The sequence below is a fragment of the Arthrobacter glycogeni genome, from assembly GCF_054510815.1.
This window is the reverse complement of record NZ_JBTNDV010000001.1, coordinates 401,871-456,932: the sequence shown is the minus strand read 5'-3', so window position 1 is coordinate 456,932 and position 55,062 is coordinate 401,871. Positions and strand designations below refer to the sequence as shown.

Below are 55,062 nucleotides of genomic sequence, written 5' to 3'. Positions count from 1 at the left end.
GTCGCAGACGCCGAGGTCGCAGACGTTGAGCCGGTAACTGTTGCACCCGCGGTAGAGGTCGAGCAGGCCGCGCCGGACCAGACGGCGCCAGCCCAGGCCGCGCCGGCCCAGACGGCGCCAGTAGCCAAGAAAGCCCCGGCCGTTTCCTCAGGGGTGGCAGCCACCATCGCCGCCGCAGCGCAGGGACAGCTCGGGGTCACCCAGGACTGCACCCGCCTCGTCAGCAATGCGCTCGCTGCCGCTGGCATCAACTTTCATGGCTGGCCAGCCGGTTACCTGTCGCTCGGACGCACCGTCAGCGCTGGCGAGGCCATCCCAGGCGACCTAATCTACTATGCAGATGGTGGCGCCGGAGTGGCCCATATCGCCGTCTACATCGGTGGTGGACAGGCCGTACACGGCGGATTCAACGGCAACCAGACAGTCGTCGCACCAGCCGACCTCGGCTCAGGCCCCGTCTTCATCCGCGTCGGCGGCTAAGGCACACAACCCTGTACGCAGGAAGACCCGGGGATTTCGATTCCCGGGTCTTCCTGCGTACCATCCCCGTGCTGTCCCAAGGTCGTCTTCCGACGACACGCGCTAAGCCGGGCCGCCGGATTAGCAAACCGGGCATCCGTCGAACTACCCTTACTCTCAATAAGTCAGTTGTCGTCCTGCTCTCCCGGACCACAGGGACGCAGGCCCGAAGTCGGCAAAGAGGAATGTGCATGCGCACTCTCGTTCTGAACGCTGGGTATGAGCCATTGGCGGTAGTGACCTTCCGCCGGGCGCTGGTCCTTGTGCTGGCCGGAAAGGCGAGCGTGGTCGCGGAAGGGGAGGACCCGGTGGTGGGACCCACCGACGTCCTGGGCCGCCCCTCGGTTATCCTGCTGAACCGCTACGTAAAGATCCCGTACCGCCACAGCGTGGTGGTGACCCGCCGGGGAGTGTTGCGGCGCGACAACCACCTGTGCGCCTACTGCGGGAAGAGCGCTTCAACTATTGATCATGTGTTCCCACGCTCCCGCGGCGGAGCATCCAGTTGGGAGAACCTCGTGGCATGCTGCCTCCGGTGTAACAATGACAAGAGTGACAAGACCCTCACCTCGCTCGGCTGGCACCTGCGTATAACCCCGCAACCACCGCGCGGCGCTTCGTGGCAGTTCCGCGAAATTGAGAAGCCAGCACCGCAGTGGAGCGCATTCCTCCGGGCGGAGTCCGCCGCTTGAATTCAACACCCCTCGACTTCAACGCCGTAGTGCTGTCCGGGGGCAGGTCGTCGCGCCTCGGCGGTGTCTCGAAGGCACATCTGCACCGTGGAGGACGCACTCTCCTCAGTCTCACATGTGATGCAGTCGCCGCTGCACACCGCACGATCGTGGTGGGTCCCGACCGTGACGACGGACTGCCGGGGGACCCCGTGGCGGGCTCGATGGCGCAGGACTGCGAGTTCATCCGCGAATCCCCTCCCTTCGGTGGGCCAGCAGCAGCCCTGGCCGCCGCCGTCGACCACTTACTTGAGGACACCACGCCGTGGGTGCTGGTTCTCGCCTGCGACATGCCGCGCATCGCGCAGGCCATCCCGGTGCTGTTGGCAGCGGCAGCAGAGTGTCCTGAGTCCTCAGTAGTCGCTCACGACGGCGGCCGGGACCAGCCGCTGGCTGCGCTGTACCGACTGGGGAGCCTCCGCACCGCCGTGATGGCAGCCCAAACCAGCGGTGGAGCCCAGAATCTGTCGATGAAGGCACTCCTTGCTAGGGTGCAATGGAGAACAATTGACGTTCCGCCGGGAAGCACAGCGGATGTCGACACCTGGGCTGACGCCCAATCACTCGGTGTCTCAGGCACGGCACCGACCGAAACCTCAGGAGCAGCGATGAAAAAGCAGGATCAGATCCTTCAGGAATGGAGCGCCCAGCTCATCGAGGCTTTGGAGCTTGAGGGCACCACGATCGACATCGATGCCATCCTGTCCCTCGCCGGGGACGCAGCGCACTCAATTGTTCGGCCCGCCGCGCCGCTGACCACCTTCATTGCGGGCTACGCCGCGGGACTTGCGGTGGGCAGCCAGCAGGCGAGCGAGCGTGTGGCCATGGAATCGGCCATTGAGGCTGCCCGTAGGCAGTGCCCCACCGGCGATGCGGCTGCGTCAACGTCGTCGGACGCCTCGTGAACGAAGCCCCGATGAACGAGTCCGAGACCGGGGAAACGCCCCTGAACGACGCGGGGCAAAGCGAAAGCCCACACAACGAGAGCCGCCCTGAGGCGAGCCCCACCGGGCGGAACCTTGGCTGGGGAGCGGCGCGCCGGGCAGCTTATGATGCGGGATCTCCTCTGGCGAACCAGACCGTCCCCCTCTCCGACGCCCTGGGGCAGACGCTGGCAGAGCCGGTCCGGGCGCTGCAGGCCATCCCGCACTACGCGTCGTCGGCAATGGACGGGTGGGCGGTCAGCGGCAACCCGCCCTGGCAACTGGTCAGCCCCGCCCCGAAGGAAGGGCATCCCTGGCCGCGCGCCACACCACATCGCGACTCAGGCGCCCGGCCGCTGGCCACCGGGGAGGCAACGTTCATCCTCACCGGGGGAGTAGTACCTGACGGAGCCACAGGGATCCTGCGGATGGAACACGGCGCGGCGCGGGGTGCTGTCCTGGACCGCAACGACAGCGCTCGCCCCGACGAGCCGCGGCCGCAGGAACACATTCGCCCGGCCGGTGAAGAGGCATCCGAAGGAAGCGAAACCATCCCGGCGAACGTGACCTTAAACCCAGCGCAGATCGCGCTTGCCGCGGTCTCCGGTTACGACACGCTTCCAGTGCTGCGCGCCCCCCGCGTATCACTGCTGCTCACGGGGGACGAGGTGATCGAGGCGGGTCTGCCCGAGCCTGGGCAGGTCCGTGACACGTTCGGGCCGCAACTCCCCGGCCTGGTTCAGATGATGGGTGGGCATGTCGACACGTCCGGCCGTGCCAAGGACGACCTCGACGACGTCGTCGCCGCCATCAGTGCTGAGGCCATGGACGAGCTATCCCTGGCCCGGGCTTCCGGGGATGTCCTGATCACCACGGGCGGAACAGGCGGTTCGTCGGCTGATCACATCCGGCGTGCGTTGGAAACACTTGAGGCTGAGTTCATCATTGACGGCGTGGCCATGCGTCCCGGACACCCCACGCTCCTTGCCAGGCTCCCGGATGGGCGGTTCCTGGTTGGACTGCCGGGCAACCCGCTGGCAGCGATGATGGCCATGTTCACCGTCGTCGGGCCCTTGCTGGCGGGATTGCGCGGCGCTCCGTTCCCCGAGACCGAGGAAACGACGGTGGGGGAAGATTTCGATGAGCTCCCTGGGCGGAGCCGGTTGGTGCCGTACCGACTGGAATCCGGCAGGGCTGTTGCCGCAACACATCAGCGTTCGGGTATGCTCCGCGGCCTTGCCGCCGCGAGCGGAGTGATGGTGGTGCCAGCCCAGGGATGTGTAGCCGGAGACCGCCTACAAGCCCTGATGCTTCCCTGGATCAGGTAGCACTGGGTCGCGAACACGGCTTTGGTTCGCACCTACAGAAGCCCCCGTTCGCATGAACGGGGGCTTCTGTAGGTCTAGCTCAGATCGTGTTTAGCTCAGGCGATCTTTTCGAGCCGGATGATGACCGACTTGGAGGTCGGCGTTCCGCTGACGTCGGCTGTTGAATCCAACGGCACCAGGACGTTGGTTTCCGGGTAATACGCGGCGGCGCAGCCCCGCGGTGTGGGGTAGGTGACGGCCCTGAAGTTCTCGGCCCGCCGTTCCACACCATCGGAGAACTGAGACACCAGATGCACTATTTCCCCTTCCGCGATCCCGGCGGCGGCCAGGTCGTCCTCGTGGACCAGTACCACTCGTCGTCCGCCGTGGATGCCGCGGTAACGGTCGTCCTTGCCGTAGATGGTGGTGTTGTACTGGTCGTGCGACCGCAGGGTCTGCAGCAGGAGCCTGCCCTCAGGGACCTTGGGGTACTCGAGGGTGTTGCCGGTGAATACTGCCTTGCCTGACGGAGTGGTGAACATCCTGCCGTCGCGGGGACCATTCGGCAGCACAAATCCGCCGGTTTCGATCCGCGTGTTGTAGTTCTCGAAACCCGGGATGACTGCTTCGATGTGGTTCCGGATCACCGAGTAGTCGGCCTGCGCCGCGACCCAGTCGAGCTGGGGAGCGTTGTCGCGGAACGGGCTTTCGGGTCGGGCGAACAACCGGTCACCGAGCTCGCACACGATCGAGATCTCCGAGCGCACGTCTGGTCCGGGGGGACGGAGCCGCCCCCGGGACGCATGCACCGCGCTCATCGAATCCTCGACCGTGACACGCTGGTCACCGCTCGCCTGGGTGTCCCTATCCGTCCGGCCCAGGGCCGGGAGGATCAGGGCACGGCGGCCGGTGATCAGGTGGGAACGGTTCATCTTCGTTGACACCTGGACCGTGAGGCGAGTGTTGCGGAGCGCCTTATCGGTGACGTCGGAGTCGGGGGTGGCTCGCACAAAGTTGCCGCCCATCGCCATGAAGACCTTAGCGCCGCCGTCGCGCATGGATCGGATGGCTGCAACGACATCGACGCCGTGCTTACGTGGCGAGGCGAAGTTGAAGTGGGAGTCCAGCGAGTCGTGGAAGCCGTCGGGCATGCGCTCGAAGATGCCCATGGTGCGGTCGCCCTGCACGTTGGAGTGGCCGCGCACCGGACAGACGCCGGCACCCGGCTTCCCGATGTTGCCCTGCAGCAGCAGGACGTTGACCACATCGCGCAGCGTCTTCACGGAGTGCTTGTGCTGGGTCAGGCCCATCGCCCAGCAGACCACGGTGCCGGGGGAGGCGATCATCCGGTCGCCCACCGAGGTGATCTGCGACTTGGGGATCCCGCTGGCTTCGACAATCTCGTCCCAGGAGACGTCCCGAAGTTCCTGCAGGTATTCCTCCAGGCCGGTGGTGTGTTCCTTGATGAACTGGTGGTCGAAGACCGCCCCGGTCTTTTCCTCCTGCTCCAGCAGATGCTTGCCGAGGCCCTGGAAGAGTGCCTGGTCCCCGCCGAGGCGGATCTGCAGGAAGTCGTCGGCCAACTGGGTGCCGCCGCCGAACTTGGTGCCAAGAATTCCGGAGATCTTTTGCGGGTTCTCGAAGCGCAGCAGCCCCGCTTCGGGCAGCGGGTTGATCGCGACGATCTGGCCGCCGTTCTTTTTGGCCTTCTCCAGCGAGGTGAGCATCCGGGGGTGATTGGTGCCCGGGTTTTGGCCGGCAACCAGGATGAGCGGGGCCTTGTCGACATCCTCAAGGGATACCGTCCCCTTGCCGATGCCGATGGTTTGGGTCAGCGCGGAGCCGGAGGACTCGTGGCACATGTTGGAGCAGTCAGGGAGGTTGTTGGTGCCGATACCGCGCACCATCAACTGGTACAGGAACGCTGCTTCGTTGGAGGTTCGTCCCGAGGTGTAGAACACTGCCTCGTTGGGGCTATCGAGTGCGGCGAGCTCCTCGACGATGATGTCGTATGCCGTGTCCCAGGACACTGGACGGTAATGGGTGCCGCCTTCATCGAGGAGCATCGGGTGGGTAATGCGACCCTGCTGGCCGAGCCAGTACTCGTCACGCTCGTTGAGTTCTTCGATTGAGTGCTTTTCGAAGAACGACGGCGTCACGGTGCGGCGGGTCGCTTCTTCGGCGACAGCCTTGGCGCCGTTTTCGCAGAACTCTGCAGTGTGTCGTTTGTCACCTTCGGGCCAGGCGCAGCCCATGCAGTCGAAACCTTCGGTCTGGTTGACTGACAGTAGCGTCTGCACGCTGCGCACCGGACCCATCTGATCCAGCGAAATTTTCAGAGAGTTGAGGACGGCGGGAAGACCCACCGCCTGCCTTTTCGGCTTGCCGACCTTAATTTCGGCTTCGTTGATTCCATCCTTGGGCGCACGAGTCGCCATTGCCATCACATCCTCGGGTCAGAAGTCCACTAGTCTCATCCTAGGACAAGGGTAGGAGTACAGATTGAAAAAGCGCGTAAGTCAGCGCCGCCAAATCACCAGATTCCGTGTTGGCGCACCGGAAAATGGGATCAGCCGTCGTGAGGATATTCTTGCCGGCGAGGAACCGTTGGAGATCCGATTGGGTTCCCGGTCCTTTTCAGTGACCATGCGCACCCCCGGGGATGACTTCGACCTGGTGGCTGGTTTCCTGGTGTCCGAGGGCATCATCTGGGAGCCCGGACAGCTGGTCAGCCTGCGGTACTGCGCGGGAGTGGATGACGCAGGGCAACAGACGTTCAACGTGGTCGAGTCCCAGCTCAGGCCCGATGTGGTGCTGCCGGATACCGCGATGGAACGTCACGTGTACACGTCAAGTTCCTGCGGGATCTGCGGCACAGCCTCAATCGATGCGGTGCGCAAGTCCTCCCGCTTTGACGTGCACGACGACGACGCCCAGGTTTCGCTTCCGGCGCTCGCCGGGTTGCCCGACCGGCTGCGCGAGTCGCAAAAACTGTTCGACTCGACCGGTGGCGTGCACGCGGCGGGACTGTTCACCCGGGACGGCGAATTGTTATGCCTTCGTGAGGACGTGGGCCGCCATAACGCCGTCGACAAGGTGGTGGGCTGGGCCCTGCGCGAAGGAATGCTGCCTTTGAAGGGGACCATCCTGCAGGTGTCGGGTCGCGCTTCGTTTGAACTGGTGCAGAAGGCTCAGCTCGCGGGGATCCCCGTGCTGTCGGCGGTCAGCGCGCCGTCGTCGTTGGCTGCCGACCTCGCCGAAGACACTGGCATCACCCTGGTGGGGTTCAGCCGCGGCACCTCACTGAACTGCTACACGCACCCGCAGCGGATCGCCGCCTAGACCAACCGACGTCAGGGGTTGCACGCACTATGGAACTTGGCATCTACAGCTTCGGCGACCTCCACCCCAACCCGGTGACGGGGGAACGGGTCTCGCCGCAGCAGCGGCTGGCCGACCTGCTGGAGCGGGCCCGGCTCGCCGATCAGGTGGGGCTTGACTATTTTGGGATCGGCGAGCATCACCGGTCCGACTACGCTGTCTCGTCGGTGGTGCCGGTACTCGCGGCCGCAGCGGCGCAGACCAGCACCATCCACCTCGGTTCAGCCGTCACCGTCCTGAGCACTGAGGACCCGGTGCGGGTCTACCAGCAGTTCGCTACCCTTGACCTGCTCTCGGGTGGGCGGGCCGAGCTGACCGCCGGGCGGGGATCCTTCATCGAGTCCTATCCCCTGTTCGGGGCCGAGCTCGGCGACTACGAGGAGCTGTACGAAGAGAAGATCCGGCTGCTGCTGCAGCTCGACGCTGCCGAACGCATCACCTGGAGTGGCAAGTTCCGTGCGGCGCTGGATGATGCCCTGATCCTGCCGCGGCCCGCCTCGGGGCACCTGGATATCTGGATCGCTACCGGTGGGACGCCGGCGTCATCGGTGCGCGCCGCACGGCTGGGCACACCGGTGATCTTTGCGTTGCTCGGCGGAACGGTGGGGAACTTCGCCCAGCACGCACAGCTGTACCGCCAGACGGCCGCCGACGCCGGGCATGACCCCGCAACCCTGAAGGTGGGACTCAGCGGCGTCGGACTGGTGTTGAGGAAGGACGCGCAATCCACTTTCAAGCCGTACTGGCTGGACACGATGAAGCGGATCTCCTCGGAACGAGGCTTTCCGACGCCCAGCGAAATCACCTACAACATGCAGGCCGCACGTTCGGGGGCCGTTTTTGTGGGGAACCCCGAGGAAGTAGCGGAGAAGATCGTACTGGCCCACTCCCAGATGCGCCACGACCGGCACATCCTGCAGCTGGACTGGTCTTCCGTGCCCCAGGCCCAGGTGCTGGAAGCGATCGAACTTCTGGGCACCGAGGTGCTGCCGCTGGTACGCCGCGAGCTGGGCGCGACCGCGGCCTGACGGGACAATACAGTTAGCCCGCTTCGCTCTGGACCCGCAGGGTCAACCCGGTGAGCGGCATGGACCCATGGGGTCAACCTGGAGATCCGGGGTGGGAATGTCGGCCACCTGGGTCCAGCGTCCTCACCGGAGAGGGGTGGCGCCGGGCTGGTGCCACGGCGGCGGCGGGCTAGCTAGGTGGGGAGGCCTAACTGGCTTCCGCTCCCCGGCTTCGACCGGGACGCTGATCTGGTTTCCAGCAGGTGGCATGGGGCAGGTACCAAACGGGGTAAACGCGCTCGGGTAGTTCAACGAGCGGTTGAAGTCGAGGGTGACCAGACCGCCCGGCCGCACCTGATCGGTGATGAGGAAGCGCCACCGGGCGGTGGTACGCCCATTCGTCTCGTCGTGGAATGCCACTTTCAGTGCGCCATCGCGCTGTTGCTCTACCACGAGGGTCTGGGCGACACCGCCGAGGGTAAACGAGACCGATCCGGCCGCCTGAATCACGTCGGGGACCGCGGGGTGGGCGGTCCGGATCGGCATCTCACGGGGCGTCGGGTAGGGCAGGTACCTGCCCTCAACGACGGCGCCGGGACTGTACCCGTAGACCGGCACGCCGTCGAACCCGGTAAATGTGGGAGCTGTGTTGTCACGCGTGCGCACCACGTAGCGGTCGCCGCGGACTGCGAGTTCGACGACGGTGTCCTGATATCGCACCCAGTTCTCGGACGCGCCGTCGTTCAGGACCAGCGTGAGGGGGCCGGTGACGGGCAGACCTGTACGAACCGCGGTCAGTCCATCACCTGCCTGGGCAGTGAGGGTGGCTCCGGGACCGAAGCCAGGCTCGCTGGCGCTCCAGAGCCCGGGCACCAGGTCCAAAGCTGACGGCACCGCCGGGAGCCACTGCAACGAGGTGAGGGTCAGCCAGCCATGCCCCGCGGCCAGGGAAGCGTCCCGGCGCTCGCGGAAGCTGCGCCACTGCTGGCCATCCTCCTGCTGGGCGGCGGTGAGCTGGGACATACTCGATCTCCTGACGGGGACGGCGATGAATGGATCAGAACGGGTGGAGGAGCCGCTGGACGAACCGTTGGGTCCGCTCCTCGTTGGGTGCCCGCAGCACGGTGTCGGGGTGGCCACGTTCGATCACCACGCCCCCGTCCATGAAAACCACCTCATCGGCGACCTCCCGGGCGAAGGCCAGCTCATGGGTGACGATCACCATGGTCCATTGTTCGTCGGCGAGTTCCTTAATGACACCCAGAACTTCACCCACTAGCTCCGGATCGAGCGCCGAGGTGGGTTCGTCAAAGAGTAGCAGCGCGGGCTTCAACGCCAGGGCGCGCACGATACCCACCCGTTGCTGTTGTCCACCCGAGAGCTCGAACGGGTACTGGTCTTTCTTGTCGGCCAGTCCCACCCGTGCCAGCAGCGACTCGGCGTCCCGGATGGCGTCGGCCCGGCGGGTCTTCTTCACCTGTACCGGTCCCTCGATCACATTCTCCAGAACGGTCATGTGGGGAAACAGGTTGTAGTGCTGAAAGACCATGGCGCTTTGGTCCCGTAGCGCCGACAGGTCCTTCGTCTTGACCGGGCGGCCGAAGTTCAAGGACGGGCCACCGGAGATCGAGACGACACCGCCGTCGGGAGTCTCGAGCCCATTAAGACACCTCAGCACAGTGGTTTTGCCGGAGCCGGACGGGCCGATCAGGGCTGTCACTTGTCCGGGTCGGACGGCGAGGTCAATCGATTTCAGCACTACGTTTTCGCCGAAGGCTTTGCTCAGGCCCGTCACGGTGAGCAAGTTGCCTTGCTGCCCGGCGGCGCTGGTGGGTTCAGTGTGCGACATAGCGATCCAACCTCTTCTCCAGATAGGACTGCCCGCTGGAAAGGACGAGGCAGAACACCCAGTAGACCAGCGCGGCCTCCAGATACAACATCATGAATTGCTGGCTGAACGCGGCGATCTCTTCCGCCTGCCTGAACAGCTCGGTCACCAGGATCAGGGACGCGAGGGAGGTGTCCTTCACCAGGCTGATAAAGGTGTTGGACAGCGGCGGTACCGAGACGCGGGCGGCCTGGGGCAGGATGATGCGGCGCATCGTGCGGGCGCGTGACATCCCGATGGTGTGCCCCGCCTCCCACTGGCCTTTGGGCACCGACAGGATCGCTGCGCGGATAATCTCGGCCGCATAGCCCGCCACATTCAGGGAGAACGCGATGATGGCGCTGGGCCAGGGAGGGATCACCACGCCGATTGACGGCAGGCCGTAGAAGATGACGAACAGCTGCACCAACAGGGGGGTACCCCTGATGATCGACACGTACGTCCTGGCCACTCCCGACGCGATGCGGTTGCTGCTCAACCGCATCAGGGCGATCAGCAGCGCCAGGAGCAGGCCGAGGACAAACGACGCCAGGGACAGTGGAATGGTGCCCGTCAGCCCAGCCAGGACCAGCGGGCCGAGCGAATCCCAGAACAGTGTCCAGTCGATAGTGTTCCTCCGTGTACTTAGCCGGTGCTATTCGGTGCTAGCCGGTGCTATTCGGTGACGTTGGACCCGAAGTACTTCTCCGAGATCTCGGCAAGCGTACCGTCTGCGCGCAGGGAGGCGAGCGCCTCATCTACGGCGGCAATCAGGTCGTCGCTGCCCTTGGTGAAGGCGAAGGCGCTCAGCGATTCCTCATCGGTCTCGGCGGCAATCTTGATCGCATCGGTGGGGTTGGTCTGCTGGTAGTCCAGGTAGGTCAGCGTGTCGTTGATGGTGGCGTCGACCCGTCCCTGCTCCAGGAGTGCAACCGACTGCGCCCACCCTTCGACTGCCTCAATCTCGGCGCCGCTTTCCTGCGCCAGCGTGTGCCAGTTGCTGGTCAGCGACTGGGCGGTGGTCTTCCCCTCAAGGTCCTCGAAGGAGGCGATGTCGGTGTTGTCGGCGGTGGTCACGATGACACCGGTGCTGACCGTGTAAGGGTCGGAGAAGTCATAGGTTTCCAGGCGCTCATCGGTGATTGACACCTGGTTGGCGATGACGTCGAATCGGCCGGCATCGAGTCCGGCGAAGATGGCGTCCCACTGGGTTTCCTCGAACTGAGCCTCAACACCGAGTTCCTCGGCGACGGCAGTGATGACCTCAACGTCGAACCCGGTCAGATCGCCGGCGCCGCCCTCATGGAAGGTGAAGGGACGGTAGGTGCCCTCGGTGCCGACGGTGATGACTCCCGCGTCCTGGATCTCCTGGAGCGTGGTGGATCCGGCGGACGCGCTGTCGTCCGCGGACCCGTCGGAAGACGCTTCCCCGCCACCGCAGGCGGCCAGGGAGAGGGTGAGAGCGGTGGCTGCGCCAAGGATTGAAAGACGACGGGTGTTCATTGCTGGGTCCTTAATGACTGGGGGTGCTGGGAGGTCTCCTGCCGTTCTATCGCGCCAGGTTGGGCTGGCACAAAGCGGGCAGCCACATAGTGCAACAAAGCCCTCAGCGAAATTAGTTCCGGAGACCCGTGTGATCCGGCCAACCCCGGTTCTCCCGGCCCGTGCGGGGCTCTTTGCGGGCATAAGCTGAAGACCTGAGCAATGGAGGCTAGTACATGAGCATGGAAGGCGCTGCCTGGAATTCCCTTTACCGGATTTCCACCGCCAAGGACAGCAACAACAAATTCTCGAGGGAAACGCTCAAGCGGATCCTCGCGTTCGCTGAGCCCTACCGGACCAAACTGATCTTCTTCATCGCGCTGTCGGTGGTGTCGGCCTTCCTTGCCGTCGCGACACCGGTCCTTGCCGGGCAGGTGGTCAACGAGATTATCGCGGGCACAGGCCTCCAGACGGTGGTGTGGCTCGCCGTCGTCATTGCGCTGGTGGCGGTCGCCGACGCGGTGGTGGGTATGGCCACCCGCTGGTATTCCTCCCGCATCGGTGAGGGGGTCATCCTTGACCTGCGCACCAGGGTGTTCGACCATGTGCAGAAAATGCCCATCGCATTTTTCACCCGCACCCGGACGGGCGCCCTGGTCAGCAGGCTGAACAACGATGTGATCGGCGCCCAGCAAGCCTTTAGCGGCACCCTTTCCGGCGTGGTCAGCAACGTCGTGGCGCTGGCACTGACGCTGGTCGTCATGCTGACGACGTCGGTGCTGGTCACAGTGCTGGCCATCGTGATGCTGCCGGTCTTCCTGCTCCCGGCCCGGCGGATGGGGAACCGCCTCGCCGCGCTGCGCCGCGAAGCCGCCGACCACAACTCGGCCATGAGCACGCAGATGACCGAGCGCTTCTCGGCCCCCGGCGCCACCCTGGTAAAACTGTTCGGCCGCCCGCAGGAGGAGTCGCACGAGTTCGCTGTGCGCGCCGCGAGGGTCCGCGATATCGGCGTGCGCATGGCCATGCTGCAATGGGTGTTCGTGACCGCTCTGATGCTGGTGTCGGCGCTGGCCCTCGCCCTGGTGTACGGACTGGGTGGCGCGTTGGCTCTGAACGGGGCCCTGAATACCGGCGAAGTGGTGACCCTCGCGCTACTGCTGACCCGCCTGTACGCACCGTTGACCAACCTGGCGAACGCCCGCGTGGAGATCATGAGCGCGCTGGTGAGCTTCGAACGGGTTTTCGAGGTCCTCGACCTTGACCCGCTGATCAAGGAAAAGCCGCAGGCCGGTACCATCCCCGACGGGCCGGTGTCGGTGGAGTTCGACGACGTCCGGTTCGCTTATCCTTCGGCGGACAAGGTCTCGCTTGCCTCCCTGGAGGAGGTTGCCACTCTCGATACCCGCGGTGGTGAAGAGGTGCTGCACGGGGTGTCGTTCCGGGTAGAGCCGGGGCAGACAATCGCCCTCGTGGGGTCATCCGGTGCTGGGAAGTCGACGATCGCCCAGCTGTTGGCGCGACTGTATGACGTCGACAGCGGAGCGGTCCGTTTGGCCGGCACCGATGTGCGGGATGTGACGTTCGAGTCGCTCAGGCACACCATGGGAATGGTCACCCAGGATGGTCACCTCTTCCATGAAACCATCCGTTCCAACCTGTTGCTGGCCCGGCCCGAAGCGACAGTGGACGAGATGTGGGATGCCATCCGACGGGCCCGGCTGGAGCAGCTGATCCGGTCGCTCCCCGATCAGCTGGACACAATGGTCGGAGAGCGGGGCTACCGGCTCTCCGGCGGTGAACGCCAGCGGATGACCATTGCCCGGCTCCTGCTCGCCCAGCCGCGGGTGGTCATCCTCGACGAGGCGACGGCGGCCCTCGATTCAACGTCCGAGGCCGCGGTTCAGGCGGCACTGAGTGAAGCTCTTGAGGGTCGCACGGCAATCGTGATCGCGCACCGGCTGTCCACCATCCGCACCGCCGACCAGATCCTGGTGATCGAGGACGGCCAGATTGCCGAGCGAGGCAATCACGAGGAACTGCTGGACCGTGGCGGACGGTATGCGGAACTGCACCGCACCCAGTTTGCTGTCCGGAAGAACGTGGCTCCTGGACTCTAGGTCGCCGGGATGGGTGGGCGCCGCTTAGGTGGCCGGGGCCGCGTCGCCTGCCGAGCCTCGCGGCCGGGGGTCCGGAATATGGAGCAGCGGCAACGCCGCGTTGACCATCGGTCCAATCAGGAGGGCAAACGCGACGGTTCCGACGCCGACCGTGCCGCCGAGGACCCACCCGATGGTGAGCACAGTGAGCTCGATCAGGGTGCGAACCTTCCAGATCTTCCACCCCCACTTCCGGTGGATGCCGGTCATCAGTCCGTCCCGCGGGCCGGGGCCCATCCGCGCCCCGATGTAGAGCCCGGTCGCCAGTGCCAACAGGGTGAGGCCACCGGCAAAAAAGAGGATCTGCGCCCACAGTTCGGTGGGCACCGGGAGCACGGCCAGACCCACCTCGGCGCTGGGCCCCACCAGGGCCACGTTGAGGACGGTTCCGACGCCGGGCTTCTGCCGGATGGGAATCCACAGCAGAAGCACGAGTAGGCCGATGATATTGGTGGCGACGCCGAAGGGGAGGCCTGTTTGTAGCGCGGTGCCCTGCCCGAGCACGTCCCACGGCGAGACGCCGATTCCGGCCTTGATCATCATGGCAATGGCGAAGCCATAGCAGAACAGGCCAATCAGCAGTTGGGGGATGCGCCGGAGGAACAAATGGGTCATAGGGCCAGACATTACGCCTGCGTGGCGCTTCCCGACGACTCGGTTTCGGTGACCCGGCGGAGCCGGGTCACCAACCTGAGATCCTTCTGCGGTCCGCTGACCCACCAGGTGTAGTGCCAGCTGTCCGCGTCAACCAGCACAAAGTGCCCACGATAGACATCGGGCGCGCACTGGTGCACCGGCGAATCCTTCCCGGTGGTGAGGTCGAGGCCGTGGAAGTAGCGGCCATCCGGGAAAAACACCTCAGCTGAAGGTGCAGATCCTGCTGCCCGCCAGAGCAATTCCCGGGTCGCCGGAGCGGGGGAGGACCCGGCCCAGACCAGGGTGCCCCGTTCCCGGTGGAGGAGGGCGCCGTCGTCGTCGGGCGTGAACGACGCAGTGCCACTGAAGGTGCCTGCCAGGCCGGAGGACAGATCCTGCAAGGTGCGGTCCACCGTCCATGCACCGCCGAGGTAGCCGAGAAGCGGGACGGTGTTAAGGCGGTACGGTGCAAATTTGGTCATCGGCCACCCGTCGCGTTGGTGCCCCTGGCCGGAATCGAACCGACGACCTTCCCTTTACAAGCAGGACACAGGTGCAAACTGCACCGTCATCCCACTCTATCCAGCTACGCCTGGCGAGCTTGGATCGGTGGCAGCATGAGCACGACTGCCGCCGGCGAGCGCAGCGCAGAGAGCATCCAAACTTATACCTGTCGGCATAGTGCGATGGCCGTCCGACTCGTTGGCGGCGGCGCTCAATACCGCGCTTACTGCGAGCCCTGCGACGTCGGGCTGAATTGGTACGCCGACGACGACGGACGAACAATTGCGGAACGCTACGCCGAACGGCACAGGTGCACGGCATGAGCGAGTACACCGTTATAGCCAGGCTCCGATGTTGGTACCGCCGCAACTGGCGCGGATACAGCGGAAACGTCGTACCGGCAAGATGCCGCTTCGGACTTCACGACTGGTCACCAAATCTACTTCGCGACCAACCGCTGCGGATCTGCAGAAATTGCGTCAAGCACCGGACCGCTTGATAAGTAGTTCACCAACCTAGACCAAACGAAAAAGCCCGCCGGAAGCTTGCAACAACCGGCGGGCGAGGCAATCACCTGCAGTACCAGGCTTCACGATTGCACTTCCCCCAGTTTACGGGAGAGGACCTTTGGAAGCCAGACCAGCAGGAGACCGCCTCAGCGCGTCTCACAGCCCCTCTCCGCGCGAAACCAGCAGGGGCACGGTCACAACCCTCCTGAACCCGCAGAACCGTCTGCGGGAGGTCCCGGCAGTACACCTGGACCCAAGGCCACAACCAGACACGCCCCCACCGAGGGTCGGGTCTCTCGGTCGTGGGCAAATGCTTTTGAGCGGGGTCGGGGTCAGCGGGAGTTTGGGGAAGGGGATACCTCAGAGAGATCTCCCTGATAGGGGCCCTAATGGTTACGTCCCTGCAGGTCAGGCCGATAACAATCCGCTACCGGATGGCACGGGTAAGCCTGTTCTGCGTTTAGTGTCAGATTCCATGGGACAAGAAACAGACACCACTCTCGCCCAGTGGAAACACTGGCAAACCGCACAAGGTCTCTCACACCGAACGATCGAAGACCGCGAGTACTTCATCCGGCACTTCCTCCTCACCTCGGGAGCTGAACCGAAGGAGATCCAGCCCAGCCAGATCATCGGCTACCTAGCCCGGCCAGGGATACGGCAAGCCACCCGTGCCACCTATCACAAGCACCTCAGGGCCTACTCACGATGGCTCGTCCGAACCGAGCAACGAGCAGATGACCCAACGCTGAAGACGCCAGCCCCGCGGCCCCCGAAAGGAGTTCCACGACCGGTCACCCACGGGGACCTGGCGCTCATTCTCGAAGCAGCGCAACGGCGGAACTGCCGCATGATGATCCTGCTCGGCTCACTGCAAGGACTTCGCGTGCACGAGATAGCAAAAATCCAGGGACAGGACGTTGATTTCCATAACCGGACACTCCTCGTCGAAGGGAAAGGCGGAAAGATTGCTTACCTTCCCTTGCACCAGACGGTCGTGCTGTTTGCCAGCAGCTTTCCCAGACGAGGCTATTGGTTCCCGTCGGCCGGCGATCAGGCGCGCTGCGTGGCCCCGAATTCGGTCAGCCGGGCAATCAAGAGAGCCATGCAACGGGCAGATGTCCTCGGAACACCTCATCAGCTGCGGCACTACTTCGGATCTACCCTCGTCCAAAACGGCGTAGACCTGCGAACGGTCCAGGAGCTCCTTCGGCACGAGTCGCTGGCAACCACTCAGATCTACACGCTGGTCACTGACGTAGCGAGGAGACAGGCGATGGATACGCTGCAAGTGGCATGAGTGCCCCCGCCGGGAATCGAACCCGGATCTGCCCTTTAGGAGAGGGCTGTCTTATCCGTTGGACTACAGAGGCGAACACCCGAGTCTAACCTAACCAGGCGGGGTGGTCGGTTACGCTGAAGGAACCCAAGCGCTTCTCATACCGACCATCCCTGGGGGTCTCAATGTCCGGATCACTGCTCGAATTTACGTCCCACGTCGCCGGAAAGAATGCCAAAGTGACGCTGTTTCCGGACCGGCTGGAATGGTCCAGATCCGGTCTGTCCGGCGGCAAAGTCGCCGCCGCAACGCTGAGCTTCGGAGTCACTGCGCTCACCAGTGGCGTGCGGAACAGAGACACCGAGATGATCCCCATTCGATCAATCTCATCCGTTACATCGAAAAAGGGGATGATGAACACCACCGTCTCCGTCATCACCACCGGAAACACCATCGACTTCAAGATCAGCCACGGCGAAGCCGACAAATTGAAGTCAACATTGCTTCAGCTCATCAACGGCTCACACCCCGCCCAGACGTAACTATCTACCGGCGGACCAAGCGAATCTGATTTACAGTGATTTACCCGCCGTGCTCAGCTGGCAACGACTGTGTCGTTTCGTGATGAACGTTAGGGCTCTGCCCCAAATTACGGAAAGCTGCCATGCCGTCTGGACCTGCCCTGTATCGTGTCGTGTGTGATCACTCGGTGCTCACAGAAGCACCGAGAAACGATCGGGGGATCGGGAAGATGACAGAAAGGCCATTAGGTCGCGCGCACCCGCGCACCGTCTACAAACAGTTGACAAAGACACCCGGAATGGTGTTCATTTATGACTGAACACACCAGAGAGTTGTTGCCAGGGTGTGATGTCGTTCTTGCCATGGTGAGGAGGTCAGGTGAATGCCCATCGGAAGACTTCCTGCGGTCGTTAGACCGCAGATACCTAGCTCGCTATCAAAGGTACTTTGAGCGCCTTCGAGACAAGCACGCAATAAAAAGCCCTGAGAACATGCGCTTCCTCCAATCCGGACGAGGCGGGACTCAAGTTCACGAACTGAAAGCCGATAAGTATCGGCTCTACGTGGTTAAACACACATTCATTTGGTACACGACTCACGGAACCGCAAAGGTCAAAGACAGCCGTGTACCAGCTGAAATAGAAAAAGCATTATCGATTTTCTGGGAATGGAACGGGGAGCACCAGTGAGCACGTTATTTCCTGTGGGGGACGCCGCATACACCGCTGCGTATGTGGAAGAGAGCGCAATGGTTGATGCCAGCGAGCTTATTGCTGAGGGCTTGGAAACAAGTGGAATGTCACGCGCGGATTTAGCGCGCGCGCTAGGCGTACGTCGGGGCGAAATTACAGCTCGACTTAAGGGCGAAAGAAACATTACGGTCAGGAATCTTGCAAAAACCTTGCACGTAATGGGGCTCCGCTTGGTACTGAACGCAGTTCAATCAGAAACCCCAGTCAAGCCGCCCGCTGCTGTCCCCACGCCATGGGATTTGTACTTCCCTGACCTCCGAGGACAAGAATGGCAACCTCGATCGAAGCCACACAATCACTCCAATACGGAGATGCTGGCCAGTCGGCTCGGAGCACTCAGGAGCGGCCGGCAATGAGCCGACTAACCCCGAAAGCATTCATGTATGGAGATCCAAAAGTTTTCTCCCTTGAGGGTCACGATCATGGCGGCGAAGCGCACGACCTAATGTGGAGCTGCGCCTATTCACCAGCCGATGACGAAGACGACTTCCGAGCCATAATCGGGACGCTCCATGGGGCAACAGCCGACGCCTCATTCACAGTTTCGGTCGGCGCCCTTTTCGTTGAGACAGGGGTAGTCGACAGAGTCCTCTTAGATGAAAAATATGAAGATTATCTTCGGAGTTCCGACGCGCTCGAGACACTGTATACACACGCCAGATCCCTAGCTCGGTCTCTACTTGCGCCGTTCGACAGCGATACCGAATTGCCCGTCGAACCACCTGAAGCTGACATTGAGCCGATGCGCTTCTCTAGCGACGCTCAAGAGAGCCCGGCGGCGATAGAAGATTAGTTTTGGTGGGCGGTTGGCTGATTCCCTATCAGCCAACCGGCCAGGGACTGGCTAGCGACCTAAGCGCATCTGCGTGCTTGGAGTGCACACTGATCAGCGCGAAGTCATCTCCCCGCCAAGATTCGCCGGCGGACCTGGCCGGGTTCCACCCAGGCGTATCGTGCGAGGCTGTGCTCGACCCATTGGATGCGGACTGCCGTCTTGGTCCATCCTTGGGCGAAGGCTTTCTCTGTCCTCGTGGTGCCGTCTGGGTAGGTCAGCTCAGTCCATACCGGCGGGGATTTCTCTGGGGTGTGCACGACGGCGGGGTCCGGCGGCTCCACCTGTGATTGGTAGGATCTAGGGGCTGAAACGAGTGATCGCACCTGGTCGTTCGACGCTGCCGCCCCTCTCGGATTGAGCAGACTCCTTGCCCTGGGGGCTCATTCCGTCGCGTCGGTCCAACTCTCCCCGGAGGGCTTCAAGACGGTCCTGTGTCGCAGGCTGCGGGCCGTCTGCTTCGAAGATTTCCGCGTCCAATTCTCGGTGGACCCGGCTGTTCAGTACCTCGACCTGGTTCTTCCCGAGGTCGCGAAGGTCGTCGGGGAAAGGATCTTCCGGTAAAAGCCGGCTGGACTGATTCATGGCAAACCCCGATCCTCGTAGCAGCATGGATTACGGATTCTAGCGACAAACGAGTTCCGCGTCCCCCCAGGAACGCGGAACATTTACCCATCGAGGGCAAAGCTGGGCGGAGCCGAGTCGCTAGGGGGAACGATCAACTCCGTCCAGTGGGCCGGCGGTCAAACACCGAACCCTCGAAGGGACAGACACACACTCAAACTGCTGACCCTCCGAAGTCAGTATGCGCCCCGAAGCTTAGAAATTTCTTCGATCCATTCGATCTTTGTTAACGACGAATTGGCCCCCACCATCCGTGACGGATGGTGGGGGCCAGCGCTCGAGGCGTCAAGGTTAGTAGATAGATTAGACAGGGTCGGCGCGGTGTGCACCGTCGCCGTCCGGTACCACTTCGCCCTGGACGACGTCGTGTTTGGGCGCGGCGGCGAGGAACGGGAGGAACCGTTCGAGGAAGTGGTTCACTCCCGGGATGGCCATGATCCGGGTGATAGCCCCACAGACGCCGAGGGCAATCGCTGCGTAACCGGTGGCGCCCTCCGGGTTGCCCATGGTGATCGCCGTGAAGATCGGCGGTCCAAGTACCGCCCCGGCGACGAGAGCGGCGAAGAGGGTGCGGGCGGTGGCCCGCCACGGGTGTTCCTGCTGGGTGATAGCCACTACTGATCCTTCTTGGTGAGTTCGAGCTCGTAGCTACCGAGAGCCTTCTCGATGGACGCTTCGATTTTCTCGGGGGTCAGGTTCGAGCCTTCAGCAACCACGGTTCGGAGCGCCGCAACCTCAGCCCGCAACGGCATGACCTGCTGCCTGCTAATGCGGTCCTCGATCGAACCGAGCGCCGTCTCGGCGTATTCCTTCTTCTTGCTCATGCGATTGTTGATCCATGAGCCGGCGCCGGACCAGACAGCTTTCGCCTGCTCGACACGGTTCGCTTTCAGTTCCTCGCGGACTACGGCCCGGATTTCTTCTTTTGATGCCATTTCGTCCCACTCCTTGGGGTTGATTGGTTTAATTGTGTCGCCGTGCGTTGTGGTGCTGCGAATGGAGTTGCGGAGCCCGTCCATACCGCCGGGCCAGCCGGCCGGGTCGATCTTCCCAGTGGATGAGTACTCCTGGTGAGAGACGTCGAGGGTGTGACCGTACATCTGCCGCAAAGCCCTACCCAGGTAGGGGGCGACGCGGATCTGGTCTGCCGTCCAATCCCACGGGGCGATGCCAGAAGATTCCATTTCGATACCGACGGTCTGATAGTTCCCCACGTCCCGACCGATGTGGGGCAACCAGTAGCCTGCGCCGGCATGGTTCGCTAGGCCGGCCGCAATGACGTAGACGACGCCCGTTCTGCCGAACACGACGTGGCAGAGCGGGCCCGCCACATCGGGGCGGCCGTCGATGCACATCTGCAGGGTGGGTGCGTCGTTGCCGTTGAATCGGGCGCGGTTGGTTGCGGTGTGATGCCACATGGTCCCGCGGACTTCGGTGAGCTCCCGGCCGAGGAACCCGCGGGTTTTCCACCCGGGGATCTCAACCACTGTGAGGCCGTGAGCCCGGAGCCCATCGGCGAGGTTACTTAGCCACATATTTGCTGCCTTTCAGTGGGCATAAGAAAAGCCCTGGTCCGATCGGAGTCAGGGCTGTTATTGGGGCCTGGGATTAGTCGGCGTGTTTGCGTGGCCACGGAGGCAGATCGGCGGCGGGAATGCCCGCCCCGATGAGTTGCACACGCAGGCCTCCTGCGTACTCCTCGGTGGCCCGACGGCGCTTCGCTTCCCCATCAGCGCGTTTGGTTTCGGCGTCGACTTTTGATTCTGCTGCCGCGAGCCGTTCCACAAGGCTCTTGTTTTTGGTCTTTTCTTCAGCAGCACGGCCGGACCGCCACGCCTTCAAACCGTCGATGATCTTCGGAACGATGAGAGCCAGGCCGCCCGTCCCAAGCAGCGCCGTAATGAGCTCCGGAGTCACGCCTTACCTCCGTTACTTGGTCGGGTCCAGATAGGCCCAGTCGATGCGCCGGTACCGTTTGAAAATGTCGAATAGTGCGATGAACACGAGCAGGAGCAGGAATACTTTGAGCGGCATCCGTAGAGGAACATACATCAGCGAAGGGACGAACAGCGCCCAACCGAGACCGACCAGGAGCAGAGCAACCCGTTCAAGCCACCAAATCCCACGAAGACAGGATGCTGCACCGATTAGCCCGCCGATAGCGAGGATCGCGCCGACCCCGACCGCCAACTGGCCGATCGCCATCTGCAGGAAGTAGGGGAAGCCGCCCAATACGGCCGTCACACCGGCAGCGCTGGCCGCCAGGAAGGTAAGGATTTGTACTGCGGTCATTGCAGCCGGTTCCTCGAGGCGGTGCCAGATCCGCCCGTACCACCTGATAGTGGACGATGACGCTCTCACAGCACCCGGCGGGACAGGTATTGCCTTCTCTCTGGAATGAAATTTCACACCCGTAACTCCTTTCGATATGGGTAAGGGGACAGCTCTGCTCAAGCTGCCCACATGTTGGCTTCGCGCATTTCGAAGGTGACTCCGCTGGTGGAGTTGATGAAGATGTCGACGCCGTTGAGCCCGGACGCGGGAATGGTGAAGAACTTCCGCAGGTCATGCCACGCCCCGTCGCCGGGGATGGTGAAGGTTTTCTCCGTGGCGATGATCGTTCCACCGGCGAGGCGGACCTTCACACTGTTCGTGGTGGCAGATCGGACCACGACATGGGTTTCCCTGGTCCCTCCCTGCAGTGACTTCGACGCGTCCCACCGGCCGTTCGTGGACAGCGCCGCCGTGCTCGCCGGGGATGTGGCGATCCCGCCGGCAGCCGTCCATCCGGTACCGAACCACCCATCGAGGGTAGTGAACGGCCCGGGGAGGAGGTTATGCCGGTAGGTGGTGGTTGGCGTCAGTGCGGGGATCGCGTTCGCGGTTCCGATCATGATCCGGCCGGCGTCGCGTTCGGCGGCCAGCCATTGCATGCACGCGGTGAACGTCGCCGTGGTCATGTACCCGTCGACGGTGTTGTCCAGCTGGCCGGGGTGGAGCATCATGACTTGGCTGTAGGCGCCTTTCTTCGCCGCGTTGACCAGCCCTTGGAACGCTTCGAGGGTGGATTTTTCGTAGGTGACGTGGCCCTGCCCGAGGACGTTCCCGCCCTGCGGGGCGAGATGGCCGCCGCGTGCCCCGTACACGATGCCGTAGCGGGACATTAGGAGCTTCCCCGCGATGGTCGAGTGGAAGTCAGCTTCCGTCGCCCCGTAGTAGCCGCCGTACGGTACGGCGGCACCTGTGCCGGGCATCGCCCACTTCAGGACGAGGAGGTTCATGTTCGCTTCCATCACGTCCGCTGACTCCACAATTTCGCGGGTCAGCTCAGCCTCCGTCGACGCCGGCCCGTGAGTGTAGGAATGCCCGATCACAGAGAACCCGTCATTGATGTGCCACGACTGGATTTCCGCGTAGGTCGAATCGGCCACAATGTTGTTCACCGTGCACGCCATAATGCAGGGCAGGTTGTTCGCCCGAAGGACGTCGGCGACCTTGGCCCGGAACCCGGCGTGCCAGTCGTCGAAGCGCAGCACAATGAACGGCAGGCCTCCAGTGCCCAGGACACCGCCGGAGAGGGCTTTCGCGGACTGCGCCTTGATCTGATGCCTGAGCGCGTAGTCCGGGGGGACCGTCGGTGTTGGCGGGTCGGCGGCTAGGTTCTTCCACGCTGACCAGGTCGGGCCGGTCAGGCTGGTGATGCTGCGGACCCAATACCCGGCCCCGGTGTAGGCCTGGAAGACCTGCGAGGCGATGTTGCCGCCGGCGTTCGAGACCCAGAAGTTTCCCGCCGAGCTGATCGGTAGGCCCGTCATGGTGTTCGCCGACGTCGTGGACCCGATCGACCACCGGCCATCGAACGCCGCCGTGAACCAGGTTTCCAGGGCTGCGTTGTTCGGGATCCCGCCCCGGTTCAGGATCGGGGTCACCGCGAGGTCTTTCCACGCGGACCACGCCTTAGAGGTGATGGAAATCAGGACCCGGTACCAGATTTTGCCGGTGGCGTAGGTTTTGTACGTCTGGAACCCGATCCCCGGATCCACGACGAACGAGCCGAGGGCGTCTTCCCCAGCCGGGAGACCGGTGATCGTCCGGGTGCTGGGTGCGGAGCTGATCTTCCACGCCCCGGCATTCGCCGCCGCGTACCAGGTATCGAGGTTCGTCCCGGCAGGGACTTCCCCTTTGTTCCACTTATCCGCTTCCAGCGGTGCCAGACGGTTCCGGTCCAACAGCACCTGAGCATCCGTGTGCACCTTCGCGGCAGCCTCCGCCGCGGCCTGATGCCCGTCGTCCTCCGACCGCCACAACGCCCGATCCACGGTGCGGTAGTCCTCGTCGCGTTGGTCGGTATAGGTCTTGGATTCGGTGACTCCCCGCCCGTAAGGGAAGTCCCACGCGCCCCACACACTGGCCGAATAGTTGCGTAGGTAGACCCGTGGCATTGCTTCGCGGGTGGTGTATCGCTGCACACCGGTGGTTGCACCCCAGGCCACGACCAAGTCACCGGAGACGGCGAGAGGTAGGTTCGGTGTGGTGGTGGCATTTTGCGTCCACCTCCCCGACGCCTGGATGGTGTTCAGGTCGGCAGTGTTGACACCCTTATCCCACTTCACTGCGTTGAGCGCGTTATCCATCGCGACGATTGCTTCGAGCCAATCATCGACCCGGTCAACAAGCTCGGCGGACGTGATGGACTTCAAACCATTGTTGCCAACTGATCTCATATTTGCCATGCGTCAGGCCTTCCGTAAGGGGTCGGAATCGAGGACAGCATTGGCCTCAGGAGCCCATGCGGTGTCGAACGATTGGTTAGTAGTGGCCCTATAGGCTTCGTCCATTTCGGCGTTGGTCACGCCGGCGGAATCATCGAGAACCCGGACCATGAGTGACTGGGCGAACTCGACGGAGCTCTCGCTGCTTTTCACGTCCAAGCTGATCCCCGCGGCAAGACAGGTCAGGGCCAACCCTGTGAGCGCCTGGTCCTCAACCGTGGCGATATCGGCGAGCTGCAGCCGTGGCTCTGGAGCCACTTCCATGCTCCTGATCACCGGCTTAGGCTTCGAAAGCTCCAATGAAAGCCAGTCAGCGAGCGTCTGGATAGCTGTGGGGTCTTGGATCCACCAGCCGACGTCGTGTTCGATGGCGGCTGCGGTGATCGGTCCGGTGTTGGCTCCGGTCAGGCGGCGCTTGTGCCAGGTGGTGATCGCTCCGCAGCGCAGGATTGGTAGGTTCTGCTTCAGCCACTTCGGCCAGATACTCGATGATGTGGTGCTGGTGCGCAATTCGAAGGTGTTGCCGGCGGGGAGCGCCCCAATGCTGGTTTTGATCTTGATCGTTCTGGTGTCGATCACCGTCGCCACGACGGATAGCGCTTTCGCTGGGGGTGCTTCGGCGGTGCCGTCGGTGATGATGCCCCCGGAGAAGGACCCCCAGCCGCGATTGAAGTCTGATGTGGATCCGACGTCACCGAGTTCGGTGAAGGTCGTGTCGAGCATCACCCAGTCCACGTCTGCAGGCGGTTCGACGAAATACTCCGACGTCTGGAATGCCTCCATCGATTCGCTTGGCCCTTGCCAGGCCAACTTGTTCACCCACCGCGACGGATCCGGCAACGGTTCCATATAGGTGACGGTCAGTTCGGCCCGGACGTGTCGGGTGCTAGATTCCCATCCGATGTCCTGAAGATCCTTCGAGGACCTGAAAGTAGTCACCGGAGGTGAGGTTGTGAGGATGTCTCGGTTGGTCCACCGCAGGTTTCCCCACTCATCGATGGTCATCGCGGCGCATTCGGCCGTGGCTTGTTCTTTCAGTAGTTGCAGAGCTGAACGGCTCTCGATGGCTGGCGAGGCTTTCAGGCTAAACCGGTGGGCAGCCGGTGTCAGAGATGTATTCCGGACGTGGTTGACGGCCACGTAGACCGAGGTGAAGCAGACCTGGACACCGCCGAGAGGATATTTTGCCTGGTGTCCGGAAAACACTTCGATGTGGTCAAACGCGGTCGTGGCCTGTTGCATCGAGATGGCCACATTGCCTGTGATCTCGCGGCCGTTATCGGACCGCAACGTCCAGACACCCGCGGGAGAAACCCTCAGAGTGAAAACGGTTGAGGTGTTGATGGCCAGTCGGCACGCTTCGGTGACCACGCCGGCAGCCCTGGATTCGGCGATAACGGAACCCGTGGCGCTGATGCTCACGCGGACGTAGTCGGCCGCCCACCACACCGTGAAGGAACCACTCGCTACCCCTCCTGAGTAGGCAGGGTCAACGCAGAAGCTCATCTGCATGGTCTGGTTAAGCCTGCCGTCATAGGCGGGTGAGAACGCCGGAGTGTAGTTCGTGTTCAGGGAATAGGCTGCCTGCCCCCAAGGCACCGTCACCCACGAGGGTGATCCGATGACGTCGGCGGCGCTCGAGTCGCGGACCCTGCCACGTTCCGGCCAAGCGGATCCCATGAGGGTCGCGGAGAACACGCATGCGTTCTCCTGCGCCGGGGTGGAAAAGAAGCCGCCAGCTCGAAGGAACTTGTCGGTGAAGAAGGTAGGGGTGATCCCGATGTACCTGTACTCGCCGCCACTGTTGTTCGGCGGCATGACAGCCTGTAGCGCTTCAAGGCTGACGGGCACTTTCAGCCGATCGATGCCGTCCACAATTTTGGACTTGATCTCGTTAGATGCGACAGAACCGGAGGTGTCATCGATCAAACCTGTGAAGACCCTGACGAGGGCGTCACCGTATCCGACGTCGATGGCGATCGAGTCGCCGGGCTTGGGCGGGAACGACCCGGTCTTCCACGGATGGTCGGAACGTTCCTGAGTGTCCTCGGCCAATGACCAGGTGATAGATCCGGTCGCGGCAGTGATGCTTGAGCCGGCGGAGGCCTGGGCCGGAAGTGAGGAACCAAGTTCCCGGGTGAGACTGACCGCATCCACTTCCCGGACCACGCCGTTGTGCGTGACGACTACATTCGGTTCGGTAGAGAGAAGGTCGGTGGGATACCCCGAAACCTGCTGCAACTTATCCCAACTCCCTTGCCGTTAATTTCATCGATGATCGGCGGAACGCGTCGACGTCCACGCTGGCTGCTTCGACAGCCTCGGAAAGGCCCAGCAGTGAGACCTTGTTGCAGCCCCGGCCAACAGCCCAAGGGGCTGCTTCTTTGGTCCAGGTGAAAGCTGGGAGCGTCAGCTGGGTTGCACCGTAGACCCGCAGTTGAGCTGTCGCCGATCCGTCGGGCGCCACCGCGGCTGTAACTCTGCGGCTGAGGTTACCCAGGACCGTTGCACCGGAAACCTCGCCGATGAAGGTGCCCACAGCGTTGAAAAACTCAATCTTCAGGTACGCATTCCCTGAGGCATAAACGGAACCCACCACGGGAATTTTCGGCCTGACAGCCAGTCGATCCGGGGTAGAGCGCCGGTAGTGCAGGAACACGTCCGCGCCGTTCGTAATATTCACAGACCGTCCAAAAGGAATGCCATCCGCTGTGATCCCGGCTCCGCCAGGCTTTACGTCCGTGCTGGTCGGAAAGGACCCATCCAGCAGCACCGACTGTTGTGGGGAAAGGAGGTTGGTGACCTGCGCGTAGGGTTCAACCCACACCCACGGCGGCGGGCCGAAAGCACCCAGTTCCAGGGCTTGCAGCGTCGCCAGTTCCGCAGCAGTGGAACTGCCCAATCCGATGTTCCACTGCCGCCGTGAGGTCTTGCCGCGCTGCTCGTTGATCGTCCCATCGAGCGTCATCCGCTCAGAGCGAGGACGCGTCTGCGGGATATCTGCTACCTCCACCTCTTCCAAAGGCAGAAGGGTGCCGATCGGGCCTATGAACAACGTCATCTAACGCCCTCCGTATGCAAATTCGAGGTCCCTCACGGTGGTGTGAAGCTCCCTACCGTCGACCATCAGCGAGAACCGGGCACCGGCGAGGCCATCGCGGATAGCATCCTTCAGATCATCTGACGCTGTCCCGCCCTGCTGCTGGGCCGTAGTACCGGACCCGACGGATGCCTGGCGGCCGGACGCGGCTGCCGCAGAAGCGCCCAGGTTCAGGGCCCCTACGTCCGGTACATCGACCAGCGACCCGACGGCAGAAGCGACAGCGCCCCGCATCCCGGACACACCCTGCACCACGCCCTCGCCGATGTTCGCGCCGTAGCCTGCGAATTCCTTCGAAGGTGAGTTGATACCCAGTGCCAGCTTGAACGGGCCCCGAATCCAGCCGGGCAGCAGATTCAGGAAGACGTTGCCGATCGATCCCGCCAAGGAGCTGATGCCGTTGATCAAGCCCTGGACGATGTCCGCGCCGGCGCCGAACAGCCAAGAGCCGGCCCCAGCCAGTGCGCCCTTGATTCTGCCCGGCAGGCCGGTGAAGAATCCGATGACGTCGCCGATCATGTTCCCCGCGGCGCTGGTCACGTTCCCGAAGATGGAGGAGAACAGACTCCCGATGAATCCGAGGACCCCGGATACGATCGCCCGGACGGTTTGGAGTCCGCCGGAAATGACGTTCCGGACCAGGTTGATCGCCGTCGAGATGATATTGCCGATCTGCGCCCAGATACCAGCAGCGATTTGCTGGATTCCGGACCATACCTGTGACCAGTTCCCGCTGATTATCCCTGTGACCACTTGGATAATGCCCTGGATTATTGTCATCGCATTCCGGATGGTGTCGGCGATGAAGGTGAATACGGTCAACACGATCGGCAGTAGGGCGTTTATCACAGCCGGGAGGACCACGGATAGCATCTGGACCAGGGGAACGATAGCCATGCTGATGAGGCTGACAATTACCGGAACCAGCATCGCTAGGGTCTGTGCCAAAGGAGGGATCACTGCGAGCGCGAGCTGCATAAACGCGGTCATCAAAGGCGGCAACAGGGCGGTAACTAGTTGCAGGATGACAGGGATGATTGGCAACAGCGCCTGCAGTAACGACATCACCGCGGTGACCACCATCAGGAACACCGGAACCAGCATCTGGATGATGCTCGCGAGCGGCGGAATCACGGTCGTCGCCAACTGCATGAACATGGCCATCAGCGGGGGCAGCAGGGCACTGACCAGCTGCAGGATGACAGGAATGATCGGGAGTAGAGCCTGCACCATTTGAACTATGGCGGCCGCGACCATCTGAAAGACAGGGACCAGCATGATGAGGACCTGCTGCAAGGTGGCCCCGAGCACGGATGCGAGCATGGCGGCCATGCCAGCTATTTGAGGGAGAACGGGCGCGAGCGCCTGGAGCAGGATACCCAGTGGCGAGAACGCCATCACCAGTTCCAGCAGCGTTGGTACGAGGGGGGAGATGGCATCCCAGATTGCCCTCGCGCCGAGGCCGATCACCTCGAAGGCCCCGGCCACCCCCGATGAGGTGATGTCTGACCCGCCGGCGGCGAAGGCAGCGAACAGGGCACGGAAGGGCCCAGTGATGGACGCTAGGCCTCCGCCGGCGCCGGTCAGCAGACCAGGCAGGCCGCCGAGCCAGGCAGACATGCTGGCCATCCCCGGGGATTCGGTGACCCACTTGATCGCTTCGGTGCCTATATCAGCGAATTGGCCCAGCGCCGGGGCGACAGCGCCGAGCAGGGTCTCGCCCAGGGTCCCCCACGCGTGACCGAGTAACTCGATTTTGCCCGCCGTCGTGCCCGCGTAGGCTGCGGCGGAACCACCGAACTGGGTGTTCAGTTCCCCGAGGATGATTTTCTGGGCGCCGGCAGTGTCCCCTGCCTCGACCATGGCAGCGATCATGTCGCGCTGCTGGTCCGTGAACTGGACTCCGGCCTTGCCCAGGGCTGTGACGCCCTTGACTGGATCGTTAAGTGCTTTACCAACCTGGATCGCGGCGCCCTGCATGTCCACACCCATGGCCCGCGAGTAATCCGTCAGCGCTACCGTTGCCTGATCGAAGACGTCGTTGCCTTCGCCGGCAGCGTTCTTGATGTTGGTGAAGGTCAGGAGGGTGTTCGCACCCTGCTGGATGGTTTCCGCTTCCGTGGCGGTGAGGCCTTCGAGGGAACCTGCAAGGTCTTCGATCTGTTTTGCCGATACTCCGGCTGCGCCACCCGTGGACTTGATGGTGGCTTCGGTCTGCGTATTGATGGTCTCGATGCGCTGGAGTGACGTCAGGGCACCGCTGACGAAGTTGCCCAGGCCCGAGCCCAGGGCGAGCAGGCCGCCGACGGCGAAAGCGCCGGCGGCCAGCTTACCCACCGTCCCGAATACGCCTTTGAGTCCATCCGCTTTGCCCTTGACGTCGTCAAAGACCTTACCGACTCCCTTATCCCGCCCGAAGATGTCGAAGATCAGGTTTGAGCCGGCCACGGATCCACCTCCAGCTATTTAGTTGAGAGTTTCTTGACCTCGCGGACGTACCCGCGCCAGATGTCGTAGCGCATTTCCCAGACATTCATCGGAGTGATGCCCGACCAGACCCGGCTTACGGTGATGATGTTTTCGAGGACTGAGCCTTCGATGTCCTCGATGTGGTCTTCCGCGCCGGCGCTGGCTCGTCGGCCCGAACGGAATCCGTCCGGGCTCCGGTGGGGTCCGCGGCCGGTTCCTCCTCCACCTCCGGGTCCATCGACCATTTGTAGGAATCAAGTGGCACGCCCGAGGACTCCTCGAAGGTGATCTTTTCCCCGGCGTGCTTCCTTGCCAGCCAGATGATCGCGGCGAAGATGCGCAACGCTTCCGGGTCGTCGAGGATGTCCAGCGCTTCCATGCCTTGGAGTTTCTTCGACCCGTTGATCAGCGATTTCATGCCTACGCCAGCTTTTGCTTGCAACTCCATCAGGGTGAGCAGGCTCGGCTTTTGCAGTGCCTCGGCAAGGTTGTATTCCTTGTCCTCGATTACCAGTTTCATGCGTTCCCTATCTCCTTGGATGCTTTTTCGATGGCCTCAACAACGGCCCTTTGGTACTGCGCCCTGTAACGCCTCAGCGGCTTATAGAACCAGGGCTTGCCGTGCTGGTTGACCCACACCTCACGGTCGCCGAACACGGGGTGCCGGAACGTTGCCCGGCCGTACAGGTACAACATGGGTTGCTTCTCCGCCGGCAGTTTCGACTTCGCCGCCGTGATCCGCACACCCTCACCGGTCACATCTCCGGTCTTCTGTGACACCCGGCCTGTACGGATAGCCGTCTTGACCCCTGCCGCGAGCGCGGCGCGGACTTCGCCGCGGTTGCGGTTGTAGGTGCCGGTGACGGCGGAGCCGCGTCTGCGTGCTCCCTGACGGCGTTGATCGGCCTTAGGTGGAAGTGTTCCCAGTACTTCGCGTTGCACGGCGTCCACGGCGGGCTGGGCGGCCGCGCGAAGGTTCTGGCGGAGTTCGCGGCGGGCGACTTTGTCCCAGGTGCGCGAAGCCAGCACGAGCTTGCGCAGGCTTCCCGGGTCCAGTTCGACCCTGACCTCGGGGCCCTGGGACATTAGAGGGCGGTGTCTGCTGTGCGGTAGACGATGGAGAGTGGTTCCGTTCCCGCTTTGAGCGCGTCGAGGACGACGAAGTCGATTGACTGCGTGATGACGTCGCCGCCGTTGGACTTGGGGAGTTCCCCGTCGAGGCGTATGTCGTCGATGTAGATCTGCAGGGCAGCGGGGACGCCGGCGCTGATCTCCTGGTTCGCGGCGAACGTGAGGAGCATCGACAGTGGGGTCTGGTCGAGGTACGCGTTCTGCAGGAACGTGGTGTCGAATTCGGCGGTGAGCTTGCCCTTGACTTCAGCCAGGCCGACGACTGGACGTCGGCCGCGTTTCCCGTCGCCGCCGAGGGTCCAGCCGCCGCCGTCGATCTTGTTGTCGATGGAGAGGGAGACCTCGGTGATGTTCGCCGCGGGGGTCCCACCGGTGGCGAGGGCGGTGGCGGTGGGTGGTGTGACTGAGCCGCCGATGGCGATGGCCCCGTCGACGAAGGTGTAGAGCTCCGGGTTGACCGCGTAGGACGGTGCTGCGTAGGCGACGTCCTTTTTCACTTCGCGGGTATCCCAGGTGGTCTTGAGCTTCACGATTTCGCCGGCGGCCGCGGTCAGTTCACCGGATGCGCAGATCCCGCCGTGGAAGGTCAGGGCAGTGGTCGGCCCGCCGCCTAGCGGGGGGATGCCCTTCTGGATGGTGTAGGAGGGCAGGAGACCACGGGTGAGGGTGAAGAGCTGTTGGTAGCCGGTCGTGGTGCCGATCTGGGTGCTGGTGCTTGAGCCGAGGAGGGCGTCGAAGAAGAAGCCCATCCCTTTGGTCACCAGTTCGACGTTGATGTCTCCGCCCGATTCGTCCTTGACGAGCTTGCGGCGGGCGGCCCGGGCGATCCGGGACCCGACGCGAAGCCCGGCGCCCTGGGCGAAGGTGGGCTTCCAGGCGAGACCTTCGTCGATGAACTCGGGGAAACGGTCCACCACAATGGCAGTGCCGTAGCCTGTTTCCTTCTTGAAGCCCAGCGAGCAATCCAGCTGCGTGGTCATGATTCCTCTTTCTTAGCGGTCTGTGCTCCGCCTGTGCGGGGCTTGGTGGTTTGGGGCTTGGCAACGCGGGCGAAGACGTCGGGCTGTTCGAGCAGCTGCTTCGCGAGGTCCTCGCTGACCTCGAACTTTTCGCCCGCTTCCAGGGTCCGTCCGATTAGGGAAGGTCGATCGCGCCGAGGGGGGACTTATTGCGCAGGGTGGTCATGGTGGCTCCTAACCGGTGATCCGAGCTCGTGCTTCGAAGGTGGCTGTGACATCGATCGAGCGCCCCTTCTCGAGGAGCTCCGCCAGGGTGGCGCCGTCGGACTCATGCGATTGCAGGAAGCAATGCCTGACCGACCCGCCGATTGTGGTGTCCGTCTGCCGAGCGTGTTGCTCGATGAGGCGCAGCAGCTGGTATGCCCTCGCGGAGCACACCTGTTCCATCTCCGGCCCGCCCCCGCGGTAGCAGGAGATCAGCACGTCGAGGGTGATCACCTCCTCCCGGCTCCGGTTGGTGCCCATCGTCGCCGCATCCTGGCGTTCCGTGATCCGCTCGAAGGAGATGATGTCATCGGGCTCATACGTGCCAGGCATCCCGAAACACACCAGCACACCCCTGGTGTCCGGGTCCGCAGAGAAAAGGGTCCGGACGGCTTGGAAAAAGTTGTTCTTGAACTCGTACGCAACTGTGGCGGTGCCCTGCATCAGGCGAACCCTCCCAGCTGCTCATGCGGGGCGCACAGCTCGATCACCCTGCGGGGAACGGCGAACCCGGACGGAGTGTACGCGTCGGCGCTTGGATCCTGCCGGCCGCTCCTACCGGTGGCCTGGCGGCCGATCTGCCACATGTGCCGGACCAATTCACGGGCAGCAAGCTGGACGTTCGGAGGAATGACGGCCATGCCGAGTGTGAACCGGACCTCGATTTCCCCGGCCGGGAACGCTCCGCGGACCCGACTTGAACCGGCGTACAAGATGCCGTCCGCGCCAGCGAAGAACCCCGGAGCCTGCACACCGTTGACCTTCACCGACGTCACCGTGGCGTTAATCGACGGCAGAACGATCACGCCGCCGCCGACCGCTGTGTGCACCTCATTGGAGATCACCATCGGACCAACAATGTCCTCAATCACCGGAGTGGCCGCGGCCACGTACAGGCGAAGATCCTCACGGTCTCCCGCGGCAGCCGTCCAGTTCAGAGACTCAGCAGCCTGCTCCGGTGGGAACAAGAACCGTGGATCCTGTGGCCACACGTCGACGACGTCTGTGTGGGCGTCAACGGTGGCGCCGCTATTGGTCCACCGAATCAGATGCCGGCCCGGCAAGACCGGTATGAATGTCGCTTTGAAGTCACTGGGCACCGGTGCCGGCACCAGCAGAGTGCCGTCCGGCTGCACGACGGCGAGCGCAACAACTCCACCCGCCGCCGGTGCATTCGGCCAGGTGACCTCGGCGCTGGCGCCCAGGTCGATTGACGTCATTACTTCGAGGCGCCCTTATCAGTGGTTTTCGCGTCAGCTTCGGACTTCGCCGCGGCGTCTGCGATCCGCTTCTGCTCGGCTTCGGCGGCGTCAGCTGCTACCTTGGCGCGTTCGGCCGCCTGCTGGTTGGCTGCCGCCTTCGCCTGTGCCGCGGTGACGCGGACGGACGGGTTGCCTGTGGTGGTGGCCGTTTCCACGCCGCCCGGGGTGGTAGCAGTCTCTTCAATTGACGGGTCAACGGCCATGCCGTTAGCGAGCAATCCCAGCGCTTCGTCTTCCGGAAGGCTGATGATCTCTCCGGGTGCTGGCCAGTCTTTGCCGTCGCGGGTGCCGGAAATCCTGCCAACCATCCGGACCTTCTTGTTTCTTGCTGCCATTTTCTTACTCCTGAGTCGTGTAGGTAAGTGCAGAGTGAGGCGGACCGGTGGCGGGCAGGGGAGATAGGACCTGCCCGCCACCGGGGTTTGTTAGGTTGCGGCGCCGACGAAGTGCTTGACGGCGCCGGTCTGATCCACCAGGACGCCATCGCCGCGGATGATCGCACGGTAGGTGATCAGGTCCTTATCGAAGGCGAAGTCGTCGGAGCGCTCGAACCGCACCCCGTTGACCACACGGGCGAAGTAGGCGGAGAGGTCACCGAATGCCACGGACTTCGCTGTAACACCAGTTCCGGGCATGCTCGGGTCGGTGTAAACGGCCTTGCCCATGATGGTGTCCGGCTGACCGGCGATCACGGACGGCTGCCAGATGTACTGGCCCTGCCCGTCCTTGATCTTGCGCAGAGCGGCCGCGGTCGCATCCTTGATCATCCACGCCGCTGCCGGGCTATTCCGGTACGGACCAATGACCGAATAGAACAGGTCAATCAGGTCATCGAAGGTTGGCACACCGGCAGTCCCGGTAGCGCCGGTCTTGCCCAGGCTGGTCGTGGTGATCAGCCCTGATGGCTCGTTCGTCCCAGTGCCGGAGACCAGCTTCGTTCCAAAAGCGTTGCCGATCGCGCGGCCCGCCTGACGGGCGATGAAGCCCTCCAGATCGAAAGCGGAGTCGTCGGCCAGCTCACGGCTGAGCTGCAGCAGGTCCCCGTACTTGTAGGCATACAGCGAGCGCTTCCCAAGTACCGGTTCCGACGTCGGAATGACCTGGCCTTCACCGACCTGCGCACCGATCGGAGCGGAGACCGTGATCGGGACGCTGATTTCTTCACCACTTGATGTGTAGAGGATCGTCGCCCCTGCGGAAAGAATCGCGGACGTCTCGATCGCGTGCTCCATGAGCTGGCCGTAGAACGTGGTCGGGACGGTGAACCCACCGGCCGAACCTGTTCCCTTGACCAGCGCACGGACTTCCTGGCGCTCTTCCCGGGTCGGCTCATACTCGAAAGCGCCGTTACGGCCCTTGAGCATGCCGCGGAGCTGCACCTCCGCGGTGTCCTCCTGGCGGCGCTGCTCGGTTTGCCCGGGCAGCGATCGCATCGATTCCTCGATGTCCTTCTGCTCCTGGTTGAACGCGACCAGGCGGTCAGCCTGCGAGCGCAGGGAGTCCATCTGCTCGGAGATCTCGGTGAACTTGACCTCTTCCTCGGCGGTGAGGGCGCGCTTCTCGCTCTCCGCCGCGTCGATGATCTTTTTGCCCTCTTCGTGGGCGGTCTTGCGCTGCTCCAGCAGCTGCTTTGCGAGCGTGAGGCTCATGGCATTCCCCTTTCCGGAAATGACGAAACCCCCGGCAATCATGCAGGGGGGTTGAGGAAACTGACTATTGGGGGATGCGGGTGGATTTCGTCCTGCCCACGGATAGGGATCAGGATCGGCTGAGGAGATCCAGCCGGCGCCTGTAGATGCTCAGATCCGGGTGGATTTCGTCCTGCCCATCCTGCGCGCTCTGCCGCTGCTGTTCTGCAGCGGAGTCTTGGGGGTGGAGCAGCCGCTCGCGCAGCAGCTCAGGTTTGGCTTCCCGCACCTCGCTGAGGTCCATATGCAGACGCTCAGCCAAGGAACGCAGGCCGGTGGTGGTGTCCCGGTACGCCGGGTTGTTCACCGGGGCGACGTCGACCAGCTGCAGTGCCAGCAAAGTCCGCATCGGGAAGCCCTCAGGGGTGAAGTCCCAGTCATCGTCAACAGTGCGGAATGCGAACGATGAGTACCGGAGATCTCCGCGCTGCGCGAGTACTTTCACGTCGCGGCCAGCCGAGGTGTCGGGCAGGTCGACGTCGTACCTCAGACCGGTCCCGTCAACTTCCAGGCGGAGCGTCGTGCCCTCGGTTGTCCCCAGTAAATGGTTGTCGTCGTGGTTGTACCGGGCGAGCACCGGGACCTGGTCGGCGATCGATTTATTGAAGGCCGACGGATCCACCCTTTCGACGAACCCGCCCAGGTTTTGGGAGAGCTTGTTGAACACCGCAGCGTATCCGCTGAGGATGCCGAGGCCACCGTCAACTGCGCGGTAGTGGACCGGCTGATTGACATGGCGTAGTTCCAATTCACGCAGCATCGGGGGTACCTCCGTTCTGATTGTTGAAGTAGGTGATCAGTGCGGAATCCTTGCTGAGATTCCCGCCGCCCTTGTTGATGATCTCGCGGGCCTCTTCAGCCGTAATGACCTTGCCGACCCCGAGGTAAATCTTTTGGATCAGCTCGGCCAGCTGGCGTGCCTGCAGCTGCTCTGCGCCGGCGTCACCGGTGAGCTGAGAAGTGATCGCCTTCGAGCCGAACCACTTCTGCCACTGTTCGATCTCCTCATCGGAGAGCATCTGGAAGTCCTCGAACTCCCGGACCTGAGCGAGGGTGTAGACGCCTGATTCGAGGCCGATCTTGTAGGAATCCATGCGAGCCTTGAGGTCGCCCCGGACATTGGCGTTGAGATTGAACTTCACATACTGCGCGGCCGGCAGCAGACGGTTCAAGTGGGTCTCCAACCGAACCGCCGGCGGCTGCAGGGCGCGCATCGTGAACTTCAGTTGATTGAGCTCTACGGTGCTATAGGTCAGGCTTCCGCCTGACTCACCGCCGATCTCCTCGGGCGGCACCTTGAAGATTGCAGCAAGCTGGTTCGCCGTCGCCTTGATTGACTCCAGAAACTGGGAGTCAGCAACACTCATGCCCAAGGATTTGTAGTCCCAGTCTTTACCGGACACAAAGACGTCATTGTTGTGGACAGCCGATTTGAAGCGGCTCTTGACCACTGAGGACTCCATGAAACTCAGAGTCTTCTCGGCGTTCTTCAGGTGTCCGGACGGGATGCCCGAGCTGCGGTAGACGTTCGTGCCGAACTCCTGAGCACGCTCGGCCATCTCCAGCTGCCGTCGGAACAAGCTCACCGGTGACAGGCCGACAACCGAGCCAGGCAGAACGTAGTCCGCGATATGCACCAGAGTGGACTTGTCCAGACGTTGACCGTTGTGGAAGTACTCGGGCGAGGGAGTCGACTCGTCGACGTTGACCGACTCAGGGTTCAGCCATTGGACTTTCTCCGGGATGCCCCACCGGTCCATGGCAACTACGACGCCGTAAGCGTTGCCTTGGAGCTTCAACGATGTCACGTACTGGTGGATCCACTCAACCCGTGAGCCCACAGGGTTGGGGTTCGGGTTGATGACCAGGCCGGGCTGACGCGGAGTTGCCCGTGATCCGTCCGGCTTGATCTCTTTCACGCTGACGGGCACAGTGGCTAGCGACTCAGCGATCAGGCTGGTTGCAGCGTACGCCGGCACGACGTGCAGCGCCCGCTTCATCGACGCCGCAGAAAGGTTGCCGGTAGCGTACCCGCCGAGTACTCCGGCCGTTGCGTCGATCGCGCGGGTCTCGGATCGTCCAAAGAATAGGCTCACTGGTCGACCGCCGCCGTCGGCCGAGCACGGTTAGCGACTCGCCACGAAACTGCCAGGCATCCGGCACCAGCCACCAGGAAGGCGGCTGGCACGTAGATCAGGACCACTCCCGCCACGATGAGAGTAACTCCCAATAGATCCAGGATGGTGGTTCCTACCTCTTTCATGTGAGCCCCTTCCTAGAGAACTGAGTCCCCGGCGTTGTAGTCGTCGGCTGATTTCTCCATGTACAGCCACCGCGCGATCGTCACCGAGTAGAGCGCGGTGATATCGGCCAATGACTTGGGCCTGCCCCAGATGAAGGCATCGCCGCCCGATTTGAGCTTGGCTACGTTTGCAGCGGCGTGATTGAGATCGTCGGTGTTCAGGATCCGCAGGCGACCGTCGATAATGTCATCAAAGAATCCGCCGCAAGCGTCCACCCGCTGCGGGCCGGCCATCAGGATCACTTCAAAGCTCTCGGCTTCTAAATCCTTGCGGAGCGACTTGGCGGCCCCGTTCGCATCGACGGCCACCAGGTTGCCCCCGAAGCGACTGCGCAGCTCGACCAGGGTCTTGACCACCCATGCTGTGCCAAGCTGCCGGTCCAGACACTCCAGATAGCAGCGTGCCTTCGGGTCGTCTGACCTGGCGGCCATCCCGATTGCTGACCATTCCCGGTCAGGGTCGGTGTCCACGGTCCAAAACGGTGTGCCGACCCAGAGCGACTCGTCCTCGTCCGCATAGGCTTTCTCCCACAGCGCGGTGGGGATGACACGATCTGGGGCCTTTGCTTTCGGCCACCAGCCCAGCCAGGCGCGTTCCCATTCGGCGAGATCGAGCGAGTTCTCCCGAAGCGACATCACGCGGTCGAGGCTGATCGTGTGTGTGACGCCTGGGTGTGTGTCACCTACAGAGGCTGGATCGCTCGGGTCCCAGTCCGCCGGTGCCGAGTACTCCAGATAGCAGGTTCGGGTTTTGCGTCCGGATTGAACAAGTGCGCGACCGACCTCGACCTTGTCGTGCAGGTAGGTGGACTTGCTGTTGCCAGCCGCCGACAGAATCCATAATTGAGAGCCGACGACGGTCATCAGAGTTGGCTGGATTCCACCTTCAAGGGTGTTGTCAGCATGCGCGTAGGCCTCATCGATATGGCCTTCGTGATTCATATCACCGTGTCCGGAGTTGTCCGAGATCGCGTCGATCGCTATCTCGGATCCCGATTTGAACCTGACGGCTTCTTCACCGCCACGCCAGCGGGGCTTGGCGAGCTTGTCTTTCAGCGGTGAGCGGTACAAGGGAAGGTAGATGTCATCCCGTAGGCGCTTGAGCGCTTTCAGGCGGTTCTGAGCGGTGTAGATCATCCGGCCGTCGACCGTGGTCAGAGATCGGTGGGTCAGCTTCGCGCGGCTTACTGTGGTCTTTCCTGCTCGCCTAAGGACTACCCAGATCACGGTGTCGTACCAGAAGCCGCCGGTTGCCGGATCTATCTCGCATGCGACGGCGAGCGCGTCGCGCTGCCAGGGCATGGGGACTCGGCCGGAGGCCTCCATGACTTTGCAGACGGAACCGCCTAGAGTCTGACGGCTGTTGTCCCTCTGGGTCGCGTACCGAGGTTCTGGGTTGTGGGTACTAACGCTCATCCGCGGAAGGCTGCGTATCTGGGGTCAGTAGGCCCGACATGTCCCATCCATCACGTGCACCAGGTGCAACTTCGACACGGCGGAGTCGGTCGAACACATTGAACAGGCGCGACTCCATGCCGCTGACAAGATCGAACCGGTCCACAGCAGGGATCTGATCGAGGACGCGAGCGTTGTACCTCGCGAGCACAACGAGAGTTTTCTTGAACGGGGGCTCTCCGATGAGGGACTCCAGCTCGCCGATCAGTGCGGTCTCAATCTCCCCGGGCTCAGCTGACCAGCTGATGGATACAGACGATGGCTCAACGGCCGGCGGGAAGATGGCCGGTGCCGTCACGTCACCTGCGTCCTTGAGCTTCTGCTTGGCGCGGTAAGCGGCCTGGTCTTCACGCTTGGCCTTCATGCAGCCAGCGCAGCGGCAGCCCTTCCGGTAGCCCGTGGTACCGGGGCCGATAGCACCATGGCGGTACGGGATCCGATGGGGGTCAACTGGTTCGGACAATTCGTATCTCCATCTCGCTTTTCGGCCAGAACTCCCGCTAGGGTCGCCCTCCCATGTAGGGCGCTACCGGGGGATTTCTTGGGGAGAGAAAAAATGGTAGCGGTGGGCGGGTCTACCGCTCGGGGTTCTCTAAAAAACCCGTCTGACTTGGGCGAACGCTCTGACCGAAGCCGCTGATTCCGCGGCTCGGACGCCTTTCGGTCTGCGCTGCCACGGTCCATTTCGCCTTGCGTTTCTTGTTCTCTTTGATGGTGTTGCACCGACGATGCATGGGCTGCAGGTTCCACCTGGCAGTGGGATGGCCACCGTCCTCGAGCTCGATGATGTGATCGACCGTGCCCGACCATCGATGAGTTGCCGGCAGTGTTAGGTCGATCTCCTGCTGACACGGAGGCCAAGCGCACACAACACCAGGAATAAGGATCGTTGCGCAGATCCGGCGCCATACCCTGCCGCCTCGGCCGCGCTTCGGATCGTACTCACCGAGCCTCTGAACCATGGATCGGCTCACCTCACCACCACATGACAAAGGCCCCGCACCGGCTAACCGGTCGAGGCCTTGCGTCGTCTAGGTGCAGAACACCACCATCACACGGAAATCTACCACTAAGTCAAGGACCCTCTGCTGAGGCAGCTTGCCGCTGGCGTGTCGCAAGTCTGGCGCGGCTCAGCAACCCGGGGTTGCGCGGACGGGCTGGACGCCTACCCTTCCTCGCCGTGAGTAGCAGCCACTGGTCCATTGGAATGGTGTGGAGCATATCCACTGTGCATTCAACCGACTGGCTGCCGTCCGCCTGGACAACGCCTTCGAGCTGGCCCGGACACGGTAGCCTGCTGCCAGTTCCGTCATCGACGAACTGGTGACACTGCGAGTCAACAATTGGGCGGCGGTGCACCTCAGAACCTACCGAAGCACGGACAGCATCCGCTGCCTTCTGCAGATCCTGGTAGCTGAGTACAAGATGCCGGCTGCTCGGATGCGATGCCAGATAGCTGAAGTGGGACTTCGTCAGCCACCCCGCGAGAACATCGGTGCCGTGATCCGCGGGCAGCTGCACTCGTGGCTTGTCCAGGATCAGCTGCTGCACGATAGACCAGACAGCGTCCCTCGCCAGTCCCAAAGCCTCCGAAGCTGATAGGTCGATGGGTGCAGCCGAGCCGCCGTCCGTACCGGACCGCTGACCGCTGCCCCTGGATCGTGACGCCACGAGTGCATCCTGCAAGTCCGCCCACATCAGCTCGATGACGTAGAGGTCGTTCCACATTAGGTTCCTGCAGCCGTGGCACATGTTCGTACCCACCTCGGCTGGCGCCAGCTCCGGTGGTGTCGCGGCCGAGTGGACAGCACAGTTGGCCGGATACGTGGTTGCTTCGACGGCCAGAGTGAACGGCAGCAGCGCGAGCCTACCCTCCACTCGGTACCTGTACTCGATCGCCAGATCCTCGGCGGTTGGTTTCGTCATGCTGCCTGTCCTCTCAGCTCGCGCTGGATCTGCTCGCTCGCCCAATCCTCGGGTTTGCGGATGCCTACGGTGATGCCGACCGCAGCGAGTGCAGCCAGCCAGATCTTCTGGTGCTTCGTTGGGTAGCCCTTGGCGCTCTTCAATTCCCAGATCATGAACTCGTTGCGGACGGGATGGAGTAACACCAGGTCTGGCCAGCCCTTCTGAGAGCGCCGACTGTCATGGGTGTGATAGACCAACCAGCCGAGCTCCTCAGCGAGCTGGACGATCTTGCCCTGCAGCTGTGCCTCGGTCCATTGGTTGCACATCCACAGCCGGTATTCCCTGGCAGTCATGCTCGGGAACCTCATGTGTTTTCCCGGATGCAGACGCGGCAGGGCTGTTCCTCGTGGTGGATATCGCAGGTTGTCTCATCGACGGCCGATCGCTTACCTGACCATCCGTACCAAGGGGAACCATGCTCACCCACAGCAGCGACAGGAGGTGCATCGCCAGCATGATGTGGATTGGAAGACTGGAGTTGAGGTGTCTGGGCTTTACCGGTCCCACGCCTTCTGTTCCTGGGCTTAGGCCGAGGAGGTGCCGGCTGTCCCGGCGGTAACCCTGTAGAAAGACTTACCCTGCCCTGCCCTACCCCAGCCCTGCCCCCGCGCTCACCCTGCCGCGCGCGCCCGAGAAGACTTTCGGCGTCTAATATCACCGTTGATTTCTGTTTGATATCAGATTGATCTTCGGGTTTGATCCGGGACGAGGAAGCGGTCTCAGCGGCAGCATCAGCTGGCGAGACCTTTTCTGAGGACGCTGCGGCGCGCGGTGCGGGGAGCAGCGTCATACCTGCTTGCTCCGGAGTTCTGGCTGCCTTCTTACGGTTGCAATCCCAGCAGGCGAGTACAACGTTGGTCGCTCCGGTTGCCTTACGCGGGTCGACGTGGTCCATGGTCGGACGTGTGTCTGACTTCTTATCTGCCCGTAGAAGTTTCCGCGCACAGTATCGGCAGCGGCCGCGAGTGGGGTTGGATGGGTCGTCGGTGCAGTCCCTCGCCCAGACAGCGGCGATGAGCTCAGCACTCTTGAGCTCTTTGCTCTTGTCCCGCTTCACTCTGACCGTGTCGCCCCGGGCGTAGTTGAGGGCGAACCAGTCGTGGAAGAGGTAGGTGCCGGCCGCGACCGATGGGCAGCGTTCACACTCGTGGGACTCAGCGTGCCAGAGCCCTGCGGCGACCAGAAGGTCGGCGAGCTCTCGCGCGAGATCGTAGTTGAGTATAATGCTGACGAGATCCTCGATCGACACAACGCCGTCACTCAGGGAGGCCTGGCAGAAACTGCCGGCCATCGACCACATGCCAAGCGCTGCGGGACCGCGCAGATCGCCGCGGAGAGCCGTGCGGATCAGCTGCTGAGCCTTCCGATTCGCCTGCAGCTGATCATCAATCATGAAGTACGGCATAAGGGTTAGTAACCCTGCTTCCGGTCAAGGATCCGCTGAACCAGCTGCTGACCCTCAGCGTCAGCAAGCATGCCTGCGAGCGCTGTGTCTGCTGCATTCACGTTTTCGGTTGTCTCGTATTCGCCTCGTCCACGTGGAGTCACTGGTCTTCCACCTGAGTAGTGCTGATGTGCAGCCCGGTGCCGTGCTTCAGGAAGTCGCTGACGTTGCTTCTCTCCATCGCATAGGCGATCTCGGGCAGCCGGTCGTACCAGCCCCTCCGCCATTCCTGGAGCTTGGCGGCCAACTCGGTTTCATCCGAAGCGCGCACCGGCATCAGCAGCCCGAGGAATGACTCACCGCAGGCGATGAGGATCTGGGAGACTTCCCCGGTCGGCTCGATCAGGAGCGGCTCGTTGTAGGCTGCGGCGGCCGAGCTGAAGAGGCGTAGGTACTTGCCGGTCGTCGCGATCCGATCGGGGACCTTCACATCAGCGGTGAGCGCGTTGACCAGGCGGTTTGCCCACTTCACCGGGAATGGCTCGCCCTGCTCGTGTGGGATCTGGAACAGCTTGCCAGGGAATAGGCCGGCTACGTCGAGGAAGGTCAGGCTGTCCTCTTCGACCGTGATCCTCAGACACTCGCCCATCTCCTCTTCGGGCTGCTTTCCTCCGGATTTGAACAGGCCGAGCAGCTCCTTCGCGACGTCGGGGGTTAGCGTGAAGCTGTCCTTATTAACGTCACCGGAGAGCCCGTCCACTTCCCACACCGACACGATGGCGTGGCCGAGGGTGAACCGATTGGTAGCGGTTAGGAACAGGTTGGTATCCGTTGCGGTGAAGTTGACGCAGCAGATCGACGCGACGTTCGTATCCGTGCTCGCGTGAGGGATGACTGCCTGCAAAGCCTTGCGCAGGTCGAGAGTGTTGACGTCCAGGATCATCGGTGTTCCTTCCGGATGTGGTCAGTGACCATCGTGGCCACGGGGTGAACATAGAAGCAGTGGGGACAGCGATTCGGATCAGCCATCCATCTCCCGGTCCTCTTCAAGCCGCGTGCTATCTATCAGGTCAAGGAATCCCAAATAGCCCGGTTGGAGCGGCCCGCAGATGTTCTGGTGCCACCAGGATCGAACGGCTCTTATGATTTTCATCGGTTTGCACTCCTCTGGATCGTGCGTTCGTCTTTCGGGTGGCAAGGGCAGTTGCGCTGTTTGGAGCAGGTGCCGAATGGGTTCCAGCAGCATCCGCGAGCGCAGCGCGTCAGCATGGTTTCATCGGATCCGCTCGATTCCCCAGAGCAGGTCATCGGGGCCAAGTATCGGTAGGTGGCAGATAGCGCACCGCAGAAGGTGATGAGAGCAGACGCCCAGGGCGAGGACCTTCTCCAGCTGGCCCCTGGATGCCGCACGGATCGAGCGGAGGTGTTCCTCGCAGACAAGGACCACCTCCGGGCACACCCCGGACAGCGACGTGCTGTGTACCTTGAAAGACCACTCAGCAGGCGCCGTGCACTTCGCCTGGCCCTTCAGTGCGCGAGGGAACTCCCCGAAGTCGCACGGAATCTCAAAATCTGCGAGGTCGTTCGTTCGGGTGGTGTCTGAGGGTTGGATGGTCATCGGGTGGCCCCGTTCCGGTTGCCGCGGCGCTTCAGGTAGGCGTCGACGCCGCGGCGGTTCGCTGCGACTTCGTCGTCGGGGTCTGTGCTGGCGGGTCCGGTGATGAAGCTGCTGGGTGGCCCGGATCCGAGGATTGTCGTTCTCGCGGCTTCCGTGGCGATATCGGCGAGCTTCGCTACCGGGGATCCGGGTTGGGCTGGGATGAGAGTGGGGATTGGGTTGGTGTATGTGGCCGGCAGGGGCAGGCTGTGTGCTGGCATGCGGGAGAGCGGGACGTACACGACGGGCTTGATGGGGCGTAGCGGTTTGGGCTTAGGGACGACACCGGCGGATGCCGGCGCGCGCGGGGCAGCTGCCGGAGCGGCTACGGGGGCGGTTGCAGCCTGGTTGCCGGTTTCGTCCCCGGATTTGTGGCCGGTTTTGTGGCAGGCGAAGCAAGTTCCGTCCTTGTGCCCCATGGTTACCGTGCCCGGGTGGTCCTTTGCCTTCAGGACGGCTTTCCTGGTCGGGCGGTTGCACTGCGGGCAGGTGGCCAGGTCAGGGGTGCGCTTCGGCTTCCGTTTGGGTTCGAATACCTCGAAGTTAGGCAGGCGACGTGAGGGCCGGCTGTGGCGCTGCAAATGAACCCAGACGCATGCCGCGCGGACGGCGTCCGCCTGGGTCGGGAAGGTCGTGGCGACGTCGGAGGCGAACTGGGCGTCCAGGTGCAAGGTGATGCACCACGACTCCAGGCTCTGGAAGACCACCGCGCGCGGATACGCCAGGGCGGTCATGCGACAGCCCTTAGGACGACGCGGCCGCGACGGATAGATGGGAGAGGCTGGCCCGACGCCGTGACCCGGGCCACTAGGTCATGGCGCCCCCACCGGTGAATGGCCGTCTTCAGGTTTTTCGCGGAGCTGTACCCGATCCGCTCAGCGATCAGATCCTCGGGTACATCACTGGCCACTAGGAACTCGACGTCCTCGATTGTCGACTCCCGACGCTTCCTCGGCCGCGCTGGACGGGCCCCAGGCTCAGGCAGCATCTTCGCCGTCCTCAGCGGGCTTCAGACGATCCATGGCTTCGCGCTCGATCTCGCTGAACTGGTAGCCGTAGTCAGCTACCAGTGACTCTCGCCAGTCACTGGTGTAGTCCCACCCGTGCATAGGTCCCCAAGTTTCGGGGTACAGCAGTTTCTCTTCGGCGGGGGAGTTGTTGATGATGTCCAGCAGGATGACCAGGCACCAGATATCCAGCTTCTGCACTGCTGCCCGGCACCTTGCCTCGTCGGACTCCTCTATGGGAATCCCGAGAAGCTCGCATCCAACGGCGTCGCCCTGCAGATCCTGAATCACAGACCGCCTGACGATCTTTTCAGCGAGATCCTCTTGCCCTCGGGAGTAGGAAGGCTGGATAACCTCCTCGAGGAACTTACGGCGGACATGCGCAGCAACGTCGAGCCCAGCAGTCATCCGCTGGTAGTTCTCCCTGTTCGCAATCTCCTCGGCGTCGAGCTGCTGCGGTTCCGGGTCCGGCATCTGCGAGCGTAGGACGGCCCATTCGGGTTTCCCGTCGCTGTCGACGTCGACGATCGCGAGGTGGCCAGCGGCTATGTGCTCATCGATGGACACCTCGGGTGCTCGGGCGTAGTCGCCTCCCCATGGGTAGGCCTCCGGGCGTGATTCGAGGATGGTTGCGGAAGCTGCTGTGAGTTCCCTGGTAGTGACCGCGATATTAGCGACGGCGGTCTTCTTGCGGCGGAGTGCCTGAACCCGGTAGAGCCAATCGTAGGTGCCGGCCACCTGCAGGAGCTTCTGGGTTGCGTCTTCGTCGTCGGTAAATTCCGCGAACACCATCGCTTGTTCCAGGGTGATCTGGCCGTCGTCGAGCTTGGTCGCGACGGGGTCGCTGATCTTGGCCAGCTTGATCCGGTCACTGACCAGGCGGTGCTTGCGGCCGGTGTTCTCGGAGATCCGCTTGGCGTTGTAGCCGGGCAGGTCGAGCAATGTCTGGTAGGCGCGAGCCTCTTCCATCGGGGTCAGGTCGTTGCGCTGTGTGTTCTCTACGATCATGAACTCGGTCTGCAGCTCAGGGGTGTTCAGATCTGGGCGGACCATGCATGGCGCGGTCTTGATCTTCGCTATCTTCGCTGCGGACAGCCGGCGGTGGCCGCCGAGGACGATGAACTTGGTCTTCGCGGTCGGGTGCGGGGCCACAGTGAGCGCCTGGACGATGCCTTTGGACTTGATGGAAGCGGCCAGCTCGTCGATGTCGTGTAGCTGCCGGCGGATGTTATGCGGGTGGGCTTCCAGCTTCGCGAGCGGGATGTCCTGAAACTGAGTGGTCATGGCGTCGGTTCCCTATCTAGGTCGTCAAGCTCTCGGATAATGTCCAATGCGTTGCGCAGCTGCCTTTTGGCTTCTAGCCGATCGCCGGAGCCCTGGGCCGTGCCGGCGGCCGCGATCGCGTCCTCGGCCGCGATCTCCAAGTCTTGACGGACCAGCCGGTCAAAGATCGGCGATGGCTCTGGGTCCGGACGCCAGGTCCAGGAGGTGAACCCTCGGGGATCGACAGTCGTCTCGTTCGGCGGGCTCATGACCGGGTTTCCTGGTGCCGTTGATGGGCTTTCAGGGCGGCAGCTTCGCTGTAGCAACCGGGTCCAATCCAGTGACACTCACATTCGACCCAGAAGCCGAGACCCGGTCCCGAGAATGGGCCCATAGGGTCGTGGTCCCCGATCGTCATCGCTGGCGCCCCGTTTCGGTTGCGAAGCCGAGGGCGCCGGCGATCATGAGGATGCTGCCGAGGATCTGCGCCCCGTTGCCTGTGGGCGCGAGGAGTTGCCCGGTCAGCAGGATGACCAGAAAGCCACCCAAAATAAGCGCCGTAGAGAGCAGTCTGCGGTGCGCGGACGTGAATCGGGTTGCAGGGTTCACAGCAGGGCCTCCAATGATCCGGTGTTCTGTTTGGGGTCGCTGAGGTAGTAGGAGGCGACCAGCTCGCCGTCGACCATGATCTGTCCGGCGCTGGAGTCAATGTCGATGCGCTTGGCCGTTGTCCAGACCCCACGGACGAACTGCGTCAGCTGGCTGCAAAGCTCGCTCTTATTGCGGTAGTCCAAGTGGGCCGGACGGTTGAAAAGTTCGGTTGGCTTCCCGTTTCGGACAACTACGTGCGCGTCTTTCCGGGTGCGGTAGGCGCTCATTTGCGGTTGCCCCGGCCGGCCATGACCGACGGCGTCGCGCCGGTCCCGCCGCGGGTGTTGGTGTTCACCACGGGTTCAATACCGAGCGACCCCGGCGTCGGCTCGGCGTTCTGCTCTGCCGTCGTGGCGGCTGCCACTTTCTCTCGGTAGCGATCTGCTGCGCGCCGCACGTCTTGGGTGAGCGCCGACAGCTGCCCCTGAGTGATTGCCCAGACGTAGTCCAGGTGCTCGGCCGCGGCGACGGTCTGGCCGGTGCGATCGAGGCTGCGGAGCGTGCTCACCGAGTGAAGTAGCCACTTGAGGTTGTCGGTGCACTCGGTGAGGCGGTGGTTGCGGCGAGCGATCTCCACAGCGCTCTTCGCATGAGCATCCTCGAAGGCTTTCGGCCCGTCGGCGGGATTGATGTCTAGATCCTTCGCTCCGAGGTAGACGTTGAAAGGCAGCGAGATCGGCGGTGATTCTTCGGCTGGACCGGGCATAGCGGTATCCTTTACTCGATTCAAGAGCCAGGTGACCTGTGCGAACGGGCTTGGCTTTTGGGTTAGTACGGCGGCTCAGCAGACTTCTTGGACGATGGATGCTGGGCCGCCGGTTTACTTACTGGACAAAATTTGGGGTGGCCGGTGGAGAAGCAATGGGGGGAAACCCTCCACCGGCCGGACTCCCGCGTGGCGGTCTCAGGACCACACGGGAGAATCTAGGTACAGCGCGGTATATGGTCACGCACTGCAAGGGGCATCGTGTAGATCCCGACACCCTCCGCGATCGTCAGCAGGCAGCTCGTGCACTCAACCGAGAACAAGCCATCAACTGACGGGTAGGGCCAAACCAGGAAGCCCGGATGGCCGGCACGGCCACGGCCAGAGGAGGGGAGTTGGGGGACACCCTCCTCTGACCGAGCCAGCAGCGGCGCAACGATGGGGGACATAGCGCCGCTCTTCCCCGCTCCAGCAGGAGCCGGTGGAAGGGCACCTCCCGCTGGAGACGTCTTTGGGTTCCGCGAGAACCGGACGGCGACCCGGCACGCGGTGAACCACAGGAACAGGCGGATCATGGAACGTCTCGGAATCGCTCGATGTGATCGTGCGGGTCGGCGGGACGCTGTGGGGGACAGCGTCCCGCCGACCATGGTTCTCCGCCTGTAGGGTCTTGGTTGTCTACACCCGCACCAGTTGGTGCACCTACAGAAGGAGAAGTTTCATGGCGACTGGCAAGGTGATCTACGACGGTCAGGAGTTTTTCGTCGATTCCCCGGAGGCGTTCCAGGAGTTCCGGCAAGGCGTCCACAACATCGTTTACACCAATGGGGCACGAGTTATTGACCTCATGACTACATTCGGTCCGGTCGGGCTGATGATCAGCCGTCACGTTCCGGTCCAGATCGTTGAGATTGAGAGTTACGCCGTTGAGGACAGCGTGCTCTAGCGCTGTGGCAACCCGCCCGATCGCCTGGTAGATCGCCAGACCGACCTTCAATTCAGGTCGGCTATCAACCGAAGACTTCGCGATCGGGTAAGGGAGCCGCTGTCGACGTGGCCGAATCTGCGGACCGTCGGACGTTTCGTTCCAAGGGCTCATGATGCAGCCTCCTGCGAGCGCTGCGGTCCCTCTGTCATTAATTGTTCGACGTCGGACTGACGGTATCGGCGCTGTCCGCCTGGTGTTCGCTGAGGCTTGATGATGCCGTCGCGCTCCCACCGGCGGAGCGTCGATATGCTGACTCCAGCGATACGCGATGCTTCCCCGATGGATACCTGGGGGGTTATTTCGTACCTATTGGTATTTGGCATGTCACATACTAGGCATAGGTACTCATGGTTACGCAAGCAACTACTCGAAACCCTGTAAAAATACCTGTGTTTACTTTTTCATACACTTAGGTATGGACATAGCTGCATAGGTTTGGTAAGAATTAGGTCATGAGTACACAGCCAGAACACAAGACGTGGACCCCCGAGTGGTCCTTCGCTGACCGCCTGCGGAAGATACGCCGTGAGTCAGGCGCTAAGCAGGAGGACTTCGCCGCGCGACTGGGAGTGAACGATAACCAGTACAAAGCGTGGGAGACAGGTCGAAACCATCCTCGGGACCAGGTCGCCACGGCGAAGCGCATCGAACTGATGACCGGCGTTCCGGCAGTCTGGGTCTTGGGACTCGAAGAGGAGAAGCCCACAGACGGCGATCCGTTGGGGCACGTTATGCCTGGCGCTGGGGCCGGGCCACGGAGTCCTCATTCCCTTTAGGAGAGGGACGCTCTATCCTACTGAGCTACAGAGGCGGGTACAGCGCTATCAGCTTACCTGCTTTCCGGCAGTGGCCCACCCTGGCCGGTCGGCGGCGCGAGGACCTTGCCGCGCACGCCGGCCGGGAGCAGTACGGCCAGCATGCCCGCGATGCAGGACGAGCCCAGGAGCACCCAGCGCGCTATGGTGAGTGCCGAGACGAGGGCCACCCGGCCGTCGTCGGGTGATCCGGCGGCCAGCAGGGCATCGATGGCGACGTTTTCCCAGAGGTCCACGATGGCGAAGAGCAGTGGCGGCGACCAGAGCACCCAGCGCAGCCAGCGGCGATCGACGTTCAGCTGGATCAGCAGCAGCCAAGCGATGCCAAAGATGAGCGGGAATAAGGTTCCGGCGGTTTTGTGGAGGTAGCTCAACTGACCCAGGGCGTCGCCGTCCATGGCCGCTTGCAGGTCGGTGACGTGGCCCGCTCCGTAGCCGCCAAACATCATGTCCGGCATGGTCAGCCCGTCGGCCAGTTGACTCATTTGGCCGAGGGAGAGCAAGTGGTAGTACCCGAATAGCAGCACCGCGGTGACAGCGGCGGCGATCAGGACCATGTTTCCGTTGCTGCGGGGGGCAGCTGGCGTCGCCTCCGGGATGCCGGCTGCGGCGGCCCCATGCTTTTTAGCGATCTGTGCACGCGTTTTGGACATTCCCCAATTATCCCCGCTGACCGGCTCAACCGGAGGCATTTCATGCCTAACTGAAGGGAGTCTGTGAACTACGTTGCGTTTTGGCGTCATTTTCGCGTTATAGGCGTCTGTGATTGAAACACAAGACGTTCTGCGGTTGTTTTGTTAGATGGCAATTAACCAAGCTCTACCTATAACCAGCGTTGCGGACGAAGTCGGATGGCTCGCAGCCGTCGAGGATGCGATCGACACAGTCTTCGCCCCAGCCACCGAAGTGTTCTCCAGCATCATTTTCTTCCCCGTTACCATCGGGGATTTCAGTTTTCCCATTCTGGTTGCCTGGCTCATCATCGCTGGGTTGGTCTTCACCGTCTACTTCGGGTTCGTCCAGTTCCGCGGGCTCAAGGTCTCCTACGAGGTCATCCGCGGCCGGTACTCCACGAAGGACGACCCGGGGGAGGTCCCACACTTCCAGGCGCTCACCTCAGCCCTGTCTGGCACGGTGGGTCTCGGCAACATTGCCGGTGTTGGGGCTGCGATGGCACTCGGCGGCCCGGGTGCCACGTTCTGGATGATCCTCGCAGGTCTGATCGGCATGGCCACCAAGTTCGCCGAATGTACCCTCGGCGTGAAGTACCGCGAAGTCCACGCGGACGGCACCGTCAGCGGTGGGCCGTTCAAGTACCTCCCGATCGCGTTCGCCAAGTTCGGTAAATTGCCCGCCAAGATTCTGACCGGCATCTTCGCCGTTGCAATCCTCGTTTTTGGTATCGCTGGCGGCAATATGTTCCAGGCCAACCAGACCTTCGCTCAGGTGCAGGAAGTCACCGGCGGCGAGGACGGCCTGCTTGGCAGCGCCGGTGCCGCCCTGATCTTCGGCCTGGTGCTCGCCGGGTTGGTTGCAGCGGTCATCCTCGGTGGCATCAAGTCCATCGGTGCCACCACCAGCCGCCTCGTTCCGGCGATGGCGTTCATCTACGTCGCAGCCTGCCTCACCGTCATCATCGTCAACATCGAGCAGGTGCCGGCAGCCATCGGTGCGATCATTGATGGGGCCTTCAACCCGCAGGGCTTCGTTGGCGGCGTCCTCGGCGTCATGATTGTTGGCTTCCAGCGCGCCTCCTTCTCCAACGAGGCAGGTGTTGGTTCCGCAGCCATCGCACACTCGGCTGTGAAGACCCGCCGCCCGGTCAGCGAAGGGTTCGTTGCCCTCTTCGAACCACTCATAGACACTGTGCTGATCTGTACCATGACCGCGCTCGCCATCGTGATCGCCGGGACGCCGAGCCTGCAGGCCGGCATCGATCAGGTGCAGGGTGGCGGCGACGCGCCCGACGGCGTTATCCTCACCTCCGATGCGTTCGCCACGGTGATCCCCTGGTTCCCGATCGTGCTCGCAATAGCAGTGGCTTTGTTCGCCTACTCAACGCTCATCACCTGGTCTTATTACGGGCTGAAGGCGTGGGAATTCCTCTTCGGCCGTGGCAAAACCGCCGAGGTCGTCTACAAAATCGTTTTCCTGTTCTTCACCGTCGTCGGCTGCGTGCTGAGCTTCGGGCAGGTCATCAAATTTGCCGATGCCGCACTGTTCCTCTGTGCGTTCATCAACCTGCTCGGCGTGTACATGCTGCTGCCGGTCATCAAGCGGGAAATGCGCGAGTACCTGGCAGACCGCAAGAGCGGCAAACTGCTGCAACTCGGTATCGACTCCGAAGACATCGACGCCGCCAAGCCTTCGTAAACTGTCTCTCACGAACGCCCAACGCCCGCCGGCTCAGACGAACCGGCGGGCGTTCTGCGTTTGGGGTACGTCGCCGCCAATCCTGTTTCGTCAGAGCCAGCAACTAGACTTGATGGCACCATGGATATGCTTTTCGACCCACACCTCGGCTCATCACCCGCAAGCGCAGGGCGGCGCCCGACGGCGTCGGCCCGGCCCGGATCCGCCAGCACCGAGTCCGCCAGCACCGAGTCCGCCATTGACGCGGCTGCCGGCTCCGCTGCCGCTCGCTCCGATGAAGTACAGCACGCCAGCGGCGGGCGCCGGGACGACGCGCGGGCACGCGAACTCCTGGTGGGGCTGAACCCGCAGCAGGAGGAAGCGGTGCGCCACAGCGGGTCGCCGCTGCTAATCGTGGCCGGCGCTGGCTCCGGCAAAACCCGGGTGCTCAGCCACCGGATCGCGTACCTCCTGGCCATGGGTCGTGCCCACCACGGCGGAATCCTGGCGATCACCTTCACCAACAAGGCTGCGGCCGAGATGCGCGAACGCATCGAAGCCCTCATCGGTGACGTGGCCAAGCGCATGTGGATCTCCACCTTCCACTCCTCCTGCGTCAGGATTTTGCGGCGCGAGGCAGCATCGGTCGGCCTGAACTCGAACTTCTCCATCTACGATTCGGCCGACACCCTGCGGCTCGTGACCCTGGTGGCCAAGGGACTGGACCTGGACCCCAAGCGGTTCACCCCGAAATCCATCCAGCACAAAATCTCAGCGCTCAAAAATGAGCTGATCGATGAGGAAAGCTACGCCAGCTCGGCCAACCATTCGGACCCGTTCGAGCAGGCCGTCGCAGAGGTCTACACGGGGTACGCTCAGCGGATGCGTCAGGCCAACGCGATGGACTTCGACGACCTGATCGCCCAAACCGTCTACATGTTCAGGGCCTTCCCCGGTGTGGCTGACTACTACCGCCGCCGGTTCCGGCACGTCCTGGTTGACGAATACCAGGACACCAACCATGCCCAGTACGCCCTGGTGCGCGAGATTGTCGGGATCACCCAGAATCCGAGCGACGACGGCGAAACGATTCCGCTGGCCGAGCTGACCGTGGTGGGAGACTCGGACCAGTCAATCTACGCGTTCCGCGGTGCCGACGTCCGGAACATTGTCGAGTTCGAGAACGACTACCCCAACGCCCGCACCATCTTGCTGGAGCAGAATTACCGCTCCACCCAGACCATCCTCAGCGCTGCAAACGCGGTGATTTCCCGGAACCCCGACCGCCCCGACAAGAAGTTGTGGACCGCTGAGGGAGACGGCGAGCTCATCGTGGGCTACGTGGGCGAAAACGAACACGAGGAAGCCCGGTTCATCGCCGAGGAGATTGACCGGCTCCAGGACGAGGAGAACCTCCGCCCCGGTGACGTAGCGATCTTCTACCGCACCAACGCCCAATCCCGCTCCATTGAGGAAATCCTGATGCGCGTGGGCTTGCCCTACAAGGTGGTGGGCGGCACCCGGTTCTACGAGCGCAAGGAAATCAAGGACGCGCTCGCCTATCTGCGGGTGCTGGTGAATCAGGACGACGTCGTCAACCTCCGCCGGGTCCTCAACGAGCCCAAACGCGGGATCGGAGACCGTGCCGAATACGCCGTCGCGGCGCTCGCCGAACGGGAACGCATGTCCTTTATGGCGGCGCTCCGCCGGGCGGACGAGGCACCGGGTCTGGCAACCCGGTCGATGAACGCGGTGAACGGCTTTGTGAAACTGATTGACGACCTCGCCGAGGTGGCCGACGGGTCGGGTGCGTCGGCGGCTCTCGAAGCGGTGCTGGAGCAGACCGGCTACCTGGCGCAACTGCGGTTGAGCAACGACCCGCAGGATGAGTCGCGGGTAGAAAACCTCGCGGAGCTGGTGGCGGTGGTTCGCGAATATGAGCAGGAAAACCCTGACGGTACGTTGGGCGAATTCCTGGAACAGGTTTCGCTGGTGGCCGACGCCGACCAGATCCCCGACGCACCCGAAGGTTCTGCCGCGGAGGTTGAAAAGGCTGTCGCCGAGGCCAAACGCCTGGGTGTGGTCACCCTGATGACCCTGCACACCGCCAAGGGGCTTGAATTCCCGGTGGTGTTCCTGACCGGTATGGAGCAGGGAATATTCCCGCACCAGCGCTCAGCCACCGACCCGAAGGAGCTGGCCGAGGAACGCCGGCTCGCCTATGTGGGGTTGACCCGTGCCCGGCAACGGCTCTACATCACCCGGTCCGAGGTCCGGAGCATGTGGGGCCAGAGCCAGTACAACCCGGCGTCGCAGTTCGTCGGCGAAGTGCCCAATGAACTCATCACCTGGAAACGGGAAGGCGCCTCGGGGCCGGTCTGGTCCGGGGGCGCAGCCATTGGCGGGAACAACCGGTTTAGCGGGTCTTATTGGGGAGCCGGGACCGCGAGCGAGGACACGGGGCGGGGGCTGCCCACCCGGTCAGCGACCGTCGTCGGGCGGGTCCAACCGCAAAAGGAAGTCCTCTCGGTCGCCGTGGGAGACAGGGTCAACCACACCAGCTTCGGCAACGGGACCATCCTGGCCGTCGAGGGTGTCGGAGACAAGACGGTGGCGAAAGTGTCGTTCGACGTCGGCGAGAAGCGGCTGCTGCTGCGGTACGCGCCGCTGACCAAGACCGGGTAACAGGCCCGCGCTCAGCGCAGCAGAAGCTAGGCGTCAAGCGGTGTGCCTGTTGCACCACCGGTCCTGCTGCGATTTTCCCGTTGTAAAGTGCCTCTAGACTCGGAGCCATGCGTTTGAAGGTCTCTCACCGGTCGTCGGCGCGGGCCACTGTCTTGGTGCTTGGATTGCCTATAGCGTTGTTCGCCGTGGTGGTTGTGGCGCAGATCCACGGACTCGATTTTCGGGTATACCGCGACGGCGCCCTCGCCATGCTCGGCATGGACGGCGATCGCGAGCTGTACGGGTCCGCCCCGGGAACGCCCGGTCTGCCTTTCACCTATCCTCCGTTTGCGGCTCTGGCTTTTACCCCCTTCGCCTTTATCCCTGACTGGTTGGGTTTGTGGTTCATTACCGGCACATCGCTGGTATGTCTGGTGCTGACAGCCATCTTCGTCGTCGGCTACCTGACGAAAAATAGATTGGTCCCGGGGCGGGGCGGCGATCCGGGGGTCGGCTCGGTCTGGCCAGTCGTCGTCGCAGCTGTCCTGATAGGTGTGATGGGTCCGTGGCGGGAAGGGCTGGGTTTCGGCCAGATCAATCCCATGATCATGGTGCTCATCGTCGTGGACCTTATCCGTCCGGCGACCCGCGTGCCGCGCGGCGCGCTGATTGGATTGGCTGCCGGAATCAAACTCACCCCGCTGGCATTCGGGTTGATCTTCCTGGTGCGCCGCGACTGGCGGGCAGTTATCGCTTTGGGAACCTCGTTCGCCGGAACCATCGCCGTCGGGTGGCTGTTCATGCCTGGACAGGCCAGCACGTTTTGGTTCAGTTCGCTCTCCAATCCCCATCGGGTCGGAGACACGTCCGACATGTATAACGTCTCGCTGAATTCTCTGGTCTCACATCTCGGAGCACCGGAGTCCCTCCAGCGGCCCCTCTGGCTCAGCAGTGCACTGGCCGTGATCCTTCTGGGGTTCTTCACCATCCAGCGCGCGGAACGCAATGGCGACCTGGTGGCGGCGATCAGCGCAAACGCTATTGTGATGCTTGCCATCTCACCGATCTCGTGGTTCCACCACTGGGTGTGGATTGTTCTCATCGTCCCGGCGCTCTATGTTTCGGCAAAACGTCGGCCCCTGGTCGCTCGAAGAATCGGGATTGTCGTGAT

At 62.8% G+C, this 55,062-nt stretch carries 62 protein-coding genes and 1 tRNA gene (2 of these 63 running past the window's edge); 18 read left to right on the top strand and 45 right to left on the bottom strand.

What is annotated here, in order from left to right:
* The 4 genes from ACX80G_RS02100 to ACX80G_RS02085 form a co-directional block, all read left to right on the top strand.
* A protein-coding gene (locus ACX80G_RS02100) for an NlpC/P60 family protein (RefSeq protein ID WP_459305310.1) crosses the window boundary here: on the top strand, positions 1-480 show its 3' portion. 399 nt of this gene lie to the left of the window's left edge; only the last 480 of its 879 coding nucleotides appear in the window; the start codon falls outside the window, past its left edge; it ends in the stop codon at positions 478-480.
* A gap of 230 nt (positions 481-710) precedes the next feature.
* Entirely contained in the window at positions 711-1,211 is a 501-nt protein-coding gene (locus ACX80G_RS02095; protein ID WP_459305309.1) for an HNH endonuclease, read from the top strand.
* Positions 1,208-2,155: an NTP transferase domain-containing protein gene (gene mobA, locus ACX80G_RS02090; protein ID WP_459305308.1), complete on the top strand. Its 948-nt coding sequence runs from the start codon at positions 1,208-1,210 to the stop codon at positions 2,153-2,155. The genes ACX80G_RS02095 and mobA overlap by 4 nt, the downstream gene beginning before the upstream one ends.
* A gap of 11 nt (positions 2,156-2,166) precedes the next feature.
* Positions 2,167-3,501: a molybdopterin molybdotransferase MoeA gene (locus ACX80G_RS02085; protein WP_459305307.1), complete on the top strand. Its 1,335-nt coding sequence runs from the start codon at positions 2,167-2,169 to the stop codon at positions 3,499-3,501.
* Positions 3,502-3,596: 95 nt separating this feature from the next.
* Here the strand turns inward: ACX80G_RS02085 and ACX80G_RS02080 are convergent, their stop codons facing one another.
* On the bottom strand, positions 3,597-5,918 hold the full coding sequence (locus ACX80G_RS02080) for an FdhF/YdeP family oxidoreductase (RefSeq protein WP_459305306.1): 2,322 nt from the start codon (positions 5,916-5,918) through the stop codon (positions 3,597-3,599).
* Between the two features lie 64 nt (positions 5,919-5,982).
* On the opposite strand from ACX80G_RS02080, the gene fdhD reads away from it, so the two are divergent.
* The gene (gene fdhD, locus ACX80G_RS02075; RefSeq protein ID WP_459305305.1) at positions 5,983-6,822 is read left to right on the top strand and encodes a formate dehydrogenase accessory sulfurtransferase FdhD; all 840 of its coding nucleotides are present in this window, start codon (positions 5,983-5,985) and stop codon (positions 6,820-6,822) included.
* 29 nt (positions 6,823-6,851) lie between these two features.
* The gene (locus ACX80G_RS02070; protein ID WP_459305304.1) at positions 6,852-7,889 is read left to right on the top strand and encodes an LLM class flavin-dependent oxidoreductase; all 1,038 of its coding nucleotides are present in this window, start codon (positions 6,852-6,854) and stop codon (positions 7,887-7,889) included.
* Between the two features lie 123 nt (positions 7,890-8,012).
* Here the strand turns inward: ACX80G_RS02070 and ACX80G_RS02065 are convergent, their stop codons facing one another.
* The 4 genes from ACX80G_RS02065 to ACX80G_RS02050 are packed head-to-tail and all read right to left on the bottom strand — an operon-like array spanning position 8,013 to position 11,238.
* Complete coding sequence (locus ACX80G_RS02065; protein ID WP_459305303.1) at positions 8,013-8,891, bottom strand: DUF1684 domain-containing protein; 879 nt, start codon at positions 8,889-8,891, stop codon at positions 8,013-8,015.
* Between the two features lie 34 nt (positions 8,892-8,925).
* Positions 8,926-9,717: an amino acid ABC transporter ATP-binding protein gene (locus ACX80G_RS02060; RefSeq protein WP_459305302.1), complete on the bottom strand. Its 792-nt coding sequence runs from the start codon at positions 9,715-9,717 to the stop codon at positions 8,926-8,928.
* On the bottom strand, positions 9,704-10,363 hold the full coding sequence (locus ACX80G_RS02055; protein ID WP_459305353.1) for an amino acid ABC transporter permease: 660 nt from the start codon (positions 10,361-10,363) through the stop codon (positions 9,704-9,706). The genes ACX80G_RS02060 and ACX80G_RS02055 overlap by 14 nt, the downstream gene beginning before the upstream one ends.
* Before the next feature lie 47 nt (positions 10,364-10,410).
* Positions 10,411-11,238 (bottom strand): amino acid ABC transporter substrate-binding protein, encoded by an 828-nt coding sequence (locus tag ACX80G_RS02050; RefSeq protein WP_459305301.1) that lies wholly within the window; start codon positions 11,236-11,238, stop codon positions 10,411-10,413.
* Positions 11,239-11,453: 215 nt separating this feature from the next.
* Between ACX80G_RS02050 and ACX80G_RS02045 the strand changes: the two genes are divergently transcribed.
* Entirely contained in the window at positions 11,454-13,337 is a 1,884-nt protein-coding gene (locus ACX80G_RS02045) for an ABC transporter ATP-binding protein (protein WP_459305300.1), read from the top strand.
* A 24-nt stretch (positions 13,338-13,361) separates the two neighbouring features.
* Here the strand turns inward: ACX80G_RS02045 and yczE are convergent, their stop codons facing one another.
* Entirely contained in the window at positions 13,362-13,991 is a 630-nt protein-coding gene (gene yczE / locus ACX80G_RS02040) for a membrane protein YczE (protein ID WP_459305299.1), read from the bottom strand.
* Positions 13,992-14,002: 11 nt separating this feature from the next.
* The gene (locus ACX80G_RS02035; protein WP_459305298.1) at positions 14,003-14,494 is read right to left on the bottom strand and encodes a DUF6314 family protein; all 492 of its coding nucleotides are present in this window, start codon (positions 14,492-14,494) and stop codon (positions 14,003-14,005) included.
* 841 nt (positions 14,495-15,335) lie between these two features.
* Between ACX80G_RS02035 and ACX80G_RS02030 the strand changes: the two genes are divergently transcribed.
* Entirely contained in the window at positions 15,336-16,325 is a 990-nt protein-coding gene (locus ACX80G_RS02030) for a tyrosine-type recombinase/integrase (RefSeq protein ID WP_459305297.1), read from the top strand.
* A gap of 1 nt (position 16,326) precedes the next feature.
* Here the strand turns inward: ACX80G_RS02030 and ACX80G_RS02025 are convergent.
* A tRNA-Arg gene (locus ACX80G_RS02025) sits at positions 16,327-16,398 on the bottom strand.
* A gap of 145 nt (positions 16,399-16,543) precedes the next feature.
* Here ACX80G_RS02025 and ACX80G_RS02020 point away from each other — a divergent pair.
* The 4 genes from ACX80G_RS02020 to ACX80G_RS02005 all read left to right on the top strand — a co-directional run bounded on the left by ACX80G_RS02020 (position 16,544) and on the right by ACX80G_RS02005 (position 18,371).
* Complete coding sequence (locus ACX80G_RS02020; RefSeq protein WP_459305296.1) at positions 16,544-16,846, top strand: hypothetical protein; 303 nt, start codon at positions 16,544-16,546, stop codon at positions 16,844-16,846.
* Positions 16,847-17,137: 291 nt separating this feature from the next.
* The gene (locus ACX80G_RS02015; protein WP_459305358.1) at positions 17,138-17,515 is read left to right on the top strand and encodes a hypothetical protein; all 378 of its coding nucleotides are present in this window, start codon (positions 17,138-17,140) and stop codon (positions 17,513-17,515) included.
* Positions 17,494-17,934 carry a helix-turn-helix domain-containing protein gene (locus ACX80G_RS02010; RefSeq protein ID WP_459305295.1) on the top strand — a complete coding sequence of 147 codons (441 nt, stop codon included), beginning with the start codon at positions 17,494-17,496 and terminating at the stop codon, positions 17,932-17,934. The genes ACX80G_RS02015 and ACX80G_RS02010 overlap by 22 nt, the downstream gene beginning before the upstream one ends.
* Positions 17,931-18,371: a hypothetical protein gene (locus ACX80G_RS02005; RefSeq protein ID WP_459305294.1), complete on the top strand. Its 441-nt coding sequence runs from the start codon at positions 17,931-17,933 to the stop codon at positions 18,369-18,371. The genes ACX80G_RS02010 and ACX80G_RS02005 overlap by 4 nt, the downstream gene beginning before the upstream one ends.
* A gap of 339 nt (positions 18,372-18,710) precedes the next feature.
* Here ACX80G_RS02005 and ACX80G_RS02000 read toward each other — a convergent pair whose 3' ends face one another.
* From ACX80G_RS02000 to ACX80G_RS01880, 25 genes are all read right to left on the bottom strand, one after another.
* Positions 18,711-18,995, bottom strand: coding sequence for a hypothetical protein (locus ACX80G_RS02000; protein WP_459305293.1), 285 nt, complete (start codon positions 18,993-18,995; stop codon positions 18,711-18,713).
* Positions 18,996-19,337: 342 nt separating this feature from the next.
* Positions 19,338-19,649 carry a hypothetical protein gene (locus ACX80G_RS01995; RefSeq protein ID WP_459305292.1) on the bottom strand — a complete coding sequence of 104 codons (312 nt, stop codon included), beginning with the start codon at positions 19,647-19,649 and terminating at the stop codon, positions 19,338-19,340.
* Positions 19,649-20,569, bottom strand: a complete 921-nt coding sequence (locus tag ACX80G_RS01990; protein ID WP_459305291.1) for an N-acetylmuramoyl-L-alanine amidase — start codon at positions 20,567-20,569, stop codon at positions 19,649-19,651. The genes ACX80G_RS01995 and ACX80G_RS01990 overlap by 1 nt, the downstream gene beginning before the upstream one ends.
* 73 nt (positions 20,570-20,642) lie before the next feature.
* On the bottom strand, positions 20,643-20,951 hold the full coding sequence (locus ACX80G_RS01985; RefSeq protein WP_459305290.1) for a hypothetical protein: 309 nt from the start codon (positions 20,949-20,951) through the stop codon (positions 20,643-20,645).
* A gap of 12 nt (positions 20,952-20,963) precedes the next feature.
* On the bottom strand, positions 20,964-21,326 hold the full coding sequence (locus tag ACX80G_RS01980; protein ID WP_459305289.1) for a hypothetical protein: 363 nt from the start codon (positions 21,324-21,326) through the stop codon (positions 20,964-20,966).
* 158 nt (positions 21,327-21,484) lie between these two features.
* Positions 21,485-23,767 (bottom strand): hypothetical protein, encoded by a 2,283-nt coding sequence (locus ACX80G_RS01975; protein WP_459305288.1) that lies wholly within the window; start codon positions 23,765-23,767, stop codon positions 21,485-21,487.
* A gap of 3 nt (positions 23,768-23,770) precedes the next feature.
* Positions 23,771-26,047: a hypothetical protein gene (locus tag ACX80G_RS01970; RefSeq protein WP_459305287.1), complete on the bottom strand. Its 2,277-nt coding sequence runs from the start codon at positions 26,045-26,047 to the stop codon at positions 23,771-23,773.
* A 1-nt stretch (position 26,048) separates the two neighbouring features.
* Positions 26,049-26,867: a hypothetical protein gene (locus tag ACX80G_RS01965; RefSeq protein ID WP_459305286.1), complete on the bottom strand. Its 819-nt coding sequence runs from the start codon at positions 26,865-26,867 to the stop codon at positions 26,049-26,051.
* Positions 26,868-29,354: a phage tail protein gene (locus ACX80G_RS01960; protein ID WP_459305285.1), complete on the bottom strand. Its 2,487-nt coding sequence runs from the start codon at positions 29,352-29,354 to the stop codon at positions 26,868-26,870. It lies immediately after the preceding gene.
* Between the two features lie 115 nt (positions 29,355-29,469).
* A complete protein-coding gene (locus ACX80G_RS01955; protein WP_459305284.1) occupies positions 29,470-29,895 on the bottom strand; it encodes a hypothetical protein in 426 nt (141 codons plus the stop codon).
* On the bottom strand, positions 29,892-30,461 hold the full coding sequence (locus ACX80G_RS01950; protein WP_459305283.1) for a hypothetical protein: 570 nt from the start codon (positions 30,459-30,461) through the stop codon (positions 29,892-29,894). Before ACX80G_RS01950 ends, ACX80G_RS01955 begins: the two co-directional genes overlap by 4 nt.
* Complete coding sequence (locus tag ACX80G_RS01945) at positions 30,461-31,486, bottom strand: phage tail tube protein (RefSeq protein ID WP_459305282.1); 1,026 nt, start codon at positions 31,484-31,486, stop codon at positions 30,461-30,463. The genes ACX80G_RS01950 and ACX80G_RS01945 overlap by 1 nt, the downstream gene beginning before the upstream one ends.
* 213 nt (positions 31,487-31,699) lie before the next feature.
* The gene (locus ACX80G_RS01940) at positions 31,700-32,173 is read right to left on the bottom strand and encodes a hypothetical protein (protein WP_459305281.1); all 474 of its coding nucleotides are present in this window, start codon (positions 32,171-32,173) and stop codon (positions 31,700-31,702) included.
* Positions 32,173-32,949: a hypothetical protein gene (locus ACX80G_RS01935; protein WP_459305280.1), complete on the bottom strand. Its 777-nt coding sequence runs from the start codon at positions 32,947-32,949 to the stop codon at positions 32,173-32,175. The genes ACX80G_RS01940 and ACX80G_RS01935 overlap by 1 nt, the downstream gene beginning before the upstream one ends.
* A complete protein-coding gene (locus ACX80G_RS01930) occupies positions 32,949-33,326 on the bottom strand; it encodes a hypothetical protein (RefSeq protein ID WP_459305279.1) in 378 nt (125 codons plus the stop codon). Before ACX80G_RS01930 ends, ACX80G_RS01935 begins: the two co-directional genes overlap by 1 nt.
* 90 nt (positions 33,327-33,416) lie before the next feature.
* Positions 33,417-34,640: a phage major capsid protein gene (locus tag ACX80G_RS01925; RefSeq protein WP_459305278.1), complete on the bottom strand. Its 1,224-nt coding sequence runs from the start codon at positions 34,638-34,640 to the stop codon at positions 33,417-33,419.
* 109 nt (positions 34,641-34,749) lie between these two features.
* Positions 34,750-35,439: an HK97 family phage prohead protease gene (locus ACX80G_RS01920; protein ID WP_459305277.1), complete on the bottom strand. Its 690-nt coding sequence runs from the start codon at positions 35,437-35,439 to the stop codon at positions 34,750-34,752.
* Positions 35,429-36,775 carry a phage portal protein gene (locus tag ACX80G_RS01915; protein WP_459305276.1) on the bottom strand — a complete coding sequence of 449 codons (1,347 nt, stop codon included), beginning with the start codon at positions 36,773-36,775 and terminating at the stop codon, positions 35,429-35,431. The genes ACX80G_RS01920 and ACX80G_RS01915 overlap by 11 nt, the downstream gene beginning before the upstream one ends.
* The gene (locus tag ACX80G_RS01910) at positions 36,772-36,942 is read right to left on the bottom strand and encodes a hypothetical protein (RefSeq protein ID WP_459305275.1); all 171 of its coding nucleotides are present in this window, start codon (positions 36,940-36,942) and stop codon (positions 36,772-36,774) included. The genes ACX80G_RS01915 and ACX80G_RS01910 overlap by 4 nt, the downstream gene beginning before the upstream one ends.
* 12 nt (positions 36,943-36,954) lie before the next feature.
* The gene (locus ACX80G_RS01905; RefSeq protein ID WP_459305274.1) at positions 36,955-38,307 is read right to left on the bottom strand and encodes a terminase large subunit domain-containing protein; all 1,353 of its coding nucleotides are present in this window, start codon (positions 38,305-38,307) and stop codon (positions 36,955-36,957) included.
* Between the two features lie 79 nt (positions 38,308-38,386).
* Positions 38,387-38,800: a hypothetical protein gene (locus tag ACX80G_RS01900; RefSeq protein ID WP_459305273.1), complete on the bottom strand. Its 414-nt coding sequence runs from the start codon at positions 38,798-38,800 to the stop codon at positions 38,387-38,389.
* A 211-nt stretch (positions 38,801-39,011) separates the two neighbouring features.
* Complete coding sequence (locus ACX80G_RS01895) at positions 39,012-39,398, bottom strand: HNH endonuclease signature motif containing protein (protein ID WP_459305272.1); 387 nt, start codon at positions 39,396-39,398, stop codon at positions 39,012-39,014.
* A gap of 112 nt (positions 39,399-39,510) precedes the next feature.
* The gene (locus ACX80G_RS01890) at positions 39,511-40,362 is read right to left on the bottom strand and encodes a hypothetical protein (protein WP_459305271.1); all 852 of its coding nucleotides are present in this window, start codon (positions 40,360-40,362) and stop codon (positions 39,511-39,513) included.
* Entirely contained in the window at positions 40,359-40,697 is a 339-nt protein-coding gene (locus tag ACX80G_RS01885) for a VRR-NUC domain-containing protein (protein WP_459305270.1), read from the bottom strand. The genes ACX80G_RS01890 and ACX80G_RS01885 overlap by 4 nt, the downstream gene beginning before the upstream one ends.
* Positions 40,698-40,708: 11 nt before the next feature.
* Complete coding sequence (locus ACX80G_RS01880; protein ID WP_459305352.1) at positions 40,709-41,461, bottom strand: HNH endonuclease; 753 nt, start codon at positions 41,459-41,461, stop codon at positions 40,709-40,711.
* A 42-nt stretch (positions 41,462-41,503) separates the two neighbouring features.
* Here ACX80G_RS01880 and ACX80G_RS01875 point away from each other — a divergent pair, with 42 nt between their 5' ends.
* Entirely contained in the window at positions 41,504-41,818 is a 315-nt protein-coding gene (locus tag ACX80G_RS01875; RefSeq protein ID WP_459305357.1) for a hypothetical protein, read from the top strand.
* Here the strand turns inward: ACX80G_RS01875 and ACX80G_RS01870 are convergent.
* From ACX80G_RS01870 to ACX80G_RS01825, 10 genes are all read right to left on the bottom strand, one after another.
* On the bottom strand, positions 41,815-41,952 hold the full coding sequence (locus ACX80G_RS01870) for a hypothetical protein (RefSeq protein ID WP_459305269.1): 138 nt from the start codon (positions 41,950-41,952) through the stop codon (positions 41,815-41,817). The genes ACX80G_RS01875 and ACX80G_RS01870 overlap by 4 nt on opposite strands.
* The gene (locus tag ACX80G_RS01865; RefSeq protein ID WP_459305268.1) at positions 41,949-42,731 is read right to left on the bottom strand and encodes a hypothetical protein; all 783 of its coding nucleotides are present in this window, start codon (positions 42,729-42,731) and stop codon (positions 41,949-41,951) included. Before ACX80G_RS01865 ends, ACX80G_RS01870 begins: the two co-directional genes overlap by 4 nt.
* Before the next feature lie 330 nt (positions 42,732-43,061).
* Positions 43,062-43,406 (bottom strand): hypothetical protein, encoded by a 345-nt coding sequence (locus ACX80G_RS01860; RefSeq protein ID WP_459305267.1) that lies wholly within the window; start codon positions 43,404-43,406, stop codon positions 43,062-43,064.
* Positions 43,403-44,179: a hypothetical protein gene (locus ACX80G_RS01855; RefSeq protein WP_459305266.1), complete on the bottom strand. Its 777-nt coding sequence runs from the start codon at positions 44,177-44,179 to the stop codon at positions 43,403-43,405. Before ACX80G_RS01855 ends, ACX80G_RS01860 begins: the two co-directional genes overlap by 4 nt.
* Positions 44,176-44,433, bottom strand: a complete 258-nt coding sequence (locus ACX80G_RS01850; RefSeq protein ID WP_459305265.1) for a hypothetical protein — start codon at positions 44,431-44,433, stop codon at positions 44,176-44,178. The genes ACX80G_RS01855 and ACX80G_RS01850 overlap by 4 nt, the downstream gene beginning before the upstream one ends.
* On the bottom strand, positions 44,423-45,736 hold the full coding sequence (locus ACX80G_RS01845) for a ParB/RepB/Spo0J family partition protein (protein ID WP_459305264.1): 1,314 nt from the start codon (positions 45,734-45,736) through the stop codon (positions 44,423-44,425). Before ACX80G_RS01845 ends, ACX80G_RS01850 begins: the two co-directional genes overlap by 11 nt.
* Complete coding sequence (locus ACX80G_RS01840) at positions 45,733-45,984, bottom strand: hypothetical protein (protein WP_459305263.1); 252 nt, start codon at positions 45,982-45,984, stop codon at positions 45,733-45,735. The genes ACX80G_RS01845 and ACX80G_RS01840 overlap by 4 nt, the downstream gene beginning before the upstream one ends.
* 145 nt (positions 45,985-46,129) lie before the next feature.
* Positions 46,130-46,324: a hypothetical protein gene (locus tag ACX80G_RS01835; protein WP_459305262.1), complete on the bottom strand. Its 195-nt coding sequence runs from the start codon at positions 46,322-46,324 to the stop codon at positions 46,130-46,132.
* Positions 46,321-46,593 carry a hypothetical protein gene (locus tag ACX80G_RS01830; protein WP_459305261.1) on the bottom strand — a complete coding sequence of 91 codons (273 nt, stop codon included), beginning with the start codon at positions 46,591-46,593 and terminating at the stop codon, positions 46,321-46,323. The genes ACX80G_RS01835 and ACX80G_RS01830 overlap by 4 nt, the downstream gene beginning before the upstream one ends.
* Entirely contained in the window at positions 46,590-47,072 is a 483-nt protein-coding gene (locus ACX80G_RS01825) for a hypothetical protein (protein WP_459305260.1), read from the bottom strand. The genes ACX80G_RS01830 and ACX80G_RS01825 overlap by 4 nt, the downstream gene beginning before the upstream one ends.
* Positions 47,073-47,793: 721 nt before the next feature.
* On the opposite strand from ACX80G_RS01825, the gene ACX80G_RS01820 reads away from it, so the two are divergent.
* Positions 47,794-48,018 carry a hypothetical protein gene (locus ACX80G_RS01820; protein ID WP_459305259.1) on the top strand — a complete coding sequence of 75 codons (225 nt, stop codon included), beginning with the start codon at positions 47,794-47,796 and terminating at the stop codon, positions 48,016-48,018.
* 149 nt (positions 48,019-48,167) lie between these two features.
* On the opposite strand, the gene ACX80G_RS01815 is transcribed toward ACX80G_RS01820, so the two are convergent.
* Positions 48,168-48,383 (bottom strand): MerR family DNA-binding transcriptional regulator, encoded by a 216-nt coding sequence (locus ACX80G_RS01815; RefSeq protein WP_459305258.1) that lies wholly within the window; start codon positions 48,381-48,383, stop codon positions 48,168-48,170.
* Between the two features lie 129 nt (positions 48,384-48,512).
* Here ACX80G_RS01815 and ACX80G_RS01810 point away from each other — a divergent pair, with 129 nt between their 5' ends.
* Positions 48,513-48,836 carry a helix-turn-helix transcriptional regulator gene (locus tag ACX80G_RS01810; protein ID WP_459305257.1) on the top strand — a complete coding sequence of 108 codons (324 nt, stop codon included), beginning with the start codon at positions 48,513-48,515 and terminating at the stop codon, positions 48,834-48,836.
* Between the two features lie 53 nt (positions 48,837-48,889).
* Here ACX80G_RS01810 and ACX80G_RS01805 read toward each other — a convergent pair whose 3' ends face one another.
* Positions 48,890-49,528: a hypothetical protein gene (locus tag ACX80G_RS01805; RefSeq protein ID WP_459305256.1), complete on the bottom strand. Its 639-nt coding sequence runs from the start codon at positions 49,526-49,528 to the stop codon at positions 48,890-48,892.
* A gap of 148 nt (positions 49,529-49,676) precedes the next feature.
* Between ACX80G_RS01805 and ACX80G_RS01800 the strand changes: the two genes are divergently transcribed.
* From ACX80G_RS01800 to ACX80G_RS01790, 3 genes are all read left to right on the top strand, one after another.
* Entirely contained in the window at positions 49,677-51,248 is a 1,572-nt protein-coding gene (locus ACX80G_RS01800; protein WP_459305255.1) for an alanine/glycine:cation symporter family protein, read from the top strand.
* Between the two features lie 126 nt (positions 51,249-51,374).
* On the top strand, positions 51,375-53,912 hold the full coding sequence (gene pcrA, locus ACX80G_RS01795) for a DNA helicase PcrA (protein ID WP_459305351.1): 2,538 nt from the start codon (positions 51,375-51,377) through the stop codon (positions 53,910-53,912).
* Between the two features lie 107 nt (positions 53,913-54,019).
* A protein-coding gene (locus ACX80G_RS01790) for a glycosyltransferase 87 family protein (protein WP_459305254.1) crosses the window boundary here: on the top strand, positions 54,020-55,062 show its 5' portion. It continues 208 nt past the right edge of the window; the window shows 1,043 of its 1,251 coding nt (coding positions 1-1,043); the start codon lies at positions 54,020-54,022; the stop codon falls past the right edge of the window.

Coding starts and splice junctions, on each gene's coding strand:
- ACX80G_RS01945 (WP_459305282.1), bottom strand. CDS start 31,486: ATGACCACGCAGCTGGATTGCTCGCTGGGCTTCAAGAAGGAAACAGGC.
- ACX80G_RS01840 (WP_459305263.1), bottom strand. CDS start 45,984: ATGAGCCCGCCGAACGAGACGACTGTCGATCCCCGAGGGTTCACCTCC.
- ACX80G_RS01925 (WP_459305278.1), bottom strand. CDS start 34,640: ATGAGCCTCACGCTCGCAAAGCAGCTGCTGGAGCAGCGCAAGACCGCC.
- ACX80G_RS01885 (WP_459305270.1), bottom strand. CDS start 40,697: ATGACTGCCAGGGAATACCGGCTGTGGATGTGCAACCAATGGACCGAG.
- ACX80G_RS01940 (WP_459305281.1), bottom strand. CDS start 32,173: ATGCAGGGCACCGCCACAGTTGCGTACGAGTTCAAGAACAACTTTTTC.
- ACX80G_RS01980 (WP_459305289.1), bottom strand. CDS start 21,326: ATGACCGCAGTACAAATCCTTACCTTCCTGGCGGCCAGCGCTGCCGGT.
- ACX80G_RS02085 (WP_459305307.1), top strand. CDS start 2,167: ATGAACGAGTCCGAGACCGGGGAAACGCCCCTGAACGACGCGGGGCAA.
- ACX80G_RS01825 (WP_459305260.1), bottom strand. CDS start 47,072: ATGCCCGGTCCAGCCGAAGAATCACCGCCGATCTCGCTGCCTTTCAAC.
- ACX80G_RS01810 (WP_459305257.1), top strand. CDS start 48,513: ATGAGTACACAGCCAGAACACAAGACGTGGACCCCCGAGTGGTCCTTC.
- ACX80G_RS01990 (WP_459305291.1), bottom strand. CDS start 20,569: ATGTGGCTAAGTAACCTCGCCGATGGGCTCCGGGCTCACGGCCTCACA.
- ACX80G_RS01950 (WP_459305283.1), bottom strand. CDS start 30,461: ATGTCCCAGGGCCCCGAGGTCAGGGTCGAACTGGACCCGGGAAGCCTG.
- ACX80G_RS01845 (WP_459305264.1), bottom strand. CDS start 45,736: ATGACCACTCAGTTTCAGGACATCCCGCTCGCGAAGCTGGAAGCCCAC.
- pcrA (WP_459305351.1), top strand. CDS start 51,375: ATGCTTTTCGACCCACACCTCGGCTCATCACCCGCAAGCGCAGGGCGG.
- ACX80G_RS02005 (WP_459305294.1), top strand. CDS start 17,931: ATGAGCCGACTAACCCCGAAAGCATTCATGTATGGAGATCCAAAAGTT.
- ACX80G_RS01865 (WP_459305268.1), bottom strand. CDS start 42,731: ATGATCCTGGACGTCAACACTCTCGACCTGCGCAAGGCTTTGCAGGCA.
- ACX80G_RS01830 (WP_459305261.1), bottom strand. CDS start 46,593: ATGAGCGCCTACCGCACCCGGAAAGACGCGCACGTAGTTGTCCGAAAC.
- ACX80G_RS01890 (WP_459305271.1), bottom strand. CDS start 40,362: ATGACGAAACCAACCGCCGAGGATCTGGCGATCGAGTACAGGTACCGA.
- ACX80G_RS01930 (WP_459305279.1), bottom strand. CDS start 33,326: ATGGCAGCAAGAAACAAGAAGGTCCGGATGGTTGGCAGGATTTCCGGC.
- ACX80G_RS01965 (WP_459305286.1), bottom strand. CDS start 26,867: ATGACGTTGTTCATAGGCCCGATCGGCACCCTTCTGCCTTTGGAAGAG.
- ACX80G_RS01860 (WP_459305267.1), bottom strand. CDS start 43,406: ATGACCATCCAACCCTCAGACACCACCCGAACGAACGACCTCGCAGAT.
- yczE (WP_459305299.1), bottom strand. CDS start 13,991: ATGACCCATTTGTTCCTCCGGCGCATCCCCCAACTGCTGATTGGCCTG.
- ACX80G_RS01815 (WP_459305258.1), bottom strand. CDS start 48,383: ATGCCAAATACCAATAGGTACGAAATAACCCCCCAGGTATCCATCGGG.
- ACX80G_RS01850 (WP_459305265.1), bottom strand. CDS start 44,433: ATGCTGCCTGAGCCTGGGGCCCGTCCAGCGCGGCCGAGGAAGCGTCGG.
- ACX80G_RS01800 (WP_459305255.1), top strand. CDS start 49,677: ATGGCAATTAACCAAGCTCTACCTATAACCAGCGTTGCGGACGAAGTC.
- ACX80G_RS01895 (WP_459305272.1), bottom strand. CDS start 39,398: ATGGTTCAGAGGCTCGGTGAGTACGATCCGAAGCGCGGCCGAGGCGGC.
- ACX80G_RS02030 (WP_459305297.1), top strand. CDS start 15,336: ATGCTTTTGAGCGGGGTCGGGGTCAGCGGGAGTTTGGGGAAGGGGATA.
- ACX80G_RS02065 (WP_459305303.1), bottom strand. CDS start 8,891: ATGTCCCAGCTCACCGCCGCCCAGCAGGAGGATGGCCAGCAGTGGCGC.
- ACX80G_RS01905 (WP_459305274.1), bottom strand. CDS start 38,307: ATGGAGGCCTCCGGCCGAGTCCCCATGCCCTGGCAGCGCGACGCGCTC.
- ACX80G_RS02095 (WP_459305309.1), top strand. CDS start 711: ATGCGCACTCTCGTTCTGAACGCTGGGTATGAGCCATTGGCGGTAGTG.
- ACX80G_RS02050 (WP_459305301.1), bottom strand. CDS start 11,238: ATGAACACCCGTCGTCTTTCAATCCTTGGCGCAGCCACCGCTCTCACC.
- ACX80G_RS02000 (WP_459305293.1), bottom strand. CDS start 18,995: ATGAATCAGTCCAGCCGGCTTTTACCGGAAGATCCTTTCCCCGACGAC.
- ACX80G_RS01820 (WP_459305259.1), top strand. CDS start 47,794: ATGGCGACTGGCAAGGTGATCTACGACGGTCAGGAGTTTTTCGTCGAT.
- ACX80G_RS01805 (WP_459305256.1), bottom strand. CDS start 49,528: ATGTCCAAAACGCGTGCACAGATCGCTAAAAAGCATGGGGCCGCCGCA.
- ACX80G_RS01920 (WP_459305277.1), bottom strand. CDS start 35,439: ATGCTGCGTGAATTGGAACTACGCCATGTCAATCAGCCGGTCCACTAC.
- ACX80G_RS01955 (WP_459305284.1), bottom strand. CDS start 29,895: ATGAAACTGGTAATCGAGGACAAGGAATACAACCTTGCCGAGGCACTG.
- ACX80G_RS02060 (WP_459305302.1), bottom strand. CDS start 9,717: ATGTCGCACACTGAACCCACCAGCGCCGCCGGGCAGCAAGGCAACTTG.
- ACX80G_RS01900 (WP_459305273.1), bottom strand. CDS start 38,800: ATGAAGGCCAAGCGTGAAGACCAGGCCGCTTACCGCGCCAAGCAGAAG.
- ACX80G_RS02015 (WP_459305358.1), top strand. CDS start 17,138: ATGACTGAACACACCAGAGAGTTGTTGCCAGGGTGTGATGTCGTTCTT.
- ACX80G_RS01910 (WP_459305275.1), bottom strand. CDS start 36,942: ATGAAAGAGGTAGGAACCACCATCCTGGATCTATTGGGAGTTACTCTC.
- ACX80G_RS01975 (WP_459305288.1), bottom strand. CDS start 23,767: ATGGCAAATATGAGATCAGTTGGCAACAATGGTTTGAAGTCCATCACG.
- ACX80G_RS02035 (WP_459305298.1), bottom strand. CDS start 14,494: ATGACCAAATTTGCACCGTACCGCCTTAACACCGTCCCGCTTCTCGGC.
- ACX80G_RS02080 (WP_459305306.1), bottom strand. CDS start 5,918: ATGGCGACTCGTGCGCCCAAGGATGGAATCAACGAAGCCGAAATTAAG.
- ACX80G_RS02070 (WP_459305304.1), top strand. CDS start 6,852: ATGGAACTTGGCATCTACAGCTTCGGCGACCTCCACCCCAACCCGGTG.
- ACX80G_RS01935 (WP_459305280.1), bottom strand. CDS start 32,949: ATGACGTCAATCGACCTGGGCGCCAGCGCCGAGGTCACCTGGCCGAAT.
- ACX80G_RS02010 (WP_459305295.1), top strand. CDS start 17,494: ATGGAACGGGGAGCACCAGTGAGCACGTTATTTCCTGTGGGGGACGCC.
- ACX80G_RS02045 (WP_459305300.1), top strand. CDS start 11,454: ATGAGCATGGAAGGCGCTGCCTGGAATTCCCTTTACCGGATTTCCACC.
- ACX80G_RS01855 (WP_459305266.1), bottom strand. CDS start 44,179: ATGACCGCCCTGGCGTATCCGCGCGCGGTGGTCTTCCAGAGCCTGGAG.